The following is a 49,414-nucleotide window of genomic DNA, read 5'->3' as shown; positions in this document are numbered from 1 at the left end:
GCTCCGCGGTGGGCGCCGTCGCCGCGGCCCGGTTCGCCCCGCGCGGTCTCGGCCCCGGCGATGCCGACCGACCCACGGCCGCACCCACCCGGAGGGCCGCCGTGCGCGCCGTCGCGGCCGGCCTGCGAACCGGCGCGACGGCGGTGTGGCGGGCGCCCGGGGTCACCACCGCGATGTGCGGCATCGGGGCGCACCGGATCGTGTTCGGCATCGACACCCTGGTGATGGTGCTGGTGTTGCGGGACCCCGCCGCCCAGGGCTCGCTGCCGGGTGGCCTCGCCGGCTTCGGCGTCGCGGTCGGCGCCACCGCGGCCGGGATGCTGCTGGCCGCGGCCCTCGCCCCGTTCCTGATACCCCGGCTCGGCCGGCCCCGCACGGTCGCGCTGGCGCTGGTGGCCGCCATCGTCGTGCAGCTGACCCTCATCTCCGCGCTCACCCAGCCGATGCTGTTGGCGGGCGCATTCCTGCTCGGCCTGGCCGGCCAGACCATCAAGCTCACCGGCGACGCCGCCATGCAGATCGACATCGACGACGCCCGCCGGGGACAGGTGTTCGCGTTGCAGGACACCGTGTTCAACGTCGCGTTCATCGCCGCGATCGCCGCGGCGGCGACGGTGATCGCGCCCGACGGCCGGTCGCTGGGGCTGGTGCTCGCCGGCGCCGGGGTGTACGCGCTCGGCCTCGCGGCGGTCGCCGCGAACTCCCTGCGGCGGTAGCGCCCCGGCCGCCGGTCAGTCGCCGGGCCGCGGCGGGTGTCGCCGGACGGCGTCGAGGCGACCGTCGCCGTCGGTGTCCGACACGGTCACCTCCGACGTCCCGTCACGGTCCTCGTCCACCAGCACCGAGTGCGGGTCCGGGCCCCAGGACCACCCCGCCGGTTCCGGTTCCCACTCGTCGGCCGGTCCGGGCACCTCGTGGTCCCAGGTCCCCAGGCCGCTCGGGTCGGTGAAGTATCGGGTGCCGGGGCCGTCCACGTCGAGCACGGACCGGTCGGCACGGCCGTCCCCGTCGCTGTCCCACATGGCGTCGTCGAGCAGGCCGTCGCCGTCGAAGTCCAGGCGGACCGCGTCGGTCGCGTCGTCGGCACCGATGCCCAAGTCCGCCACCGACTCCCAGACGGACGGGTCGCCGTCGCCGGTTCCGAACGCGTACTCCACCACGAAGCCCATACGTGTTGGACGCGGGAGGGTGCCCTGAGGTTCCGCTACCGCGCACGCCAGGGCGGGATCGCGGCGAGGGTGGCGGCGCGCAGCACCCACTCCGCGGGGCCGTAACGGTGCCCGCGCAGCCACCGTCGACTCAGCTCCGCCTGGCACAGGAAGACCGCCGGCACAACGGCCAGGACCACCGGTGGCGACAGCCGGTCCACCAGCCCGAGGCCGTAGCCGGTGAACAGCACGCCAAGCACCACCGACTGGAGCAGGTAGTTGGTCAGCGCGATCCGGCCCATCGGGGCCAGCGCCCTCTCGATCCGTCCGCCCCGGACGGTCTGGAACAGCAGCAGGGCGGCCACGACGTACGACGCGGTGAGCCCCGGGGCCGTCAGCTGGCCGAGGCCGAACGCGAACGTCTCAAGGCCTCCACCCGGCGCGTAGGCCGCGGCCAGCGCGTACGCGACCGCGCCCGTCAACCCGACCGGCAACCCCAGCAACAGGATTCGGCGCATCAGCGGCCGGTACCCGTCCAGGTCCGCGAACACCCGCAGCCGGCCCGCGGCGAACCCGAACAGGAACATCGCCATCGCACTCGGCGCCTGCAGTGCCGCTACCGCCGCGAGCGTCGAGGGAAGGTGCCCGGAGTGGAACCCGAGTGTCGCTGCCGCATCGCCACCGAATCCGACCAGCTTGGCCGTCACGTCCGACGAGGGGGTGCCGCCGGCGTCACCCTCGGCGAGTTGCGCCAGCCCCAGCAGCATCCAGACGACGCCGACCGCAAGCACCACACCGATGCCGACCTTGATCGCCCGGGCGGGGGACATCCCCCGGCAGGCGAGCAGGGCCAGCCCCAGAACCGCGTAGGTGGAGAGGATCTCCCCGTAGTAGAGCACCGCGCCGTGCACCAGTCCGATGACGAGCAGCGCGCCCTGGCGCCGCAACATCCGGGGTACGAAGGCGGTCCCGGTGCGCTCCGCGGCCGCCATCTGCAGGGTGAAGCTGTACCCGAACAGGAACGAGAACAGCAGGTAGAACTTCGTCTCGAACAGCAGCGCAACCACGAAGCGCAGCGCGTGGTCCAGCCCGGAGTCGAAGGCCGGGTTCGACGACGGCGATGCGTAGTAGGGGTCCGCGAACGCCCAGATGTTGACCGCGAGGATGCCGAACAGGGCGAACCCCCGAAGCGCATCCACGTTGAGGAGCCGAGGCGGCGGTGCGGACTCACCCGACACCGCAACGTTTTCGGTCCGGTCGCTCACGCGACGACGCCTCCGAGCAGCTGCGCGACGACGCGCCGGAGCACGGCGGCCTGTGCGGGTGCGTCGAAATCGGGATCGGCCGCGACCCGCGCGAACATGCCGTCGACGAGTGCGGCCAGCCAGGTGGCCGCGTGCTCCGCCGACAACGTGGTGCTCAGCTGACCTGCGGCATCCGCCCTGCGCACCAGCGCAGCGAGGCCACCCCGGAACGCGATGTCATTGGCCTTGAAACGCGCCGCGACCTCGTCGTCGCGATGCGCCACCGCCGAGATCTCCAACGCCAGACCGGAATACACCGGATCCCCGGCGAGTCGGCAGACCTCGTCGAGCAGGACGAGCAGTGCCCCGAAGGGGTCGTCCGCCTGGGCCAGCTCCGCCATCGACGCGTTCGTCTCGGCACCGTCGCGCTCGACGAGAGCCAACAGCACAGCATGCTTGGTGGGGAAGTAGTGGAACAGGTTGCCCGAACTCATTCCCGCCAGCGCACAGATGTCCGCCGTCCGCGTGGCGGCAAACCCACGCTCCGCGAAGCACCGTGCCGCGGCGTCGAGGATCGCCGCTGCCTTCGCCGCTCGGGCGTCAACGTCAACCGTGCGCATTTCGGCACTCCTCTCGCCTCCGGAGGAATAATACATTGAGCAGTCACTTAATCAATGGACCCCGGGCCGTCCGGGTAGAGCGCCGCCCGGCCGGCCCGTCGCGTTGCCACACGACGCCAAGCAGGCCGTGCATGGGGCGTCATGCGTTCATTCAAATCCTGGACGATCGTCCAGGATGCGTAATCTGACGGCAGTCTGGCGTTTAACTCTTCGCCCTACTCTTCCCCTTGTCGTGGTCACGCGAATTTTGACTCGCACACTCAGCACCGCACCGGATTTCCCGCAGAACAAGGACAGGCGCTATGAGCAGCATCAAGATTGGTGGCCCCGCGGCGACACAATCGCCCGAGATCCCCGCCACCTGGCGAGCGTTCGCGCGGTGCATCGACAACCCGGACCGGATGTTCGTGCGAGGGGCCGCCCAGCACGAGGCGGTCACGATCTGTCGCCACTGCCCCGTGGCCGCGCCGTGCGGCGCCGACGCCCTCGACAGTCGCACCGAGTTCGGGGTGTGGGGCGGGATGACCGAACGCCGGCGCAGGGCCCTGTTGAAGGACCATCCCGACATCGAGTCCTGGGCCGACTTCTTTGCCTCGCGCCGACCGGAGTCGACGACGACACGACTTGGGTCGACGTCTTGCCAGAACACGAGAAACCGTCCGCACGACTAGAAGAAGTCACCACTCGGCAAGAAGGAGAAATACATGTCATCGTCAGACCTGTCTGATCTGCTCGGAGCGTTCAAGACCATCCTCGACGTGGTCGACAAGCTGTCGACCGGACTTGGCAGCTGAGCCCGACGCTGCCTGCCGGCCCGAAACTCGCCGCCCGGCGGGTCGGTCGTTCGATCGGCCCGCGACGGTAGGTCCAACTGGGTGACCGCCGGGAATTGGTGACGAATCTTCCGGTCAGCCTCTGCTACTTTCTCCAGACACCTCGAGGTCGGCGTACCGCAGCGCCGAGCGATCGTGGAATGGACTGGGGGCGTTGTGATCCGTCGTATCGGTGCACCACTGTGCGCGCTGACCCTCGCGATCTCCGGCTCGCTGCTGACCGACTCGCCTGCCACGGCCGCGCCGACCGCGGCGCCGACCAACGCCTGCGGCGAGACCGGCTTCGACCCGTCGGCCGCGGACAGCGGGCAGACCACGGGGCCGCCGAGCCTGGACCTCAAGTACCCGTGGCCGGAAATCGTCCCGGTGCCCGTCCCCGATCCGCCCCAGGACCTCACCCGGGTGCCGCAGGCACCGCTGCCCGCCGACCCGTGTGCCGACCCGTGCCCGGACCTCACCGACCCCGCACCGGAGCAGCCGGACGCCGGCTCGTCGGAGTCGTCCGGGTCGGGTTCCGCGAGCTCGTCGGGGTCGAGTTCCTCGGGCTCGTCCGGGTCCTCGGCGGGCTCGTCCGGGTCGGGTTCCGGCTCGCTGGGCCTGCAGGTGCCGCGGATCTCCATCGGCCCCGACCCCGAGCCGATCCCGATTCCGATCCCCGGCCCCGCCCAGCCCCTGCCCCCGGCACCGACGCCGCAGTCGCCGCCCACCGAACCCGGCCCGGCCGCTCCGGTCGCGCCCGCGGCCGAGGTCGGCGAGGTCTCCCTGATCGCCCAGCTCACCGGGCAGGGGTCGATCAACCGCACCGACAAGCGCTGGCAGGTCAACGGCACCGACCTCGGCATCACCTGGGAGTCCGGCCCCGGCGAGGTGTCCGTGGTGTTCGGCGACACCTTCGGCAAGGGCTGGACTCCGCCCGGCGCCAACGGCTCCGACTGGCGGTCGAATGTGTTGGGCCACAGCACTGATCGCGACCTGTCCGACGGCATGACGATCGACTCGATGGTGCAGGACAGCCGCTGCCACGCCGTCGAGGTGCTCGGCAGCCGCAAGGTCAAGAACTGGGAGACCACGACCATCCCCACGTCCGGGTTCGCGATCGGCGACCGGCAGTACATGAGCTACATGTCGGTGCGGCGCTGGAGCATGGTCCCCGGCATGTGGTACACCAACCGCGGCGGCATCGCCTACTCCGACGACCGGGGCCAGACCTGGACGAAGGACCCGTACGCCAACTGGGAGAACCTGTTCGGGCGCAACCACTTCCAGGTGGCCAGCATGGTTCCGGCCGGCGACCACGTGTACATGTTCGGCACCCCGAACGGCCGGCTCGGCACCGTCGCGCTGGCCCGGGCGCCCAAGGACCAGGTGCTGAACAAGTCCGCGTACCAGTACTGGGTGGACGGCACCTGGAGCCCCGTCGGGGAGGCGTCACCCACCCCGGTGATGTCCGGTACCGCGGCCGAGCTGTCGGTGCGCTACGACGCCGAGCGCGACCTCTGGCAGATGAGCTACCTGGACACCGTGGCCGGCGCAATAGTGTTGCGGCAGGCCGACAGTCCGCAGGGCGCGTGGACCGCCGGGGTGCCGATGGTGCGCGCCGCGGACTACCCCAAGATGTACGGCGGCTTCATCCACCCGTGGTCCACCGAGGACGACCTGTACTTCACGATGTCGGAGTGGGACAGCTACAACGTCTACCTGATGCACGCGAAGCTGAACTGACGCAACGTTTTTCGGCTCATCCGAGCAGCTGCTCGACGAGTTCCGCGAGGCGCTCGGGGACCTCCAGCGACGGCCAGTGCCCGACGTCGGGGAGCATCGTCACCCGCGTCTGCGGGCGCAGGTCGAGCAGGTGCGCCGGCATGTCCTTCGTCGCGATGGGGTCGAGCGCGCCCCAGACCAGGCCCAGCGGGCCGGCGTACTCCACCAGCGCCGCGGTCCACCGCGGTTGGTGCTGACGCCGCTCGAGGAGGTAGCGGTTCTGGCGCGGCAGCAGTCGGCCGCCGGAGTTGCGCTCGATCGCCTGCACCAGCGCGTCGATCGCGCCCGGCGGCGCCGGCGCAGCGGGGGAGAAGCTGCGCTCGAGGGAACGCGCGAGCAGGCGTCGCGGGGGCGAGATGGGCAGCGCCCGCCCCGGCAACCGGAGCATCCCCCGCTGGGCGGGCGTCAGCTGCGCGAGGTCGATGAAGATCGAGCCGTTGGTCAACACAACCTGCTCCACCACGAACCCGAGTCCGCCGTGGTTGTGGCGGTGCATCAGCTCCGCGACGACGGTGTCGCCCATGTCGTGGCCGAGGAGGATGCACCGACCGATGTCCAACCGCGCCAACACCGTCTCGACCAGGTCCGCCTGCTCGAAGAGCGAGTAGCGCGCGACCGCAGGCTTGTCGGAGAGCCCGAAGCCCAGCAGGTCCAGCAGGACCACCCGGCGGCCGGCGCCGAGCAGTTCCGCGACCCGCGCGAAGTCGTGCGACGAACCGGGGAACCCGTGCACGATCACCACCGGCGGGCCGGCGCCCGCCCCCACCTCGACGACGAAGATGCGGTCCGCGCCGACGGTGAGGTACCGCCCGCGCGCCTGCCAGGCCTGCAGATCCGTCGTCATGAGCGGACTCCTCCGGTGGGCGCACCGGGCGCCCGGGAACCAGCCTACGTCTGCTGCTGCCACCACTTCAGCAGCTCGGCCTCGGCCTCGTCGCGGCTGAGCGGGCCGCGGTCCAGGCGCAGCTCCTTGAGGAAGTTCCAGGCCTTGCCGACCTCGGGGCCGGCGGGGATGCCGAGCAGCTCCATGATCGCGTTGCCGTCGAGGTCCGGGCGCACCCGCGCCAGGTCCTCCTGCTCGGCGAGCCGGGCGATCCGCTGCTCGAGGTCGTCGTAGGTGGCCTGCAGTTTGGCGGCGCGCCGCTTGTTGCGGGTGGTGCAGTCGGCCCGGACCAGCTTGTGCAGCCGCGGCAGCAGGTCGCCGGCGTCGTTGACGTACCGGCGCACCGCCGAGTCGGTCCACTGGCCCTCGCCGTAGCCGTGGAACCTCAGGTGCAGGAACACCAGCTGGCCGACGTCGTCGATCATCTGCTTGGAGTACTTCAGCGCCCTCATCCGGCGCCGGACCATCTTGGCGCCGACCACCTCGTGGTGGTGGAAGCTGACGCCGCCGCCGGGCTCGTTGCGCTTGGTGTCGGGCTTGCCGATGTCGTGCAGGATCGCCGCCCAGCGCAGCACCAGGTCCGGGTCGCCGTCCTCGAGGTCGATCGCCTGCTGCAGCACGGTGAGGGAGTGCTGGTAGACGTCCTTGTGCTGGTGGTGCTCGTCGATCTCGAGCTCCATCTCCGGGATCTCGGGGAGCACCCGGGCCGCCAGGCCGGTCTCGCACATGACGTTGATGCCGTCGACCGGGTACTCGCCGAGGATCAGCTTGTCGAGCTCGGCGTGCACACGTTCGGCGGTGATCCGGTCGATCTGGTCGGCCATCGCGACGATCGCCTCGCGGACCCGCGGGGCCAGCGCGAAACCGAGCTGCGAGACGAACCGCGCCGCGCGCAGCATCCGGAGCGGGTCGTCGTTGAACGAGATCTCCGGGGCGGCGGGGGTGTCGAGCACGCCGGCGAGCAGGGCGTCCATCCCGCCGAGCGGGTCGACGAACTCCTGGGTGCCGTCCGCGCCGAGCCGCACGGCCATCGCGTTGACGGTGAAGTCGCGGCGCACCAGGTCCTCCTCGAGGCTGGTGCCGTAGCGGACCTCGGGGTTCCGGGTGACGCCGTCGTACGCGTCGGTGCGGAAGGTGGTGATCTCGATCTGCTGGTCGGCCTTCGCGGCGCTGATCGTGCCGAAGGCGATGCCGGTGTCCCACTGGTTGTCGGCCCAGCCCTTGAGCAGGGCCTGCACCTGCTCCGGTCGCGCGTCGGTGGTGAAGTCCAGGTCGGTGCCGAGCCGGCCGAGAACCGCGTCCCGGACGCTGCCACCGACCAGGTACAGCTCGTGGCCCGCGGCGGCGAACCTCGCACCGAGGGGCGTCAGCACCTCGGAGAGGTCGCGCAGGGTCGCGGTCGCGGCCGAGAGCAGTCGGGCGCGTCGGTCGGCGTCTGGAGTTGGGGAAACCACGACTGTGCAGCTTACCGGCGCGAGCGGAGCCTGCGGAGCGAGCAGGGTGGCGCCGTCGCGGAGCCTGCGGAGCGAGCAGGGTGGCGCCGTCGCGGAGCCTGCGGAGCGAGCAGGGTGGGGGAGCAGCGGAGCCTGCGGAGCGAGCAGGGTGGGGGAGCAGCGGAGCCTGCGGAGCGAGCAGGGTGGCGCCGCGGTGTGGGATTCGGGGCAGGTCCCGCGGGCCAACTAGTATTGATTGGGTGTCTGCTGCCGAACGTGCGAATCGCAGTCGCCGCAACCCGCGGCGACGAAGCGCGCACGGCGAACGCACGAACCAGCGCATGCGTACCGTCCGTGAGACCTCGGCCGGCGGCCTGGTGGTCGACGGGCTCGACGGCCCCCGCGACGAGCAGTGCGCGGCACTGATCGGGCGCACCGACCGGCGGGGCCGGCTGCTGTGGTCGCTGCCGAAGGGACACATCGAGGCGGGGGAGACCGCCGAGCAGACGGCCATGCGTGAGGTGGCCGAGGAGACCGGCATCCAGGGCACGGTGCTCGCCGAACTGGGCAGCATCGACTACTGGTTCGTCACCGACGGCCGGCGCGTGCACAAGACGGTGCACCACTACCTGCTCAGGTTCCAGGGCGGCGAGCTCAGCGACGAGGACGTCGAGGTCACGGAGGTGGCGTGGGTGCCGCTGCTCGAACTCGGGTCGCGGTTGGCGTACGCCGACGAACGCCGGCTCGCCGAGGTCGCGGGGGCGCTGATCGACCGGATGGCTGACTCCCCGACACCGCGTCCCCTGCCCGGCCCGATCCCGCACGACAACCGCGGGTCCCGCGAGGTGACCACCACACGCCGGGGTCCGGTGCGCGGCGGCGGGTCCCGCGAGACGACCGGAAAGCACGGATGAGGACAGCCCTGCGTCGTTTCACCGCGACGACCCTGACCACACTGGCGCTGGCCGCCGCACCGCTCGGATTCACCGCACCGAGCATCGCCGCGCCCAGCAGCGGGAGCCCCACCCCGACCACACCGACGTCCGGCGCCCGGACCACCGGCGCGCAGGCGACGAGTACCGCGCCCGCCGCGGCCCGCGGGACCCAGCAGCAGTTCGTCTCGCTGTCCGTCGACTCGGTCGCGCCGAACGCCGTCACCACCTCCAGCGACCCTTTCGTGACGGTCGGGGGCACCGTCACCAATGTCGGCGACCGGCCGGTCGAGGACGTGCAGGTGCGCCTGCAACGGGCCCCGAAGGTCGCGGCGCCCGCGCAGTTGCGGACCGTGCTCACCGCCGACCAGGAGAACTTCGACACCGTCGGCGCGTTCGACTCGATCGCCGAGAAGCTCGACGTCGGCAGGTCGGTCCCGTTCACCCTCACCCTGCCGCTGCGCTCGGCCACCGGGGCGTCCCTCGACATCACCGACCCGGGCGTCTACCCGCTGCTGGTGAACGTCAACGGCACCCCCGAGTACGGCGGCACGGCACGGCTCGACGACGCCCGTTTCCTGCTGCCGGTGCTCGGCCTGCCCCGCGACCCCAGCGCCGAGGAACCCGACGCCGCACCGGTGCCGCCGTCGACCGCGGACCCGGTGGCCGTGACGCTGATGTGGCCGTTGGCCGACCGTCCGCGGCTGGCGGCGGGAATTCCGGGCTCCACCGACGAGCAGGTGCGGCTGGTCGACGACGACCTGGCCGGCTCCCTCGCGGACGGCGGCCGGCTCGAGCAGCTGCTCGCGGCGGCCGAGTTCGCCACCGGCGACGGCATCGACCGGGAGCACAAGCTGGCGCAGAGCATGTGCCTGGCCGTCGACCCCGACCTGTTGATCACGGTGAGCAACATGACCCGCGGATACCTGGTGGTGGACGACCCGGCGGACCCGACCGGCGCCGCGCACAGCGGTACCGGGCAGGCGGCGGCCGCCGCGTGGCTGGACCGGCTCAAGGCACTGGCCTCGCGGATGTGCACCACCGCCGTCCCGTTCGCCCAGGTCGACCTCGCGGCGCTGCACCGCGTCGGCGACCCGACGCTGGTGGCGCGGGCGCTGGCCACCCCGGCGGACATCGTCGACGGCACCCTCGGGGTGACATCGCTGCGCGGGCTGACCTGGCCGGACTCCGGGGTGCTCGACGCCGAGGCCGCGGCGTCCCTCAACGGCCTGGGTCCGACCGTGCTGCTGGCCGCCAACGCGGTCGCGGGCAACAGTGCCCAGGCGAAGGTGCCGCTGAACGGCGGGAACAACGGCGGCCCGCTGTACGCCGCGCTGTTCGACGTGCCCGCAGGTACCGCGCTCGCGGCCGTCGGCGCCACCCCCCAGACGCCCACCTACACGCCGGCGAGTGCGCGGTACGACCTGACCGGCGACTCCCGGACGGCCCGGCTGCAGGACGCGCTGGGCGCGGTCACCTGGCAGTCGCTGACGGCCCGTCCCGTCGAGGACCGGATGGCCAACCCGGACCCGCGGTCGCTGCTGCTGGTGCCCCCGCAGGAGTGGTCCGTCGACGGCGACGAGGCCCGCACGATGCTGTCCACGGTCTCGACGATGTTGCGCTCGGGCCTGGCCACTTCCCGGCCGCTGGCCGACGTGCTGGACCGCAACATGCCGACGCCCCCGCTCGACCTCGCCTACCCGGAACAGGCGGTCCGCGACGGCGCACCGACGTCGGTGCAGGACGGCGCGTCCGCGTCGGCCCCCGAGATCGAGTCGATCACCGAGACGCTGGTCAACGACCCGCAGTCGGCCCTCACCCCGGTCCGGTTCACCGCGCCGCTGAACGAGGACCTGCTGCGGGCGATGAGCACCTCCGGACGCCGGGACCGGGACCGCGCCTCGGCGACGGTGGCGGCCGACCTGCGGATCGCCCAGGTCCGGCAGGCCCTGGACCGGATCTACGGCGCGGTGACCGTGCTGGCGCCGGGCGGCGCGTACACGCTGGCGTCGGAGCAGAGCCCGCTGCTGCTGGTGGCACGCAACGACCTGCCGGTGGGGATCACGGTCCAGCTGCACGTCTCGGCGCCACCCGAGATGACCGTCACCGACATCGGGGACCAGCAGCTGCCGGCCCGCGGGAGCCGGGCTCTGCAGGTGCCGGCGAAGGTCGAAGGCTCCGGGAAGATGATCGTGGACGTGGCCATGACCACCGTCAACGGCCGCGAGCTCGGCGAGCCGACCGCCGTTTCGATCCGCACGAATGCGTACGGCCGCGCGTTGGCCGTGATCACCGGCTGTGCGGGCGCACTACTGTTGCTTCTTGCGGGACGACGGCTGTGGCACCGGTTCCGGGGCCAGCCGGACCGAGCAGACGAAGGGTACGAACCGCGATGACGGGGAGCATGCAACGACCACCGGGTTCGCCAGGAGCGGAGCCGGCGGAGCGACCCCGTGGCACTGCAGCGGAGCCGGCGGAGCGACCCCGAGGCACCGCAGCGGAGCCGGCGCAACGACCCGGAGGTCCTGCGGCGCAGCGACCCGGGAGGGTCGCGCCCACACCGCCGGCACCCTGGGAGCGGACCCAGCCCGGACTGCCCCGGCACGAGGACGAACCGCGGCGGCAGGCCCCCCAGCAGCACGCGCCCCGCCCCGCCCCGCCCCAGCAGTCCCAACAGCCACAGCAGCCACAGCAGTCGCAGCAGTCACACGAGCCGTACCGGCCGCTCCACCAGTCCGACCAGCCGTACCGCCCGCAGCCCGCGCCACAGCGCGCCGCGCCGCAGCGCTACCAGCCCGGCGACCCCAATCCGACCGCGGCCACCCGGCCGGCCCGCCCCGTCCAGCCGCGGCCGGCGGACCCGCGCCCCGCCGACACCGCCACCCCGCCGCCCGTCGATCCGCCCGAGCCCGAGACGGCCGAGGACGACGAGTCCGGGAACTCGAACTCGTCGCTGATGGCCGCGACCGGCTCGATCGCGGTGGCCACGATGGTCAGCCGGATCACCGGCTTCCTCAAGCAGGTGCTGCTGCTGACCACGCTGGGCGCCGTCACCGCCAGCGCGTTCACCGTCGCCAGCCAGCTGCCGAACATGATCTCCGAGCTGGTGCTCGGCGCGGTCCTGTCCGCGATCGTGGTCCCGGTGCTGGTCCGCGCCGAGAAGGAGGACGACGACGGGGGCGCCGCATTCGTGCGCCGGCTGTTCACCATCGCCGGCCTGGTGCTCGGCGTGGCCGCGGTGGTCGCGGTGCTCAGCGCACCCCTGCTGGTGCGGCTGTTCCTGCCGTCAGACGGCAAGGTCGACCCGGTCCTGACCACCCAATTCGCCTACCTGTTGCTGCCAGCCATCCTGTTCTACGGCCTGTCCGCGCTGCTCACGGCGATCCTCAACACCCGGGGCGTGTTCAAGCCGGGCGCCTGGGCGCCGGTGCTCAACAACTGCGTCGTGCTGGTGGTGCTCGGCGTGTTCTGGGTGATGTCGCGGGGGTCCGACGAGATCACCACCGCGCAGCTGCTGGTCCTCGGGATCGGCGTCACCCTCGGCGTGGTCACCCAGGCCGCCACCCTGCTGCCCGCGATCCGACGACAGGGCATCAGCCTGAAGCCGCTGTGGGGGCTCGACGACCGGCTCAGGCTGTTCGCCGGCATGGGCGTCGCCATCGTGCTGTACGTGCTGATCAGCCAGGTCGGGTTCAGCATCGGCACCCGCATCGCCGCGAGCGTCGACGGGGCCGGGCCGGTCATCTACAACCAGGCCTGGATCCTGCTGCAGCTGCCGTACGGCATCATCGGCGTCACCGTCCTGACCGCGATCATGCCGCGACTGAGCCGCAACGCCGCCGCGGAGGACACCCCGGCCGTCGTCGACGACCTGTCCGTCGCCACCCGGCTGACCATGGTCTCGCTGGTACCGGTGGTGGTGTTCCTGACTTTCGCCGGCCCGCAGGTCGGCCAGGCGCTGTTCGGCTACGGCAACTTCGGCGCGGCCGACGCCGAGCGCCTCGGGCACGCGGTCAGCTGGTCCGCGTTCACACTGATCCCGTACGCACTGGTCCTGATCCACCTGCGAGTCTTCTACGCCCGCGAGCAGGCCTGGACCCCCACCTGGATCATTCTCGGCATCACCGGCGTGAAGGTGGGGCTCTCGCTGCTGGCACCGGTGGTGGCCTCCGACGACACCCAGGTGGTGAGCCTGCTCGGCGTCGCGAACGGTCTCGGTTTCACGGCGGGCGCGATCATCGGCGCCATCCTGCTGCGGCGGAGCCTCGGGTCGTTGCGGATGGCGAACGTCGGCAAGACCGCGTTCCTGGTCGTCGTCGCCTCGCTGGCCGGGTCGATCGCGATGCTCACCGCGGAGGAGCTGCTGGGCCTGGACGAGCTCGGCGACCGCTTCGGCGGCCCGGGCGCCTTCGTCCAGGTCGGGATCTGCGCGGTGCTCATGCTCGGCGTGACGTTCACCCTGCTGCGGTTCGCGGGCATCCCGGAGGTGGTCGCCGCCACGGTGGCGGTCACCCGTCTGGTGAACCGGGCGCGCGGCCGGTCGCCGCAACCGGTGGCCGTCGAGGACTTCACACCGATTCCCGACTACGACGCCGTCACCGTGTTGCTTCCCGCGATCGGCCGTACTCAGGTACTACTTAGGAAAGATCAGCAGCTCCCGTACCCTGGACCAGGGCCTGCGGGGGTGCCAATCACTGCGAGGGAGGGTTCCGGCCAGATGCGTGAAGGAGTGCGGGTGAGCGACGAAGACGTTGCCGGCAGCAAGACCGGTAGTTCGACGACGCACGCGTCCGATCCCGGATCGACAACTCGCACAACCGAACCCACCGAGGCCTCGACCGCTGTCGCGGCACCCGGCAAGACCGGTGCCGACGCCGACAAGGGCGACGCGGGCAAGGGCGAGGCCCGGTCGGTGTCCCGGCCGGCGGCCCCGGTCCGCAAGGCCCCCGAGCGCGACCTCATGGTGGACACCGGCGTCATCCCGATCGGCTCGCCGCCGCTGCCCCCGATGCGCGTCGGCGCGGCGGACACCGCTCCCCGGCAGCCGCGCGGCCCGAAGCTGATCGCCGGCGCGTCCGTCGCCGGTGGCCGCTACCGGCTGCTGGCACCGCACGGCGGGTCCCGTGGCCTCAAGTTCTGGCAGGCCCACGACATCAAGCTCGACCGCGAGGTGGCGCTGACCTTCGTCGACGCCGAGCAGCGCGCCGGCACCGGCGCAGAGGTGGCCGAGGACCCGCAGGCCGTTCTCTCGCGGACCCTCCGACTGGGCCGGATCAACTCGCCCGGTCTCGCCCGCGTCCTCGACGTGGTCCGCGGCAGCTCCGGCGGCATCGTGGTGGCCGAGTGGACCCCGGGCCGCTCCCTCAAGGAGATGTCCGAGACGACACCGTCCCCGATCGGCGCCTCCCGCGCCATTCGCGCGCTGGCGTCCGCGGCGGAGGCCGCACACCGCAGCGGCGGCGCGTTGTCGATCGACCACCCAGACCGGGTCCGTATCTCGGCGGCGGGCGACGCGGTCCTCGCGTTCCCGGCCACCCTCGCCGATGCGGACGCACCGACCGACGTCCGCGGCCTCGGCGCCATGTTGTACGCGCTGATCACCGCGCGCTGGCCGCTCGGCGAGCCGGGTGCGCCCGCGGGTGCACCCGCCGGGCCGGTCGGCGGGATGCCCCCGGCGGACCGCGGCTCCGACGGTGTGCCCGTCGAGCCTCGCGTGATCCGCCCGGAGGTGCCGTTCGAGATCTCCGCGGTGGCGATCCGCGCTCTCGAACAGGGCAGCGGCATCCGCACCGCCGCCACCGTGCAGCACGTGCTGGACCAGGCGTCGGTCGTCGACCAGAAGACCGACCTGATGCCGGCACTGCGGCTCGGCCAGCGCCCCGCGGGCGCGTCCGGGCACGCACTGAGCGATCCCGAGCAGGCGGCGGCGGAACGGCTCAAGAGCAACCGGATGGTGATGGCGCTGGCCGCCCTCGGCGTCCTGACCGTGATCGTGCTGGCGTTCCTCGGCTGGTGGCTGGCGAATGCGCTGGCGGGCGGCGGTTCCAGCGAACCCCTCAACGAGCAGAACATCGGCCTGACCACCAGCGCCGCCGAGCCCGACGGAAACACCACCACGGCCGCCTCGGCGGCCCCGCCGGCGGCCGCGGTCCCGGKGGCGCCGGCCGGTGCCACCGTCTACTCGCCGCAGGGTTCGCCGGACAACCCGAGCACCGCCGCGCTGGCGGTCGACGGCAACACGGCGACCAAGTGGAGCACCGACACCTACTTCCAGCAGTTCCCGTCCTTCAAGACCGGTGTGGGCCTCATGGTCGACCTCGCCGAGCCCACCGCGGTGCGGAACGTGTGGATCGACTCGCCGAGCCCCGGCACCACCGTCGAGATCCGTACGGCCCCCGGCGCCAACTCGGCCCTGGACCAGACCCAGTTGATCGGCACGGCGGTGCTCGGCAAGGGCGTCACCACCATCCCGGTCACCACCGACGGCAACGTCGGCCGGATCCTGGTGTGGGTGACCAAGCTGTCCGAGGACGGCGGGAAGGTCCAGTCGTCGATCTCCGAGGTCGGCTTCAACAAGACCGCGTAGCGCGGGGACCCACCCAGCGCGCCCTCCGGCCGTCGATGTGGTCGAGTTTCAGGACTCGAGACGCGATGGTCGGTTAACATTTCGCGTGCGAATCAACAGGGGGATCGCCGGAGCGGGCATGTCTGACGCCCAGCTACTGGCAGCGCACGCGTCGGGGGACGCACGCGCATTTTCGGAGCTGCTCAGCAGGCACTACGACCATCTGTGGCAGACGGCCCGGCGGACGAGTTACACGCCGGAGGACGCCGCGGACGCGTTGCAGGAGGCGCTGCTCAACGCGCATCGGACGGCCGCGACCTTCCGCGCCGACGCCGCGGTGCGCAGCTGGCTGCACCGAATCGTGGTGAACGCCTGTCTGGACCGGATCCGGCGGAACAAGGCCCGGCCGACGGTGCCGCTGCCGGAGGACGACCAGCACGAACCCAGCCATCCACGCGACGCCATGACGGACCGCGAGACGTCCATGGCCATCGAGGATGCGCTGTTCACACTGTCGCCAGAGCAGCGGGCCGCGGTGGTCGCGGTCGACCTCGAGGGGTACTCGGTGGCCGAGGCCGCGGCGTTGCTCGGGATACCGGAGGGCACCGTGAAGAGTCGGTGCGCGCGGGCCCGGCACCGGCTCGCCCAGGAGTTGAGCTATTTGCAGGCTGGACGGAACCAGATCGACGCCAACGAGGTCTAATCCCAGTAGCGGTGGTCGATCGGCGCGGCGGGTCACGGGCACGGGCGTCAGCGGTTTCGCTCACGTAGTTTCGAGTTCGAGTTTCGGTTCGTTCCAACTAAAAGGAGGTGTCATGGTCGCCCAGGGTGAGGATGCACTGCACCCCCCTTTCGACCCAGACCTGCTCGCCGATCTGCACGCCGGGGCGCTGCCGCCGGAGTTCGCGGATCGGCTTGGCGTGGCGTCCGCACAGGACCCGGAAGCCCAGCGCGTCCTCGCCGCGCTCGACTCCGTGCGCGGGCAGCTCGGCGCGCTGCGCACCACCGACACGACGCCGCCACCCGCGCCGCCGGAGGTGGTCGCCCGGATCGAGGCCGCGCTGGCCGCCGAGGTGGCCGGCGCCGCGGCACCGGCCGCCGTCTCCGCCCTGGCCGGGCGGACCGAACGTCGACGCCGGCCCGTCCGACTGCTCGCCGCGGCCGCCGCCGTGGCGGTCGTCGCCGCCGGCGCCCTGTTCGCGCTGACCCAACCCGACGACGAGACCGGACCCGCGACGCCCGCCGTCGCCCTCGACTCGCCGGCCCCGTCCGCCACGAGCGTGGACCTCGGGTCCGACCTGCAACCCACGGTCGCGCTCGGGCTGCTCGGCCGTACCGACCTCGGCCCACTGTCGGCGCCGGGGGCCCGGGACGGATGCCTGCGAGCCAACGGCGTGGACCCGACCACCCCGCTGCTGGGTTCCGGTCCGGTCCGCCTGCGGGGTGTCCCCGGGCTGCTGATGCTCTTCCCGGGGGCACAGGTACCCCAGATCACCGCGCTGGTGGTCGGCTCGGGATGCACCGACTCCGACCCGGCGACGCTGGCCCGCGCCGACATCGGCTAGACGTCAAACGCCGAACGGGCGGTTACCGGGGTCGGCTCTCGGCCGATGCCCCGACAACCGCCCGTTCGGCGGAAGTTCACTCGGGTCCGGCCGCCAACAGCAGGATCTCGAGCACCTTGGCCCGCATCTGCGGGGTGTCCACCTCGGGCGCGATCAGCGACAGGAACATCGCGGCGCCCGCGCCCAGCGCCAGCAGCGCGTCGGCCTCGAGCTGATCCTCGGCCCCGGACCCCTCGGCGGGCGGCAGCATGGCGGCGCTGGGCCCGCTGAAGTTCCGCCACACCGCCCCGCGCAGTTCTTGGTGGTCGCGCAGCGTGGCCAGGAGCGCCGGCACCGCCGCCCGGACCGCGGGGCTGCGGAACACCTCGGAACTACCCGTGGCCACCCAGCGGATCCAGCCGGCCCGGTCCGCACCCTCGAACGGCCGCAGGTCCGGCTCCAGGCCGAGGACGGCGTCGAGGACCAGGTGCGCCTTGGACTCCCACCGCCGCGCCATGGCGGCGCGGCTGACACCCGCCCGGGCCGCGAGCGCCCGCAGGCTGAGCTGGTCGTATCCCACCTCGACGAGCATGTCGCGGGCGGCGTCGAGCACGGCGGCGTCGATGCGGGGGTCACGGGGGCGGCCCGATCCGGTGGCAGTCATCGATCGAATTCTCTTCCATCGGGGGCCGTCGGGCTATACCGTGTCCCTTTACGAGTCCAATGGCATCGCAATGACCGCCCGACAGCAACGAGGACGCCTCCACGATGAACGCCGCACCCACCCGCGCCCGACGGATCTTCGAGCCCGCCCGGCTCGGCCCCCTGACCCTGCGCAACCGCATCGTCAAGGCCGCGACCTTCGAGGGCGTGATGCGGCGCGGCGTCGTCTCCGACGAACTCGTCGAGTTCCACCGCGCGGTCGCGGCCGGCGGCGCGGCGTTGACCACCGTCGCGTACTGCGCGGTGTCCGAGTCGGGCCGGGTGCACCGCGACACCCTCGTCCTGAACGAGGCCACCAGACCGGGACTCACCCGGCTCACCGACGCCGTGCACGCGGAGGGCGCCCTGGCCGCGGCCCAGATCGGGCACGCCGGACTGGTCGCCAACACCCTCTCCAACGGCACCAAGACCCTGGCGCCGTCCACCCGGATCAGTCCTCCCGCAATGGGTTTGGTCCGCGGCGCATCGCTCGACCAGCTCGCCGAGGTGGCCACGGACTTCGAACACGCGGCGCGGGTCGCGGTCGACTCCGGGTTCGATGCGCTCGAGGTGCACCTGGGCCACAACTACCTGCTGAGCAGCTTCATGAGCCCGAACCTGAACAGGCGGCACGACCGGTACGGCGGCAGTGTGGCGGCCCGCTCCCGCTTCCCACGCGAGGTGCTCGAGCGGGTTCGCGCCGCGGCGGGGGACTCCGTCGCGGTCACCGTCAAGTTCAACATGGCCGACGGCGTCCCCAAGGGACTCTGGCTGGACCAGAGCCTGCAGATCGCCAGGCTGATCGAGTCCGACGGGCACGTCGACGCCATGCAGCTCACCGGCGGCAGCTCCCTGCTCAACGGCATGTACTTCTTCCGCGGCGAGGTCCCGATGGCGGAATTCATTGCGTCGCAACCGAAACTGGTGGGAATGGGGCTGCGTTTCTACGGCCCGCACCTCTTTCCGACCTACCCCTTCGAGGAGGCCTTCTTCCGGCCGTTCGCGCGCCAGTTCCGGGAGGCGCTGTCGATGCCGCTGATCATGCTCGGCGGGATCAACCGGGTCGAGACCATCGAGACCGCACTGGGGGAGGGCTTCGAGTTCGTCGGCATGGCCCGCGCGCTGCTTCGGGATCCCAACCTGGTCAACAAGTTTCGAGACGACGAGGCCGCCGAGGGCAACTGCGTGCACTGCAACAAGTGCATGCCGACCATCTACACCGGCACCCGGTGCGTGGTCCGCGAGGCCCTCGCCGCCCTCCCCGACCCGGCACTGGGCCACGCCGGCTGAGCCGAGCCTCCCGGGCCAATCTTCCCAACAACCTGTTGGCACCCTTGCCATCCCCGTCGGGAGCTGACGGTGCCGCTCCCCAAGGAGTCGACATGTGTGGTGGCGCAGTGCCGTCGCTCGGCGGTTACCACCGTGACGGTGTCCCCCGACTACGATGTCCTCGACCGCTGCGCCCGCGTCGTCACGACGACCGACAGGCGCAGGACCGACACATGAGGCGTCGCCCACCCGACGCACCGGCGAGGGGAGGTGCGGTGCCGCGGATCAGCGCGCCCACGGTGGCGCAGCACCGCGCCGCGCAGCGGCGCGCCCTCCTCGACGCCGCCCGCGAGGTGCTCACCGAGGGCGCCACCGACATCCCGGGGTTCGCCGAGGTCGCGGCGCGCGCGGGCCTGGCGCGGTCGAGCATGTACCAGTACTTCAAGTCCCGGCGGGACCTGCTCGACGCACTGGTCGAGGACTCCTTCCCGCGCTGGTCCGATCGGGTCGAACGGGAGATGGACGCGGCCGGGGCACCGGACCGCCGGGTCCTCGCCTACGTCCGCGCGAACCTGGACCTGGTCGCCGAGGGGGAACACGCCATCGCTTCGTCGATCGCCGCCATCGCGCCGACCGAGAAGATGACCGAGACCAGCGCGCTGCTGCACCGCAAGCTGGTGACCCCGCTGGTGACGGCGCTCACCGAGCTCGGCGCCACCGACCCGGCCGCCACCGCCGAGCTCATCAACGCCGTCGTGCACGCCGCGACCCGGCAGGTCGAGGCCGGTGGTGACCCCGCCGCGGTTCAGGCCCGGGCCGCGGAACTGATCGAGCCGTACCTCACCTTCGCCGCCACATCCAGGGCCACCGGGAACATCAACCCTTAGTCTGTTGTTGAGCCAGGCAACGTTCACAACCCGGAAGGCCCCATGACTAACCCGACCTCGGTACGAGACCTCATCATCGTCGGATCCGGACCCTCCGGATACACCGCCGGCGTCTACGCGGCCCGTGCGGAGCTGGCACCCCTGCTCTTCGAGGGCACCCAGTTCGGCGGCGCCTTGATGACCACCACCGAGGTGGAGAACTTCCCCGGCTTCCGCGAGGGCATCATGGGCCCGGACCTCATGGACGAGATGCGCGAGCAGGCCAAGCGCTTCGGCGCCGAGATCCGCACCGAGGACGTCGAGGAGATCGACCTGTCCAGCGGCGTCAAGCGCATCGTCGCGAACGGCGAGACCTACTACGCGCACGCCGTCATCCTCGCGATGGGCGCCGCGGCCCGCTACCTCGGCATCCCCGGCGAGGAGAAGCTCCTCGGCCGCGGCGTCAGCGCCTGCGCCACCTGCGACGGCTTCTTCTTCCGCGACCAGGACATCGTCGTGGTCGGCGGCGGCGACTCCGCGATGGAGGAGGCCACCTTCCTCACCCGCTTCGCCCGCAGCGTCACGCTGGTGCACCGCCGCGAGGAGTTCCGCGCCTCCCGGATCATGCTCGAGCGCGCCAAGGCGAACGAGAAGATCCGCTTCCTGACCAACGCCGAGCCGGTCGAGGTGCTGGGCGAGACCAGCGTCACCGGCCTGGTGCTGCGCGACACCGTCACCGGTGAGCAGTCCACCCTGCCGATCACCGGCATGTTCGTCGCGATCGGCCACGACCCGCGCAGCGAGCTGGTCAAGGGCCAGGTCGACATCGACGACGAGGGCTACGTGCGGGTGCAGTCCCCGACCACCCAGACCTCCATCGAGGGTGTCTTCGCGGCCGGCGACCTGGTCGACCACACCTACCGTCAGGCCATCACCGCCGCCGGCACCGGCTGCTCCGCCGCGATCGACGCGGAGCGCTGGCTGGCCGAGAAGGGCGACATCACCGCCAACACGCTCGCGGCGGCCGAACGCCCCGTCGGCGCCGAGGCCTGACCACCACCCGCCTCGCGGACCCCACCCCGTCACCTGAGGAGACAACCATGTCGAACACGATCACCATCACCGACGACTCCTTCAAGCAGGACGTCCTCGACTCCGACAAGCCCGTGCTCGTCGACTTCTGGGCGACCTGGTGCGGCCCGTGCAAGATGGTCGCGCCGGTGCTCGAGGAGATCGCCGGTGAGCACGGCGACAAGCTCACCGTCGCCAAGCTCGACATCGATGCCAACCCGGCCGCCGCCCGCGACTTCCAGGTCATGTCGATCCCGACGATGATCCTGTTCCAGGGCGGCAAGCCGGTGAAGCAGATTGTCGGCGCCAAGGGCAAGGCTGCCCTGCTCAAGGACCTTTCCGACATCCTGTAACCGACGCCGCAGCCCCCGAGATTGCCGAATCCTCGGGGGTTTCTGCGACAATCGACGCGTGTGCGACGCCCCGCCGCGACGTGCCAGGACCACGAGAGGACCGGAAAGTATGCAGCGTCTCTGTCACGGCGATCACGGTCCCGCCGTAGCCGAGGTCCGCAGCACCCTTTCCAGCCTGGGGTTCCTGCACAACGGCATGTCGACGGCGCCCCGGGACGCGGTCAACGGCTCCCAGTGGGTGGCCCCGGACGCCGTGTTCGACCACCACCTCGACAGCGCCGTGCGCGCGTTCCAGCAGCAACGCGGCCTCCTGGTCGACGGCGTGGTCGGTGCGGCAACGTACCGCGGGCTCAAGGAGGCGTCGTACCGCCTCGGCGCCCGCACCCTGATCTACCAGCTGTCCGCACCGCTGTACGGCGACGACGTCGCGACGCTGCAGAACCGGCTGCAGGACCTCGGCTTCTACTCGGCGCGGGCGGACGGCCACTTCGGGCCGAAGACCCACGAGGGCCTGTCCTCGTTCCAGCGTGAGATCGGCATCGCCTCCGACGGCATCTGCGGACCCCAGACGCTGCGCTCGCTCGAACTGCTCGGCACCCGCGTCACCGGCGGCTCGCCGCACGCGATCACCGAGGAGGAGTCGGTCCGTCGGTCCGGCCCGCAGCTCAGCGGCAAGCGGATCGTGATCGACCCGGACCTCGGCGGCGAGGCGACCGGAGCGGTGATCCAGACGCCCAACGGCCCGATCACCGAAGCAGAGATCCTGTGGGACCTCGCCAGTCGGCTCGAGGGCCGGATGGCCGCGACGGGCATGGAGACGTTCCTGTCCCGGCCGCACAACGCGAACCCGTCGGTCACGTCCCGGGCCGAGATCTCCAACACGTTCGACGCGGACCTGATGATCTCGCTGCGCTGCGCCAGCAGCGTGAGCCCCCACGCGAACGGCGTCGCCAGCTTCCACTTCGGGAACTCGCACGGCGCCACCTCGCGGATCGGGCAGGTGCTGTCCAGCTTCATCCAGCGCGAAATCGTTGCTCGCGCACCACTTCAGGACTGCCGCACGCACGGGCGGTCGTGGGATCTGTTGCGGCTGACCAACATGCCGACCGTTCAGGTCGACATCGGTTATCTCACAAACGAATCCGACGTCAATGTGCTCGTGAACCCCCGAAACCGGGACATCATCGCCGAGGCGATCCTGATCGCGGTCAAGCGGCTGTACCTGCTCGGACAGGACGACCAGCCGACCGGGACGTTCACGTTCGCGGAGCTGCTCGCCGAGGAACTGGCGAAGTCCGACCCGGCCTAGTCCGAGCCCGTCGGCGACGGGCGGCGGGTCTCAGTGCGCGCCGACCGTCGACTTCTGTTCGATGTCGACGACCGTCAGCGAGGCCGTCATCAGCAGCCGCTCGAGCGCCGACTCCACGTCCGCCTTCCAGCCGTGGTCGCGATTGAGCTCGAGCCGCAACCGCGGGTAACGATGGTGCGCCGCAACCACTTCGAAGCCCATGTCGATCAGGAAACCGGCGTCGATCATGCAGTCGGCGGGCGCACAGTCAGGCCCCGGACGTCGGCCTACGCGAGCCTCGTCCTCGTCCCGGACGATCCCGAATGCCTCGATCGCCCGCACCCCGCGGTGCACCAGATCGCCCACGACGGCCTGCATCAGGCTCGGGCCCACCCCGTCCAGCTCCGCGGCCGGTTCGAGCCGCAGCGTGGTCAGCAGGACCGCGTCCGCACTGACGGGGGAGGTGGGGAAGAGCTTCGCCCGTGGCACGTCGCCGGGCGGGGAGTAGAGCGCGCAGCCGGCGGGCCGTCCGTCGAGGGTGGCGACCTGACCGCAGGACCCCCACTCGAGCATCACCATCGAGAGCCAGGCCTCCTTCTCGAACTCGGGGTCCGAGAAGCTCCGGGAGCTTTGCACCGCGGCCGGGTCCATTTCCCAGAAGACACAACGGCGGGAGTGCCGGGGAAGCTGGTCGAGTCCGTCGAGCGTGAGCGGGCTGATGCGCATCGACACCGGTGAACCAGCCTCCAACACCCGACAGCGGGCATCGGACGCCCGCGGGACACATTATTCTTCCTCCAGAATAGGCGATCGGCGGGCCGACGGCCGGACCAGATCGGACCGCCCTCGAATCATCTTGGTGGGAAAGATGATTCGATCACCCAACCCCGCGGACGCCTCGGCCGACCCGTCGTGGTGTCACAGTGACGGATCGGCCGAGGGTGGTCGGGTGCCGGGAACCCGGCGCTACGAGCCGCCCTGGTGTTCCATCATCTCGACGATCCGCTGCAGGTCGTCCACCGAGCCGAACTCGACGACGATCTTGCCCTTGCGCTTGCCGAGGCTCACCGTGACGCGGGTGTCGAACGCCCCGGACAGCCGGTCCGCGACGTCCTGGAGGCCCGGCATCTGGATCGGCTTGCGCTTCACCGGGGGAGTGAGCGCGGCGGCATCCTCACGGTTGGCCAGCGTCACGGCCTCCTCGGTGGCACGCACCGACATGCCCTCGGCGACGATCCGCGCGGCCAGCAGTTCCTGTGCCTCGGCGCCCGCCTCGAGCGAGAGCAGGGCCCGGGCGTGGCCGGCGGAGAGCACGCCGGCCGCGACCCGCCGCTGCACCGGGATCGGCAGCCGGAGGAGCCGGATCATGTTGGTCACGACGGGCCGCGAACGCCCGATCCGGGCGGCCAGCTCCTCGTGGGTGACGTTGAACTCCTCGAGCAGCTGCTGGTACGCCGCCGCCTCCTCGAGCGGGTTCAGCTGCACCCGGTGGATGTTCTCGAGCAGTGCGTCGCGCAACATCGAGCCGTCGTTCGTCTCGCGGACGATCGCCGGGATGGTCTCGAGCCCGGCCTGCTGGCTGGCCCGCCACCGTCGCTCACCCATCACCAGCTGGTAGCGGTCGTCTGCGACGCGGCGCACCACGATCGGCTGCATCAGGCCAAACTCGCGGATCGAGAAGACCAGTTCGGCGAGCGCCTCCTCGTCGAACACCTGGCGCGGCTGCTTCGGGTTCGGCTCGATCTGCGCGGCCGGGATCTCCCGGTAGATGGCGCCGACGGGGGAGAGGCCGGGTGCCGACTCCCCGTCGGACGCCTGGGCGGCGGCCTTCGCCGTCTTCGTGGTCTTCGCCGCCGCCGTCTTGGCGGTGGCGGCCTTGGTCGCCGGGGCCTTCGGTGCCGCACCGTCGACCGGAGCGGGTGCCGGCGCCTTGCCGGTCTTGGTCGCCGTGGCCGCCGGGGCGGACGCGTTGCCGATGATCACGTCGGCGGCGGCGCTGCCGAGCCGCGGTCCGGCCTCGGGGCCGGTCGGGATCAGTGCCGCGAGGCCGCGTCCCAGGCCACCCTTGCTTCTCGTGCTCACTACGTCTCCTGCGCGTTCATCGTGGCGGTGCGGGCTGCGAGTTCGCGGCCGGCGTCGAGGTAACTCATGGCACCGCGTGAGCCCGGGTCGTAGTCGAGGACGGTCATCCCGTATCCGGGCGCCTCCGAGACCTTCACGCTGCGGGGGATCACGGCGCGCAGCACCCGGTCACCGAAGTGCTTGCGCACCTCCTCGGCGACCTGGTCGGCCAGCTTGGTCCGGCCGTCGTACATGGTCAGCAGGACCGTCGAGACATGCAGGTCGGGGTTGAGGTGGGACTGGACCAGCTCGATGTTGCGCAGCAGCTGCCCGACGCCCTCGAGTGCGTAGTACTCGCACTGGATGGGGATCAGCACCTCCTGCGCGGCGACCATCGCGTTGACCGTGAGCAGACCCAGCGACGGCGGGCAGTCGATGAGGATGAAGTCGACGTCGATGCCGGCCAGCGCGGCGGGGGCGAGGGCGGTCTTGAGCCGGCCCTCACGGGCGACCATGGAAACCAGCTCGATCTCGGCGCCGGCCAGGTCGATGGTCGCGGGGATGCAGTACAGCCGGTCGCTGTGCGGGCTCTGCTGGATGGCCTCGGCGGCCGTGACTTCGCCTATGAGCAGCTCGTAGCTCGAGGGGGTGCCTGAGTGGTGGGGGACACCCAGCGCGGTGCTGGCGTTGCCCTGGGGGTCCAAATCGACCACCAGGACGGTCAGCCCGAGAACCGCGAGTGAGGACGCGAGGTTCACCGCGGTGGTCGTCTTGCCGACGCCGCCCTTCTGGTTCGCGATGGTGAGGACGCGGCGGCGGTTCGGCTTGGGCATCGACACCCCGTGCGGGTGCAGGACCTGACTCGCCCGCTGCGCGGCCGCACCGATCGGTGTCTCCTCCAGCGAGATGCCCGAATACGCGGACGCCGGATAGGGATTCGCACCGTCGCCGTTGGTGGGTTTCGAAGGGTCGCGTCCGGTTTCACGTGAAACCGCGGGTCCACCCGACATGTGTTGCTCCTTCACAGATCTTGCTCGATCACCACGGCGTGAATTCATCGGTTCGACGGGTCCATTATCGGCGATGACCTCGCCGGGGGACGCGTTCTGCGCGAACCACGATCGTCGGTGTCGGCAGAATCGCGGCGCCGCACTCGACGATCTCCAACTTGCCAGCCCCCAGGCGAGTCAGGGAAGCCTGATCACGGGAGATCTCTTCCGCCGCACTCGATCCCTTCATCGCCAACATCCGGCCGCCCTCGTGCACCAGCGGGATCGACCAGCGGGCAAGCTTCTCCAACGGCGCGACGGCCCGGGAGGTCACGACGTCGGCGCCACCGGCCTCGTGCAGGACGCCGGGCTGTTCCGCGCGCCCGCGGACCACGCGGACGTCGAGACCGACCTCCTCGATGAACTCGGCCAGATACACCGAGCGGCGCAGCAGCGGCTCGACCAACGTGATCCGGAGGTCCGGGCGGGCGATCGCGAGCGGAATGCCGGGCAGGCCGGCCCCGCTGCCCACGTCGACGACGGACTCGCCCTCGGCGATCAGCTCACCGATCACGGCGCAGTTGAGCAGGTGCCGGTCCCAGAGTCGGGGGACCTCACGCGGTCCGATCAGGCCCCGCTCCACACCCGCCGTGGCGAGCGAGTCGCGGTACTTCACCGCGAGGTCGAGGCGGTCCCCAAAGACGGTCTGAGCGGCCTCGGGCATGTCGTCGGACTCGATGTGTTCCACGTGAAACATCTTCCCGTGACGCCGATACATTCCACAAACCAGACGCGCGGAATATTCGGATCCCGATGAATCCGGACCCGGTGGGGTCCGATCAGCGTGACCGAACCGCCGCGTTCCCGGCCATCACCGATCCAGGGGAGGGGTCGCGGGCCGGGTCGGCTCGGCCGGGAGGCGGATGGCAGGGGCGTCGGGCGGTGGGGGAGGGGAGGGGCCGGCCGACTCGCAGAGGCGTCGTCCCCGTGCGAGCGGACACCTGCCGCGACCGCCGGTTCGTTGCCGGGCCTCGAGCCGGCGCCGGCACCCCGGTCGACACGCAACCGCCGTTGCGGAAACCCGTGCGGCGGCGGTCGCCGGCGCGGCTCCGCCAGTGGGGCCTTGCGGGTGGGCCTCGCGTGCACGCGGGTTCCCAATGCCGAGTCGGTACGGTCGCGGGCCCACCACTGCCGCAGGCTCGGTGCTGCGCGCACGGCCGGGATGTTGCCGCCGAAGCGCACGGCCGCCAGCCAGTCACCGAGGCCGGCAGGCCCGGCCGGCCGGAGGCCGCCCACACACGAGGCGCCGGCGCGGGATCGGGGCGGAGGCAGGCGAGGTGCCGCACGTGGGCGTCCCCACATCAGACGCCGAGGCCCTTGGAGGAGCGCACGCCGAACGGTGCACGACTGCGACGCCCCTCGAACACGAAGTCCACGGCACGCGGGCCCGCGAGGGTTCGGAGCCGCCGGAGCGCAAGTGGCGTCACCCGCGGGTCGAGCATGAGTGCGGCCACGACAACGCGAGCCACCACGTCCGCCCACCCCAGGCCAACGCGCGGCACCCGCCGAAATGGGATGGGCCGGACCCGCGCGCACACATCCAACGCCGTCCGTCGTCGCGAACGGACCCGACTCGGAGGCCGGGCGCCGGCCCGGGAGACGACCCGCCCGCGGGATGGATCCAGTCCCGCCGATGGCGCAGTCTCACCGATGGCACAGCCTCGCCGCCCCGTCGGCGGGAGCGTCCGCCCAGCCCCGGTTCCGGGCGGCCGGGCCGGCCGCGAAGGTCGGACAACCGGTCGCCCGATCGCGGCCGGAGGACCAACCCGCGGGCGTCGGGCACCGCACCTGAGATCCGCCTGCCCGTGCGCCGCGGTGTGGACGAGCGCTGCAAGCTCGCCGGATGCAGCAGCAGGCGGGACTTCGCCCCAGTTGTTCGTCGCTGCCGGGGCCCGGACTGAGCGAGTCCGAGCGGCCCACCTCACGGATAGGTGCCTCACCGCGCCAGGGGCTTCCACCGGCGGGAGGTGAAGGCGTGACGACGCCAGGCAGCGCGTGGTGCACCCGCGTGTGGGTGCGACCCGGCGGGGCGTGTTTCACGTGGAACCGGCCCGGCAGCATCGCCCGGCAAGGGCGGGGACCACGGTGCTGATTGGGCCGCTCCGACAGCGGTCGCCCTCGACGGATCCGTGCGCGCCGCCGGCGTGGGTCAGGTGTGCCCGGGCTTCCTCGCACCGGTCGATACCAGTGAGCCGGTGTTCGGCGATCGCGTTTCCTGAAGCCGGCGCCGACCCGGGCAGGACCCGACGGCCGCCGAGGAATGCGGCGCGAGGACGCCCAGGCGGGTGCCGGGCGGTTCCCGCGGAGGGCCGGCCCCAGTGGGCGCGACCAACCCCCGGCCCCGCCCGACGCGATGCCCACCACGGCAGGCGGGTGCCGGACGGCTGGCCCGGGAATCCCGATGCGCCTGGCGTCGATGCCGGCGACGACCAGTCCTCTCATGAGCCCCGCCGCCGCGGGGCCTCGGGCGCGCCCCGTTCACTCGAATGGGACTCCACTCTGGCGGGCCGTCGCGGATTCGACACCTCGCCCTCGTCTGGCCGACAGGGACCCCCGGCTTCGGAGCGGTCACCGTGCCGTGACGGGTCGGCGAGTTCCATCGGCAGCGGGTGCCCGTCGGTGGGGGAGGGGAGTGGCACGCCGGTCCGGAGGGCTCGGCTCAGCCGACGTGTCCCACGACCGGGACCGGGGAGGGCGGCGAGCGCCCCATGTCGATGGGCGTCGGCCCGGCCGGTCGCGATGTCACCGCCGGCGCGGTCAGGGGAATCTCGGACGTCCCCGATCGTGCCCGGACCGCTGGTTCACGTGAAACAAGACCCGTGCAGGCCCGGTGTCCCGCGCCAGGTCGACGGCACGGCCCCGGGCAGCGCCCCGAATCCGCGGGTGACCCGGCCGGGCCCGGATGCCGACCCGGAGCACCGAACATTCCAGAACCCGCGTCGGGGGTCGCCCCGAGCACGTCCCTCATCGCGTGTAGCGGACATGCCTCGGCGTGGGTCCGCCGCACGCCCGTTGCAGCATCGGTTCCGCTCAGGTCCACCGACGACGACCAAGCCGACCCGGTGCCGTCGCCCGTCTGGCCGTCAGCAGCCGTAGCCCACGCACCGCCCGCCGGACCTCCACCCGACTGACCGAATGCGACATTCGTTCACCTGAACCGAACGAATGTCGCATTCGGTCACACGGAGGGGGCGCTCCGCGCGGAGCCGATTCACGTGAAACATCACATCGATGGCCACCACGCCTCACCACAGACGGCGGTCTCGATCCATGGCATGCGGGTGTCGGCCGACTCCCGTGGTCGGCGCGTTCGACAGAGGGTCGCGAACACTTCGACCGCCTGGTCGCACCCGGAGTCGGTGCTTCACGTGAAACATGCCGCAGAAACCGTCCTTCAATCAGTTCCGACCTCCCCGACCGGTCGGAGCCGAACCCCGCGGAACCCCGGACCCGCCGGCGGATCTCGACCGAATCGCGCGCCAGCGGCGCCAGTTCCGACCAACTGCACGGGCCTCGAATGCAGTCGGAGCGGCGCGGCACGCCGTCGCGAACACCCCGCACGGCAGGCGCATTCGAGTGCGACACCTCCCGGGAGGGCGGCGCGAGGATCCGCTTGCCCTCAGGCCTCCCGTCTCGTCACCGGAGAACAGTCGCCGCCAGCCCGGCGGCGTCGACGCCAATCCGATCCGTGCACCACGAATCCGGGACACCGCGCTTGCCGCCCGCGATGCGGGCGACCAACCCAATGACCGCGGACGGCATGCGGAGCTCGGCATCCCGAGATCGACTGGAATCCGCCACCCGGCTGACAGCCGCCGCCCGCGGAGGGCGTGCGGAGCCCGGCATCCCGAGATCGACTGGAACCCGCCACCCGACGGACGGCCGACGCCGGGGCGGCCCGCCGACGCTCGCCGGGCGGACGGATCGCACGGCAGACGGCGACACCTCCACGCGAACCGGGGGAGCCGCATCGCCTCGCCCCCGCGCGATCCACCCCGGCGCGTCGCTCCGGCCGGGGGTCACCGCCCCGACAGGACCGACAGCACCCGGGTTCCACGTGAAACAGCTCAGCCGCGAGACGGGGAGCCGAACCCGGGGAGCCGGAACAATCTCGGCGCCAAAGCGGAATTTCGACGGCGGATTTCATGCACCCCGCCACCCCCGGGAGTTTCGTCACGGTGACGGGTTACGAAATGAGGCCGACGCGAGCGAGTAGGCCCATCGGTGTCCGGAGCCCCGCCGGCGGTGCGGCCGGGGTCCGCCTCCCGGCGGCGCCCGGATCCCGGAACCGACGCATGGCGCGGCGGCGGTGACACGGCAGTCGGATCTGGGCGCACGGCTCGACGGTCACGTCCCGGGCGGCCGGGCTTGAACACCCGGCACGGCTCGGCCGTCACGTCCCTGGCGGCCGGGCTCGAACGCCGGGCACGACCGGGGTGGCGTGCGATGTGCGTCCGACGCAATCTGCATCCGGATGGCCGGCCCGCCCCGGCGCCGGCCGCGGCGAGGTGTGCACCAATCGGCGACCGGCGCCGTGACCCGTCGGCGGGTCGGGTCGGGTCGACGGGGTCCGGTCGACGGCGGGGGGAGGGGAGTGTCACGCCGGTCCGGTGAGCCGGCCGGAACGGCGGAGCGGAACGGCGGAGCGGACATGGAAACGAGAAGGCCCCCAACCGAAAGGTTGGGGGCCTTCTCACGACTCCGCACGGGAAGTGCGGCACTCGGGTCAGTCCTTCAGGACCACCACACGACGCGACGGCTCCGCGCCCTCGCTCTCGCTGGAGACGCCGTCGATCTTCGCGACCGCGTCGTGCACGATCTTGCGCTCGAACGGCGTCATCGGGGTGAGCGACTCCGGCTCGCCGGACTCGAGCACCCGCTTCGCCGCGGCCACGCCGATCTCGGTGAGCTCGGCACGCCGACCCGCACGCCAGCCCGCCACATCCAGCATCAGCCGACTGCGCTCGCCGGTCGCCTGCTGCACCGCCAGCCGGGTCAGTTCCTGGAGCGCGTCGAGCACCTCGCCCTTGCGGCCGACGAGCTTCGCGAGGTCCTCGCCGCCGTCGATGCTGACGACCGCGCGGTCGCCCTCGACATCGAGGTCGATGTCGCCGTCGAAGTCCAGCACGTCGAGCAACTGCTCGAGGTAGTCGCCGGCGATCTCGCCCTCTTCGATCAGCGCGTCCTCGGGATCCAAGTCGTCAGCCTCGGTCTCACCAGACACATCCGCCACATCCGCCACGACCTCGTCGTCTCCGTCCCGCGCGGTTACCGGATCATTCGCCATCGTCGTTCCCTTTTCTCGAGTCAGCGCCGCTTGTTGCGCTTGGAAGTCTTTCCTCGGTTCGCGGCCGGCCGGGCACCGGGCTTCGGCGCCTTCGCCTGCACGTCCGGCTCGTCGCCGGCCTCCTCGACCTCGTCAGCGGGGGAGGAGTCGCTCGACGTCGAGGCGGCCTTGCGCTTCTTCGTCATGTCCGGACGCACCCCCGGCTTGGGGGCGTTGTCCGAGCGGCGCTCGATGGCGGCCAGCCGCTTCTCCTCTTCCTCCGCGTCGATGCGACGGAACACGAGGTGCTGCTGCGCATAGGTCCAGATGTTGTTCGACACCCAGTACAGCAGGATGGCGATCATCAGGAACGGGCCACCGACGAGCACACCCAGCGGGAACACGTACAGCGCGAGCTTGTTCATGATCGCGGACTGCGGGTTCGCGGCGGCGGCCTCGCTCTGCCGAGCCACCGAGGCGCGCGAGTTGAAGTGCGTGGCGATGGACGCGATGATCATCAGCGGGACCGCGACGGCCGCGATGCTCCAGACGCTCGGGATCGGCACGCCGTAGGCCTCGAGCTGTGCGGTCGGGGTGGTCATGGCCGCGGAGATCGGGGCACCGAACAGGCGGGCATCCAGGAAGGACTGGACGTCGGCCGCGCTGAAGAAGTAGTTCGGGGTGTTCGCGTTGTCCTGGATGGACATGCCGAGCTGGCCGTAGCCCTCACCGGTCCGGTTGAAGGACCGCAGCACGTGGAACAGGCCGATGAACACGGGCGCCTGCAGCAGCACGGGGAGGCAACCCATGATCGGGTTGAAGCCGTGCTCCTTCTGGAGCTTCTGCATCTCCAGCGCCATCCGCTGGCGGTCCTTGCTGTACTTCTTCTGCAGCGCCTTGATCTGAGGCTGCAGTTCCTGCATCTGCCGGGTGGTACGCACCTGCTTGACGAACGGCTTGTACAGGATCGCACGCAGCGTGAACACCAGGAACATCACCGACAGGGCCCAGGTGATGCCGCTGTTGGGCCCCAGGAACGGGATGGCGCCGAAGATCTTGTGCCAGACCCAGAGGATCCCAGACACCGGATAATAAATGACGTCGAGCACGGCTCTAGGTACTCCTCTGTTCGTGCGCGTCCACCAGACGGTGGGTTTGCTTGCCAGTATCCCTACCGGACGGCTCGGAATCCGCGGCAGCATCGCCACACGGACGGCGGGACCTGCGCGGCGGGACCGGATCCCAGCCTCCAGGGTGCCAGGGTGCGCACTTGAGCAGGCGCACAACGGTCAACCCGAGGCCGATCACGACGCCGCGGTCGCGCAGGGCGTCGACGGCGTACTCGCTGCAGGTGGGCGTGAAACGACAGGTGGGCAACCGCAACGGAGAGACGTAGCTGCGGTACAGCTCGATGACGAAGATCAGAGCTCGAGCGGGGACACGACGCAGCGAGGTCCACCGGGACGTGCCCGTACTTCGACTGTCGGTCATACCGAATTTCCCACACTGACAAGAAGGTTGAGTTTGCGAAGGCCGGACCGGAGTTGCCGGTCGAGCTCCTTCGATGAGGCCGTCGCGGACCCGGGCAGCGCCCGGATCACCACGTTGGTGCCCTCCGGCACCTCCGCGACGAGGCCCACACAGATATGACGAAGCCGGCGCGCGACTCGATGTCGAATCACCGCCGGCCCGACAGCCTTGCTTACCACCAGCCCGAAACGCGGACCGGTGTCACTCACCAAAACCTCAGTCGGGTTGCCGGCCAGGGCGTGGATGACCACGTCCCGCCGGGCAGCCCGCTGACCACGTCGAACGGTGGACGCGAAGTCCGACCGTCGACGCAACCGGTGCGGCTCAGGAAGCATCCCGAGCTCCCGAAGTCAGAATCAGGCGGTGAGAGAAGCGCGGCCCTTTTGGCGACGCGCAGAAACGATGGCGCGCCCTGCACGGGTACGCATACGAAGACGGAAGCCGTGGACGCGCGCGCGGCGTCGGTTGTTCGGCTGGAACGTCCGCTTGCCCTTGGCCACGGTCAACTCCTATAGATCATCGGCGCCAGTCGGCGCCTCTCAAACTGAAAATTGGTGGTCCCCCGCAGCCGAGGCCGTGACGGACTCGCGCCCGGCGAGATGCAGCCAGCACGAAACCGTCACCTCGAATTCAGGTGACTGTACGAGGGTACGCAGGACAATCCTCGAGGTCAAACCAAGATTCGCACGGACACGCTGCAATCCCGGGGTCCTTGCCTCTGCGCCTCGCCTGTGCCATGGCGTCGGTCCGTCGGCGATGCATGTAAGGCAACTAACACCGACCTCGCCCGGTCGCACACGGCCGCGCGGCACCGATCCGACCTGCCTCGTCCGCGTCGCCGCAGGTAAGCCCGCGCCGGAGCCCGGACGCTGCCGTCGAGTGGCGCATCCGCTCACACCCCCGCGGCTTATCCACAGATGTGGATAATTGTGTGGAATTACAGTCCAGGTGGCATATTCGGTGCCTTGAGCGGGGATAGTTATCCCCAGGTGGAAGCGTTGCCAGTTGCCGGTACTCCAGTCGCGAAAGACTCCGCCTCACCGCACTGACCTGGGAGGACTGAAGTTGAACGAGGAAGCACACACCCTGGAGCAGGTCTGGGTGGAGGTCCTCGCTGAACTGACGGCCGACGACTCCCACACACCGCTGTCGAGGGCCCAGAAGGCGATGCTCGCGCTGGTTCGGCCGCTCACCCTCACTCAGGGCTTCGCCCTGCTCTCCGTCCCGTCGGCATTCGTGCAGGAGTCGATCGAGCGCGATCTGCGGGAACCGATCATGCAGGCACTCAACCGGTACGTCAGTTCGGGCGTCGAGGGCCTCGGCGTCCGGGTCGCGCCGCCCGAGGAGGCCGCGGAGGCAGAATCGGAACCCGATCTGTTCAGCCGGCCCGACTACCCCGCCGTCTCCATCGAACCTTCCGCGCTCAGCGCGCCGACGTACCGACGCCGTCGGCCCGGCCCCGACGAGACCACGGACGCCGCGGCGCCCGAACCCGACGACACCGATCCGGAAGAGATCGACGAGGACCGGGAGGCGATCGCCAGCGTTCACGAGTCCTGGCCGTCGTACTTCACCAAGCCGCCGGTCTCGGCACCCTCCGAATCCGGCGGCAACAGTCTCAACGCGAAGTACACCTTCGACACCTATGTCATCGGTTCGTCGAATCGGTTCGCCCACGCCGCCGCGGTCGCGATCGCGGAGGCCCCCGCACGGGCGTACAACCCCCTGTTCGTGTGGGGTTCCTCGGGGCTGGGCAAGACACACCTGCTGCATGCGGCCGGGCACTACTCGCAGCGACTGTTCCCTGGAATTCGGGTGAAGTACGTCTCCACCGAGGAATTCACCAACGACTTCATCAACAGCCTGCGCGACGACCGCAAGGTCGCCTTCAAGCGCCGCTACCGCGAGACGGATGTCCTGCTGGTCGACGACATCCAGTTCATCGAGGGCAAGGAAGCCATCCAGGAGGAGTTCTTCTACACCTTCGAGGCCCTGCACAATGCCAACAAGCAGATCGTCATCGCCTCCGACCGGCCGCCGAAGCAGCTCGCGACCCTCGAGGAACGGCTCCGGACCCGCTTCGAGTGGGGCCTGATCACCGACGTCCAGCCGCCCGAACTCGAAACCCGGATCGCCATCCTGAGCAAGAAGGCCCGGATGGACCGGCTCGATGTCCCGGATGACGTGCTCGAACTGATCGCGAGCCGGATCGAGCGCAACATCCGCGAGCTCGAGGGCGCACTGATCCGGGTCACCGCGTTCGCCTCGCTGAACCGGCAGGCCCTGGACCTGACCCTCGCGGAGGTGGTGCTGCGCGACCTGATGCCGGACTCCGCGACGATCGAGATCAACGCCGCGACGATCATGGCCGTCACCGCCGAGTACTTCAACACCAGCATCGAGGAGCTGTGCAGCCCCGGGAAGACCCGGCCGATCGCACAGGCCCGACAGATCTCGATGTACCTCTGCCGCGAACTGACCGATCTCTCGTTGCCGAAGATCGGTCAGACCTTCGGTCGCGACCACACCACTGTGATGTACGCCGACAAGAAGATCCGCAAGGAGATGACCGAGCGACGCAAGGTCTACGACCAGGTGCAGGAGCTCACCGCGCGAATCAAGCAGCGCTCGAAGCGCTGATCAACCGGCTGGCATGCGGGTCAGCGTGTCGGCCGGTCGCGTGCGCGGCCCCGGCGGAAGAAACAGGTAGTGCACTACGCACGACGCGCGGATCGCTGGGGTCCATTCTTGGTACAGGCGTGGGGGGCGTGCGTGACAGGGGGTCGCACGCCCCCCATGTCTGCGTTCAGGGCAGGTGGATGTCTCTGGACATCGTGAACTCCCAACGGCACACCCCGTGACGATCGGGGATGGGGTCGCGCGACGATCCGGCCGTGGTCGAGGAGGATCCGCCGGACCGTCGTCGGCGACGGAAACGGATCGAACCCGAGGGACTCGCCGGCCCGAACCACGACCCGAGACGTGGCGCCGGTTCGAGTACGACGAGAAACCCACTGTCGCAGCCACCCGGAGCCGAAGACCAGGCACGGTGCGGTCGCTCGGCCGGTCTCGCCCACCGGCACGGTCCGGTTCGACGGGCATTCGATCTCCCTGAAGAGTGCATGGGGGACCGGGCGGCGGTGGTCACGGGCGAGGCGTCGACGTCGTTGCCCGGTACCTCACTCTCGACCCGTCGGTCAGGTTTCGGCCATTGACCGCACTGTCCTGAGACCTGACGGGTCGGGCCACCCATCCGTCAACGCATCCCGTCTGGCGTGCCCCGTGACCCGCAAGCCCCGTCCGGTCCCCGTGCCGATCTCCTCGGTGTGAGTCCCGACGCGCCCGAACCAGCCTGAGAATCTATTCACACCTGTGGGCAATTATGTTGTCACACCTGTGGATAACCCTGTGTGCAACTCCATGAGTCTGTGGAGTACTCGAGGATGACTCGAGGAGTACTCGAGGAGTACTCGAGGATGGACTCGAGGAGTACTCGAGGAGTACTCGAGGATGACTCGAGGAGTACCTGTGGAGTACTCGAGGATTGTTTCGAACAACATTTCCTCTGTCCACAGCACGCCCGATCTGTCCTCGAGTGCATCCTCGAGTACTGCACAGCACGCCACGCCGATACACCTGCACGTTGACCGTGCTGTCCACAGATTCCACAGGACCTATTACTACTGCTGTTCTATCTCCGGAGAGATCAGTTGAAAACAGGTCCTGTGAGCAACCGTGGCCGGCACTGAGCCGAAAGCGCGGCTCACGCCGGTTTCAGCTTTCAACTTCGAGCTGGAGGGCATACGGTGTGCTTCTGTCGTCGGTGCCGGATTCTTGGGATTCGGCATGGACGCGTAAGGCCACGTCTACGGAGAGGACCAACCCACCGATGGAGCTCGGGAGTATGAAGTTTCGGGTCGCCCGGGAAGACTTTGCGGATTCCGTCGCGTGGGTGGCTCGCAGCCTGCCTTCCCGTCCGCCCGTTCCAGTCCTCGGCGGCGTCCTGATCTCCGCGGACGAGCAGGGCCTGACGATCTCCGGGTTCGACTACGAGACGTCCGCACAGGTCAGGATCTCCGCAGAGGTCTCCGGTCCGGGCCAGTCGCTGGTCTCCGGCAAGCTCCTTGCCGACATCACCCGGTCGCTGCCCGCCAAGCCGGTGGACGTCACCGTCGACGGCACCCGGGTGCTCATCGCCTGCGGTAGTGCCAAGTTCTCCCTGCCCACCATGCCGGTCGAGGACTACCCGCAGCTTCCCGAACTGCCGCAGCAGACCGGAACCCTGCCCGTCGACGTCTTCTCCGAGGCCATCGGCCAGGTCGCGGTCGCCGCCGGCAAGGACGACACGCTGCCGATGCTGACCGGCATCCGGGTCGAGATCGAGGGCACCAATGTGGTCCTCGCGGCCACCGACCGGTTCCGCCTCGCGGTCCGTCAGATCGAGTGGACTCCCACCGCCGCCGACACCAGCGCCGCGGTGCTCATCCCAGCGAAGACCCTGTCCGAGGCAGCGAAAACTCTTGGTGGGCCGTCGAATTCGCCGATCCAGCTGGCATTCGGCGCCGGTTCCACGGTGGGCTCGGAAGGGCTGCTCGGCATCGTCGGCGAGGGTCGTCGCACCACCACCCGACTGCTCGACGCGGAATTCCCCAAGTTCCGTCAGCTGCTCCCGCCGGAGCACACCGCGATCGCGACCGTCGAGGTGCTCCCGCTGGTCGAGGCCATCAAGCGTGTCGCGCTGGTCGCCGAGCGCGGTGCACAGGTGCGGATGCAGTTCTCGGCCGACGGTCTGCTGCTCGCGGCGGGTGGCGACGACGCCGGCCGCGCCGAGGAGGCACTCGAGGCCCAGTTCCAGGGCGAGGCGCTGACCATCGCGTTCAACCCCGGCTACCTGATCGACGGTCTCGGTTCGCTGCACAGCGAGCGGGTGTCGTTCGGGTTCACCACCCCGAGCCGGCCGGCCGTGCTCCGCCCCGCCCCGGAGGAGGAGCCGGTGCCCGGCGAGAACGGCGCCTTCGCCGCCCCCGAGAGCGACTACACGTACCTGCTCATGCCGGTCCGGCTGCCGGGCTGACACCCGGGCGGTCACCGCCGTCGGAACACCGAGTCGTCACGCACCGTCTATCCGAGTGAAGGGACATCACAGGATGCAACTGGGACTGGTCGGACTCGGGAAGATGGGCTTCAACATGCGCGAACGTCTCCGCGCGCAGGGCCACGAGGTGCTCGGGTACGACCCGCGACCGGAGGTCACCGACGTGGCCTCGCTCGCGGACCTCGCCGGCGGCCTCACGGCGCCCCGGGTGGTGTGGGTGATGGTGCCGTCCGGGCAGATCACCCGGGACACCATTGCCGAACTCGCCCAGGTGCTCGACGCCGGTGACCTGGTGATCGACGGCGGGAACTCCCGGTTCACCGAGGACCGCCCGCACGCGGACCTGCTCGGCGCGGCCGGCATCGGGTTCCTCGACTGCGGCGTCTCCGGCGGCGTGTGGGGGCTCGAGAACGGTTACGGGTTGATGGTCGGCGGCGACGAGTCCGACGTCGCACGCGCGCTGCCGATCTTCGACTCGCTGCGTCCGGAGGGCGAGCGGGCCGACGGCTACGTGCACGCCGGACCGGTCGGCGCCGGGCACTTCGCCAAGATGGTGCACAACGGCATCGAGTACGGGCTGATGCAGGCGTACGCCGAGGGGTACGAGCTGCTCGAGGCGGAGGACCTCGTCACCGACGTGCACGGCGTGCTGCGGGCCTGGACCAAGGGCACCGTCGTGCGGTCCTGGCTGTTGGAACTGTTGGTCAAGGCGCTCGCCGAGGACCCCGAGTTTGCCGAAATCTCTGGCTACACACAGGATTCCGGAGAGGGACGGTGGACAGTGGAGGAGGCGATCAACCATGCCGTGCCGGCGCCGGTGATCTCCGCGGCGCTGTTCGCCCGGTTCGCCTCCCGGCAGTCCGACTCGCCGGCGATGAAGGCCGTCTCGGCCCTGCGCAACCAGTTCGGTGGTCACGCCGTCCAACGGGTCTCGGAATCCGGCTAAGTGTTCGTTCGCAAGTTCACGCTCCGCGACTTCCGGTCCTGGGACGGAGTCACCCTCGAGCCCGGCCCGGGCATCACCTTGTTCCTCGGCCCGAACGGACACGGCAAGACCAACCTGCTCGAGGCGCTCGGCTACCTCGCGACCCTCTCCTCGCACCGGGTCTCGACGGACGCGCCGCTGATCCGGGCGGGCGCGGCCCAGGCCCAGGTCGGTGCGGTCGTGGTCAACGACGGCCGGGAACTGGCCGTCGACCTCGAGATCAACGACGGCCGGGCGAACCGGGCCCGGATGAACGGTTCGCCGCTGCGTCGGCCCCGCGAGATCCTCGGCGTGCTCCGCAGCGTGTTGTTCGCCCCCGAGGACCTCTCGCTGGTGCGGGGCGACCCGGGGGACCGGCGCCGGTTCCTCGACGAACTGCTGTGTTCGCGGATCCCGCGGATGGCCGCGGTCAAGGCGGACTACGAGAAGGTGCTGCGGCAGCGCTCGGCCCTGCTCAAGACCGCAGGAGGCGCGCTGCGCCGCGGCGGGCGGTCCACCGACGGTGCGAGTGCCCTTGCGACACTTGATGTCTGGGATGGGCACCTGGCCGCGCACGGTGCCGAACTGCTGGCCGGTCGGTTGCGGCTGGTCGGCGAGCTCACCGACCACGTGACCCAGGCCTACCGGGACATCGCGCCGGAGTCCCGGCCGGCGAGCATCCGCTACCGCAGTAGCCTGGGCGCGTCGATGCCGCCCGAGCTCGCCGACCCGCGGCGCGAGTGGGTGCGCGAGGACGTCGAGGTGCTCGAAGCCAGCTTCCTCAGCGAACTCGCCGTCGCCCGGCAGCGCGAGATCGATCGCGGGGTGTGCCTGGTGGGCCCGCACCGCGACGATCTCGACCTGGTGCTCGGGGACCAGCCGGCCAAGGGCTTCGCCAGTCACGGCGAGTCGTGGTCGTTCGCGCTGTCGCTGCGGCTCGCGGCCTTCGCGCTGCTGCGCACCGACGGCACCGACCCGGTGCTGATGCTCGACGACGTGTTTGCCGAGTTGGACCGCAAGCGTCGCAGCGCACTGGCGGCGGTCGCGGCCGACGCCGAACAGGTGCTCATCACCGCGGCCGTCGCGGAGGACGTGCCGGCCGAACTCGACGCGGCCCGGTTCGCGGTCGCGGCCGTGGAGCGGCCCGACGGCCGCACCTCCACCCTCGGCTGACCCAGAGCAGGAAAGGACACCCCATGCCCGACGAGACACCGGCCGCCGGCGGCCCGGACAAAGATCCCGAACTCCGTGGCATCGACCTGGCGCGCCGGGCGCTGGAGGAGGCCCGTGCGGCGGCGAAGGCAAAGGGGCAGTCGGTCGGTCAGGGCCGGTCGTCGCCGGGGACCCGACGCACCGGCCGTCGAGGCTGGTCGGGCCCGGGGCCGGACACCCGGGACCCGCAGGCCTTCGGCGCGCTGACCAGTTCCGTAGCCAAGAAGCGGGGATGGTCGCCGAGGGTCTCCGAGGGAACGGTGCTGGGCCGGTGGCCGGAGGTGGTGGGGGAGGACATCGCGGTGCACGCCGTGCCGTTGAGCCTGCGTGACGGCGTGTTGAGCATCTCGGCCGAGTCCACGGCCTGGGCCACCCAGCTGCGGATGATGCAGGCGCAGATCCTGGCGAAGATTGCCGCGGCCGTCGGGAACGGCGTGGTGACGACGCTGCGGATCACCGGGCCCAGCGCCCCCAGCTGGCGCAAGGGCGAACGACACATCCGCGGCCGGGGCCCGCGGGACACCTACGGATAGGACCGGGCGGGGCCCGTCGGGACCCCTGCATTTGTCTATTACCCCATGTTACAGTTACTCGAATTACCGAGTGAACTGTGTCACAGGCGTCGCCGCGTGACGTCGAAAGGGGAGCCCGATGTCCGTCGAGACCGCGCCCGCGCCGACCGTGGCGGAACCCGACCACCTCCTGCTGCAGGCGCGGAACGTCGAGTTCGACTGGTCGGACCTGCCGATGCACTGGATCCCAGGCGACCCCTTCGCCACCCACGTGTTCAACGTGCTGCACCTGCTGCTGCCCGCCGGCGAGGACTGGTTCGTCGAGACCTTCAAGGAGGCGCTCCCGCTGATCGAGGACGAGGAGCTGCGCGCCGACGTCGCCGGCTTCATCGGCCAGGAGGCGATGCACTCGCACGCCCACACCGGCGTGCTCGCGCACCTCAAGGACAGGGGCCTGGACCCGACGCCGTTCACCGACCAGATGGAGTGGGTGTTCGGCAAGCTCCTCGGTCCGCGACCGTTCACCGCGGGGCGCAAGGAGAACTACCTGATCGAGCGGCTCGCGCTGATCGCCGCGATCGAGCACCTGACCGCGTTCCTCGGCGACTGGGTCCTCAACGCCGAGGGCCTCGACCGGGCCAACCCGCACCCGACGATGCTGGACCTGCTGCGCTGGCACGGCAGCGAGGAGGTCGAGCATCGCGCCGTCGCCTACGACGTGATGCGGTACTTCGACAAGCGGGAGTCCCGGCGCCTGCGCACCCAGCTGATCGCCACCCCAGCCATCGTCTACCTGTGGGTGCGCGGCACCCGGTTCCTGATGGCGAACGATCCCGAGCTCGCGAGCTGGGCGCCGCACCGCCGCAAGCCGCACTGGTCCGACTTCCGGGCGGCGGGCAGACGCGGCGTGCTGCCGGGCATCAAGGAGGTGGTGGTGCGGATGGGCCGCTACTTCGGCCGCAACTACCACCCCTCGCACGAGGGCTCGACGGCCCAGGCGGTCGCGTACCTCGCCGCCTCCCCGGCCGCGCAGGCTGCGACCCGGTAGCGCCGCCCTCGATGACGACCATGACGAACGTGCCCGACGAGAACGTCGCGCCGCCGCCGGACCTGCGCGGCCGGGCTCGCCGCGACCGCGTGATGTCCTTTGCGAAAGTGTTGGTGGACAATTACTTTCGCCTCATCGAGCGGCATGATTACAACCCCGGCCACGCCGGGCACAACCCGGACTCCGCGATGACCCTGACGGTGACCGCGCGCGAGGTCGTCGCGCGCGACGAGAACGTCGCCGCGCTCACCTTCGCCGCCCCCGGTGGCGGCCACCTGCCGGCCTGGCAGCCGGGCTGTCACCTCGACTTCCACCTGCCCTCCGGGCGGCGTCGTCAGTACTCGCTGTGCGGGGACCCCGCGGACCGCTCCCACTACCGCATCGCGGTCCGCGCGATTCCGGACGGCGGCGGCGGGTCCGTCGAGATGCACGGCCTGCGACCCGGCACCACGGTGACCGTCCGTGGCCCCCGCAACGGCTTCCCGTTCGTCGGGCACGGGCGGGCACTGTTCGTCGCCGGCGGCATCGGGATCACACCGATCCTGGCGATGGTGCGCGCGGCGCGGGCCGCCGGGATGGACTGGCAGTTCGTGTACTCGGGGCGCTCCCGCGAGTCGATGCCGTTCCTCGACGAGATCGAGTCATGGGATCCGGCAAGGGTTTTCGTTCGTCCCGACGACGAGTTCGGGATCCCGACCGCCCAGGACCTGCTGGGCCGGGCCCCGGCCGGCGGCGCCGTCTACTGCTGCGGTCCGACGCCGATGCTCGAACTGGTGCGCACCGCGTTCCCCGCCACCCCGGCGACCGCACTGCACTTCGAGCGGTTCGGTGCGCCGCCGGTGCTCGACGGGACCGCATTCGAGGTCGAACTCGCGGGCAGCGGCGAGGTGCTCACGGTGCCCGCGGACCGGTCCGCGCTCGACGTGATCAGGGAGCGACTGCCCGGCGTCGGCTACTCCTGTCAGCAGGGGTTCTGCGGCACCTGCCGGGTGCGGGTGCTCGGCGGCACCCCCGAGCACCGGGAGACGCGGTTGAGCGCGGCCGAGCAGGAGAACGAGATGTTGATCTGTGTGTCCCGATCCGCCGGCGAGCGCCTCGTCCTGGATCTTCAGACGTGAGGAACAGCGAATGAGCAACAGCAGCAACGGATCCCACTCGGTGCGGCCGGCCGTCGCGTCGACCGTCGGCAACGGTGACGTCGAACTGGCCGTCTTCGAGCAGGGAAACCCGAACGGTCCCACGCTCGTGCTGGTGCACGGCTGGCCGGACACCCACCAGTTGTGGGAGCACGTGGTGCCGCGACTGGCGGAGAGGTTCCGGGTGGTCAGCTACGACAGTCGCGGCGCCGGCCGCAGCACCGTGCCGGCCGCCGTGTCGGCCTACCGGCTCGAGTTGATCGCCCAGGACCTGTTCGCGGTGATCGACGCGGTCAGCCCGACCGAACCGGTGCACGTGCTCTCCCACGACTGGGGTTCGGTCGAGACCTGGGAGGCGGTGTGCGAGCCCGACGCGGACCGCCGCATCGCGTCGTTCACCTCGATCTCCGGCCCGAACCTCGACCACCTCGGCACCTGGGTCCGCGAGGGGTTCGCCGACCCGAGCCCCCGCCGGATCCGGGACCGGCTCGCCCAGGCCGTCGCCTCGGCGTACACCGTGCTCTTCCAGATTCCGGTGCTGGGCCCGCTGCCGTTCCGGCTCGGTCTGGACCGGCTGTGGCCGACGTTCCTGCGGTTCTTCGACGGACTCGACCCCACCCTGGTCCCGACCGCGCCGACGTTGCGCGCGGACATGGTCAACGGCCTCAAGCTCTACCGGGCGAACATCAGGCCGCGTCTCGGTGCGCCGCGGGCACGCCGCACCGACGTGCCGGTGCAGTTGATCCTCAACGCCAACGACCGCGCGGTCCGTCCGGTGGGTTACCAGGACACCGAGAAGTGGGCCCCCGACCTGCGGCGTCGGGTGATCCCGGCCGGGCACTGGTCGCCGATCTCGCATGCCGCCGAGGTGGCCCGGCTGACCGCGGAGTTCGTCGAGGACGTGCTCGACCGTGACGTCGTGACGGACGCCGACACGGTCTCGTCCTGACCCGATCCACCCAGGTTTGCACCTACCGGGGTCGCCGAAAATGCGCTGACGGGGACGTCAGGGGTGTCGTAGGCACTCCCGGCCATGCCCGTGCAAGTAAGATGGCGTGGTACCTCGCGGCCGCCGGCTCCACTGGCCGCGCTCGGCATGCAGATGAGAAGGAGAGCACCCCGCCCGTGGCTGCCCAGAAGTCAGACAAGAGCACTCCGAGCAAAGACTACGACGCATCGTCCATCACGATCCTCGAGGGACTCGAGGCGGTTCGCAAGCGCCCCGGTATGTACATCGGTTCCACCGGTGAGCGCGGCCTGCACCACCTGATCTGGGAGGTCGTCGACAACTCGGTCGACGAGGCGATGGCCGGGCACGCGAGCAAGGTCGAGGTGACGCTGCTCGAGGACGGCGGCATCCGGGTCGTCGACGACGGTCGAGGCATTCCCGTCGGGATGCACGCGTCCGGAGTTCCGACCGTCGAGGTCGTCCTGACCCAGCTCCATGCCGGCGGCAAGTTCGACTCGGACTCGTACGCGGTCTCCGGTGGCCTGCACGGTGTCGGCATCTCCGTGGTCAACGCGCTGTCCACCCGCCTCGACGTGGACATCAACGTCGACGGCTTCGAGTGGCACCAGACGTACACCGACTCCAAGCCCGGTGAGCTGATCAAGGGTGACGCCACCAAGGCGACGGGAACCACCGTCAGCTTCTGGGCTGACCCGGAGATCTTCGAGACGACTCGATACAACTTCGAGACCGTCGCCCGTCGCCTGCAGGAGATGGCCTTCCTGAACAAGGGTCTGACCATCACGCTGACCGACGAGCGCGCCGAGGTCATCGACGACGAGGCCGCCGAAGTCGCCGAGGCGCCGAGGTCGGCCGCCGAGGTGGAGGAGGAGGAGAAGTCGGGGAAGGTGAAGACGAAGTCCCGCATCTACCACTACCCCGGTGGACTCGAGGACTACGTCCGGCACATCAACAAGAGCAAGACCCCGATCCACAACTCGGTGGTGGGCTTCACCGGCAAGGGCCCCGGCCACGAGCTCGAGGTCGCGATGCAGTGGAACTCCGGGTACTCGGAGTCCGTGCACACTTTCGCGAACACCATCAACACCCACGAGGGCGGCACCCACGAAGAGGGCTTCCGCGCCGCGTTGACGGCCACCGTCAACAAGTACGCGCTGGACAAGAAGCTGCTCAAGGACAAGGACCCGAAGCTCACCGGCGACGACATCCGCGAGGGTCTCGCGGCCATCGTCAGCGTCAAAGTCAGCGAGCCGCAGTTCGAGGGCCAGACCAAGACCAAGCTCGGCAACACCGAGGTCAAGTCGTTCGTGCAGAAGGCGTGCAACGAGCACCTCGGGCACTGGTTCGAGTCCAACCCGGCCGATGCCAAGACGATCGTCGGCAAGGCGGTGTCCTCCGCGCAGGCCCGCGTCGCCGCCCGCAAGGCGCGCGAACTGGTCCGGCGCAAGAGCGCCACCGACCTCGGCGGCCTGCCCGGCAAGCTCGCCGACTGCCGCTCCAACGACCCGGCCAAGTCCGAGATCTACATCGTGGAGGGCGACTCCGCAGGCGGCTCGGCCAAGTCCGGCCGCGACTCGATGTACCAGGCGATCCTCCCGCTGCGCGGCAAGATCATCAACGTCGAGAAGGCCCGCATCGACCGCGTCCTCAAGAACACCGAGGTCCAGTCGATCATCACCGCGTTCGGTACCGGCATCCACGACGAGTTCGACATCGCCAAGCTGCGGTACCACAAGATCGTGCTGATGGCCGACGCCGACGTCGACGGCCAGCACATCGCCACCCTGCTGCTGACGTTGCTGTTCCGGTTCATGCGTCCGCTGGTCGAGCACGGCCACGTCTACCTCGCGCAGCCGCCGCTGTACAAGCTCAAGTGGCAGCGGTCGGACCCGGACTTCGCGTACTCGGACCGCGAGCGCGACGCGCTGCTCGACGCCGGCCTCAAGAGCGGCAAGAAGATCAACAAGGACGACGGCATCCAGCGCTACAAGGGTCTCGGCGAGATGAACGCCAAGGAACTGTGGGAGACCACCATGGATCCGTCGGTGCGGGTGCTGCGCCTGGTGACCCTCGACGACGCGGCGGCGGCCGACGAGCTGTTCAGCATCCTGATGGGTGAGGACGTCGAGGCCCGTCGCAGCTTCATCACCCGTAACGCGAAGGATGTCCGCTTCCTCGACGTCTGAGAGACCCAGGGAACCGAGCCGGGCGCGTGTGAAGTGAATCACTTTGGCGCCCGGCTCGGCGCAATCCGGAGAAGCTGGTGGGGTACGACGGCACCAGTGGGGCTGATATGGCGCGATTGCGACAGTTGTGCCGGAATTGTCCTGACGCCTGCGGGATTGGCCGGGCCGTTCGATCACGACGTCATAACGACTCGAGAACAATAAGGCACTCGCCGGGGTCTCGGAGCCTCTAGACTCCGGAGCCGCTGAGGAGTCAGTCCTCGACTCCCTCCACCGAACAGTCGTTCTGTGGTCCGGGGGGGCGGCACGAGTACGGGAACTTGTGCCGGACCTGGGTGGAAAGTGAGTTTGGAAGATGAAGACGCAGTCGCCGCCTGTCAACAGGCCGTGGAACCTCGAGGGCTGGGGTCTGCGATGGAAGGTCGCCGCGGTGGTCGCGCTGCCGATCACCGCGGCAATGGTGCTCGGTGGGCTCCGCGTACAGGACCAGCTCAGCACCGCCGCCCACTTCAGCGAGGCCGCGACGCGAACCTCCATCGTCGCGCCGCTGCTGGACATGGACGTCGCGACCGGCTTCCTCATCGCCAACTACCTCTCCCGGCAGGGGTCGCCGACCGACGACGCCGCGCAGGTCAGCAAGACGATCGAGGCGATGCGCGAGGCCATCGCGGACCCCGAGATGGATCCCGACCTGGTGGCCTCCGTGGAACGGGTGATCGGCGACACCGAGGCGCTCCGCGGCGACATGACGAAACTGTCGCTCGACGACCTCGGTGCCCGGACGGCGGCGATCCAGTCGGACGCGGCGAAGACCGTCATCGCGGCCATCGCGCCCATCGGTGACGAGACGATCCTCAACGAGGGAACCCGGCTGATCGACGCCTGGGCCGCGCAGCGTCGCCTCTTCGACCAGACGCTCGCGATCATCAAGCGCTATCAGGATCCGAACATCACCGACGGCGAGCTGGCTACCGGCATCGGCGCCGAGCTGGCCATGATCGACATCCTGGCCCGCTACTTCCCGGAGGACGACCCCAACCTGGCCGCTCTGCGGCAGGCGGTCAACACCCGCAGCGACCTGATGCTGAACACGCCGGCCGGTACGCCGCCGAAGCTCGAGATGCATCAGACGATGCTCGACAGCCAGTCGATCTACACCCCGCTGATCAAGAGCTCGACCGCCAAGATCATCGACCTGGTGGCCGCGAAGGCCAGCGAGACCCGTTCCGCGGCGGTACAGGCCGCCGTCGTGGTGCTCGCCACGCTGCTCGCCACGATCCTGCTGGGCCTGGTTGTCGCGCGGTCACTGATCCGCCCGATCAACCGGCTCCGGCGCGGGGCGATCAAGGTCGCCGACGAGGACCTCCCCAACGCGCTCGAGCGGATCAAGGTCGGCGACACCTCCGCGGTCACCGACTTCGAGCCGATCCCGGTGTACACCACCGAGGAGATCGGCACGCTCGCCCGCGCCGTCGACGACATGCACGGCCAGGCACTCAAGCTGGCCGGGGACCAGGCGCAACTGCGCCTGCAGATCGGCGACATGTTCGAGACCCTCGCCCGGCGCAGCAAGTCGCTGGTCGACCAGCAGCTCGGCCTGATCGAGAACCTCGAGTTCGAGGAGAAGGATCCCCGGCGGCTCGAGAGCCTCTTCCGGCTCGACCACCTCGCGGCCCGCATGCGCCGAAACGGCGAGAACCTGCTGATCCTCTCCGGTACCCGCACCCGCCGCGGCCACTCCGAACCCGTCCAGGTCGGCGACGTGCTGCGCGCCGCGATGTCCGAGGTGGAGGACTACCAGCGGGTGGAGGTCGGCAATACGCCGCAGGGCGCGATCGCCGGCGCCGTCGCCACGGACATCGTGCACATGCTGGCCGAACTGCTGGACAACTCGCTGCGCGCCTCCCCGCCCGAGTCCAAGGTGACGTTCAACTTCGCCCGCGCCGTCGACGGCGGGCTGCTGCTCGAGATCGCCGACCGCGGCATCGGCATCCAGCCGGCGGAGCTGGCAAAGATCAACGAGCGGCTCGCGTCCGGCGGCGAGGTGAGCGCCGAGACGGCCCGCCACATGGGCCTGTACGTGATCAGCGAGCTCGCCGCGCAGCACGGACTGACCGTCCGGATGCGTCCGACCTTCGACACGATGCGGAACCAAGGTGTCACGACGAGCGTGCACATCCCACACACCGTGATGGTGTCGCCGCTGGCGCTGGCGATGACCGGGCCGCAGGCGTCCGTGGATGCCTACGGCGAGGAGCCGGCTCCTCGGCCGCGGCCCGCAGCGCCCATGGCCCAGGTGCCTCGGCCGCAGACGCAGGCGCAGGCGCAGGCGCCTCAGTCTCAGGCGCCCGAGACGCGGTCGGGGCCCGTGGTCCCGGTATCCGTCACAGTGGGTCCCGGCCCACTGACGTTGGCGCCCGGCACCGAGGTACCCAGCGCCCAGCCTCCTGCCGCCGAGCAGCCCGGTCTGCCGCAGCGCACCCCGGGCGTCGCGGCCGGGTTCACCGAGGGCGCCCCCGAGCGTCCGGACGGGCCCCCGGAGCGCACACCCGAGCCCACGGCGGCGCCTCCGCAGCGTGCCCCCGAGCCCACGGCGGCGCCTCTGCAGCGTGTCCCCGAGCCCACGGTGGCGCTGCCGCGGCGGACCCCCGGTGCCACACCCGGCCTGCCACCGCGGAGCGACCTGGTGGCTGGGCCGGTCACGCCGGCCCCCACCCCGGATCCGGTCGTCGGCCCGTCACCCGTCACCGGCCCGGACAACGACGACCCGGCCCGGGCGAGGCGACACCGCTACCGCCTGAACTCCGAGAAGACGGCGTCGTTCTTCATGGCCCGACCGCGGGTCGAGGAGCCGCCGGCGCTGCTCTCCACCGAGACGACGCCGATCTTCATGGGCATGGTCTCCGACTGGCTGACAGACCCCATCTCGGCAGAGGGAAACCGGGCCTGGAAGTCCGCCGCGGACGTAGGCTGGGACGCCGCCAACCGGGCCACCGGGCCACGCGGCGAGTCGCGTACCGCTTCGGGGCTGCCACAACGTCGACCCGGACACCGACTGGTGCCCGGCCGGGTCGACGGGGCTGACAAGATCAACACGCCGCCGAGGCTGCGCGACCCGGATGCGATCCGCGAGAAGCTCAGCAGGCACCAACAGGGCATCCGCGAGGGCCGCGCCGCCGGCCAGGCCGAACGCAACAGCATCTAAGGAGACAGATGAACATGGATCAGGGATCCGAGCTCAACCTGGATCAGGGATCCGCGGGCCGCAGCTCGCTCGACTGGCTGGTCTCGAATTTCGCCCGCGACGTGCAGGGTGTCACCCATGCGGTGCTGGTGTCCGCGGACGGGCTGCTGATGGCGGCCAGTTCCCACCTGCCGGTGGACCGGGCCGAGCAGCTGGCGGCGGTGACCTCCGGGCTCGCGAGCCTGTCCGCGGGCGTCTCGCGGCTGTTCGAGGGCGGCGGAGTGCTCCAGTCGGTGGTCGAGATGCAGCGTGGCTACCTGCTGCTGATGAGCGTCGGCGACGGCTCGCACCTGGCGACGCTCACCTCGGCGGGCTGCGACATCGGGCAGGTCGGCTACGAGATGGCGCTGCTGGTCGACCGGGTCGGCGCGTCTGTGCAGGCGGCGCCGCGGGCCGTCGTCGGGACCTGACCGCGAGGTGGCCATGGACGACAGCCAGAACTTCGAACGTGCCGGTGGCGGACCGAGTCTGGTCCGGCCCTACTCGCTGACGTCCGGGCGTACCCTGCCGGCGGTCGAGTTGGCGCTCGAGGCGCTGATCCAGGCCCTGCCGGACACCGCGAACCGAAACTGGGAACTCGGGGACGTGGACGCGACGATCGTGGCACTGTGCGCACAGTCGCCGTCCGT

41 protein-coding genes and 1 pseudogene are annotated in these 49,414 nt (G+C 70.4%); 25 read left to right on the top strand and 17 right to left on the bottom strand.

Annotated elements, in window-relative coordinates; genetic code table 11:
- Positions 1–716, top strand: a pseudogene (locus AC1DWC_RS17115) (hypothetical protein); the annotation flags it as partial.
- Positions 717–731: 15 nt separating this feature from the next.
- Here AC1DWC_RS17115 and AC1DWC_RS17110 read toward each other — a convergent pair.
- From AC1DWC_RS17110 to AC1DWC_RS17100, 3 genes are read right to left on the bottom strand one after another with little or no spacing between them, the layout of a single operon-like run.
- The gene (locus tag AC1DWC_RS17110; protein WP_477909905.1) at positions 732–1,157 is read right to left on the bottom strand and encodes a hypothetical protein; all 426 of its coding nucleotides are present in this window, start codon (positions 1,155–1,157) and stop codon (positions 732–734) included.
- A gap of 47 nt (positions 1,158–1,204) precedes the next feature.
- Positions 1,205–2,413, bottom strand: a complete 1,209-nt coding sequence (locus tag AC1DWC_RS17105) for a DUF418 domain-containing protein (protein WP_477909903.1) — start codon at positions 2,411–2,413, stop codon at positions 1,205–1,207.
- Positions 2,410–3,012: a TetR/AcrR family transcriptional regulator gene (locus tag AC1DWC_RS17100; protein ID WP_477909901.1), complete on the bottom strand. Its 603-nt coding sequence runs from the start codon at positions 3,010–3,012 to the stop codon at positions 2,410–2,412. Before AC1DWC_RS17100 ends, AC1DWC_RS17105 begins: the two co-directional genes overlap by 4 nt.
- 302 nt (positions 3,013–3,314) lie before the next feature.
- Between AC1DWC_RS17100 and AC1DWC_RS17095 the strand changes: the two genes are divergently transcribed.
- Positions 3,315–3,683, top strand: a complete 369-nt coding sequence (locus tag AC1DWC_RS17095) for a WhiB family transcriptional regulator (protein WP_477909899.1) — start codon at positions 3,315–3,317, stop codon at positions 3,681–3,683.
- A 318-nt stretch (positions 3,684–4,001) separates the two neighbouring features.
- Positions 4,002–5,567, top strand: coding sequence for a DUF4185 domain-containing protein (locus AC1DWC_RS17090; RefSeq protein WP_477909897.1), 1,566 nt, complete (start codon positions 4,002–4,004; stop codon positions 5,565–5,567).
- A 16-nt stretch (positions 5,568–5,583) separates the two neighbouring features.
- Here AC1DWC_RS17090 and AC1DWC_RS17085 read toward each other — a convergent pair whose 3' ends face one another.
- Positions 5,584–6,450 carry an alpha/beta fold hydrolase gene (locus AC1DWC_RS17085; protein ID WP_477909895.1) on the bottom strand — a complete coding sequence of 289 codons (867 nt, stop codon included), beginning with the start codon at positions 6,448–6,450 and terminating at the stop codon, positions 5,584–5,586.
- Positions 6,451–6,494: 44 nt separating this feature from the next.
- The gene (locus AC1DWC_RS17080) at positions 6,495–7,943 is read right to left on the bottom strand and encodes a CCA tRNA nucleotidyltransferase (RefSeq protein WP_072846513.1); all 1,449 of its coding nucleotides are present in this window, start codon (positions 7,941–7,943) and stop codon (positions 6,495–6,497) included.
- Positions 7,944–7,945: 2 nt separating this feature from the next.
- Between AC1DWC_RS17080 and AC1DWC_RS17075 the strand changes: the two genes are divergently transcribed.
- Both AC1DWC_RS17075 and AC1DWC_RS17070 read left to right on the top strand, forming a co-directional pair.
- A complete protein-coding gene (locus AC1DWC_RS17075; RefSeq protein WP_477909911.1) occupies positions 7,946–8,836 on the top strand; it encodes an NUDIX hydrolase in 891 nt (296 codons plus the stop codon).
- Complete coding sequence (locus AC1DWC_RS17070; protein ID WP_477909893.1) at positions 8,833–11,250, top strand: glycoprotein; 2,418 nt, start codon at positions 8,833–8,835, stop codon at positions 11,248–11,250. Before AC1DWC_RS17075 ends, AC1DWC_RS17070 begins: the two co-directional genes overlap by 4 nt.
- A 391-nt stretch (positions 11,251–11,641) precedes the next feature.
- On the opposite strand, the gene AC1DWC_RS17065 is transcribed toward AC1DWC_RS17070, so the two are convergent.
- Positions 11,642–11,860, bottom strand: a complete 219-nt coding sequence (locus AC1DWC_RS17065; RefSeq protein WP_477909891.1) for a hypothetical protein — start codon at positions 11,858–11,860, stop codon at positions 11,642–11,644.
- Here AC1DWC_RS17065 and murJ point away from each other — a divergent pair.
- The 3 genes from murJ (at position 11,844) to AC1DWC_RS17050 (ending at position 16,984) form a co-directional block, all read left to right on the top strand.
- Positions 11,844–15,440 carry a murein biosynthesis integral membrane protein MurJ gene (gene murJ / locus AC1DWC_RS17060; protein ID WP_477909889.1) on the top strand — a complete coding sequence of 1,199 codons (3,597 nt, stop codon included), beginning with the start codon at positions 11,844–11,846 and terminating at the stop codon, positions 15,438–15,440. The two genes, AC1DWC_RS17065 and murJ, sit on opposite strands and share 17 nt — an antisense overlap.
- A 118-nt stretch (positions 15,441–15,558) precedes the next feature.
- Positions 15,559–16,122, top strand: a complete 564-nt coding sequence (gene sigM, locus AC1DWC_RS17055; protein WP_477909887.1) for an RNA polymerase sigma factor SigM — start codon at positions 15,559–15,561, stop codon at positions 16,120–16,122.
- 112 nt (positions 16,123–16,234) lie between these two features.
- Positions 16,235–16,984 carry a hypothetical protein gene (locus AC1DWC_RS17050; RefSeq protein ID WP_477909885.1) on the top strand — a complete coding sequence of 250 codons (750 nt, stop codon included), beginning with the start codon at positions 16,235–16,237 and terminating at the stop codon, positions 16,982–16,984.
- Between the two features lie 76 nt (positions 16,985–17,060).
- Here the strand turns inward: AC1DWC_RS17050 and AC1DWC_RS17045 are convergent, their stop codons facing one another.
- Positions 17,061–17,627, bottom strand: a complete 567-nt coding sequence (locus tag AC1DWC_RS17045; protein ID WP_477909883.1) for a helix-turn-helix domain-containing protein — start codon at positions 17,625–17,627, stop codon at positions 17,061–17,063.
- A 104-nt stretch (positions 17,628–17,731) separates the two neighbouring features.
- Between AC1DWC_RS17045 and AC1DWC_RS17040 the strand changes: the two genes are divergently transcribed.
- The 5 genes from AC1DWC_RS17040 (at position 17,732) to AC1DWC_RS17020 (ending at position 22,533) form a co-directional block, all read left to right on the top strand.
- On the top strand, positions 17,732–18,955 hold the full coding sequence (locus tag AC1DWC_RS17040) for an oxidoreductase (protein WP_477909881.1): 1,224 nt from the start codon (positions 17,732–17,734) through the stop codon (positions 18,953–18,955).
- A gap of 254 nt (positions 18,956–19,209) precedes the next feature.
- Positions 19,210–19,821, top strand: a complete 612-nt coding sequence (locus AC1DWC_RS17035) for a TetR/AcrR family transcriptional regulator (RefSeq protein ID WP_477909909.1) — start codon at positions 19,210–19,212, stop codon at positions 19,819–19,821.
- A gap of 42 nt (positions 19,822–19,863) precedes the next feature.
- On the top strand, positions 19,864–20,853 hold the full coding sequence (trxB, locus tag AC1DWC_RS17030) for a thioredoxin-disulfide reductase (protein ID WP_477909879.1): 990 nt from the start codon (positions 19,864–19,866) through the stop codon (positions 20,851–20,853).
- A gap of 47 nt (positions 20,854–20,900) precedes the next feature.
- A complete protein-coding gene (gene trxA, locus AC1DWC_RS17025; protein WP_072846520.1) occupies positions 20,901–21,224 on the top strand; it encodes a thioredoxin in 324 nt (107 codons plus the stop codon).
- A gap of 109 nt (positions 21,225–21,333) precedes the next feature.
- Complete coding sequence (locus AC1DWC_RS17020; RefSeq protein ID WP_477909877.1) at positions 21,334–22,533, top strand: N-acetylmuramoyl-L-alanine amidase; 1,200 nt, start codon at positions 21,334–21,336, stop codon at positions 22,531–22,533.
- A 30-nt stretch (positions 22,534–22,563) separates the two neighbouring features.
- On the opposite strand, the gene AC1DWC_RS17015 is transcribed toward AC1DWC_RS17020, so the two are convergent.
- The 10 genes from AC1DWC_RS17015 to rpmH form a co-directional block, all read right to left on the bottom strand.
- Positions 22,564–23,244, bottom strand: coding sequence for a GNAT family N-acetyltransferase (locus AC1DWC_RS17015; protein WP_477909875.1), 681 nt, complete (start codon positions 23,242–23,244; stop codon positions 22,564–22,566).
- 234 nt (positions 23,245–23,478) lie between these two features.
- The gene (locus AC1DWC_RS17010; RefSeq protein ID WP_477909873.1) at positions 23,479–24,594 is read right to left on the bottom strand and encodes a ParB/RepB/Spo0J family partition protein; all 1,116 of its coding nucleotides are present in this window, start codon (positions 24,592–24,594) and stop codon (positions 23,479–23,481) included.
- Positions 24,594–25,583, bottom strand: coding sequence for a ParA family protein (locus AC1DWC_RS17005; protein ID WP_477909871.1), 990 nt, complete (start codon positions 25,581–25,583; stop codon positions 24,594–24,596). The genes AC1DWC_RS17010 and AC1DWC_RS17005 overlap by 1 nt, the downstream gene beginning before the upstream one ends.
- A gap of 64 nt (positions 25,584–25,647) precedes the next feature.
- Positions 25,648–26,319, bottom strand: coding sequence for a 16S rRNA (guanine(527)-N(7))-methyltransferase RsmG (gene rsmG / locus AC1DWC_RS17000; RefSeq protein WP_072846544.1), 672 nt, complete (start codon positions 26,317–26,319; stop codon positions 25,648–25,650).
- Between the two features lie 604 nt (positions 26,320–26,923).
- A complete protein-coding gene (locus AC1DWC_RS16995; protein ID WP_477909869.1) occupies positions 26,924–27,094 on the bottom strand; it encodes a hypothetical protein in 171 nt (56 codons plus the stop codon).
- Between the two features lie 3,254 nt (positions 27,095–30,348).
- Positions 30,349–30,909 carry a Jag family protein gene (locus tag AC1DWC_RS16990; RefSeq protein ID WP_072846525.1) on the bottom strand — a complete coding sequence of 187 codons (561 nt, stop codon included), beginning with the start codon at positions 30,907–30,909 and terminating at the stop codon, positions 30,349–30,351.
- Between the two features lie 20 nt (positions 30,910–30,929).
- Complete coding sequence (gene yidC / locus AC1DWC_RS16985) at positions 30,930–31,997, bottom strand: membrane protein insertase YidC (protein ID WP_477909867.1); 1,068 nt, start codon at positions 31,995–31,997, stop codon at positions 30,930–30,932.
- A 4-nt stretch (positions 31,998–32,001) separates the two neighbouring features.
- Entirely contained in the window at positions 32,002–32,379 is a 378-nt protein-coding gene (yidD, locus tag AC1DWC_RS16980; RefSeq protein ID WP_477909865.1) for a membrane protein insertion efficiency factor YidD, read from the bottom strand.
- Positions 32,376–32,753: a ribonuclease P protein component gene (gene rnpA / locus AC1DWC_RS16975; protein ID WP_477839562.1), complete on the bottom strand. Its 378-nt coding sequence runs from the start codon at positions 32,751–32,753 to the stop codon at positions 32,376–32,378. The genes yidD and rnpA overlap by 4 nt, the downstream gene beginning before the upstream one ends.
- A gap of 21 nt (positions 32,754–32,774) precedes the next feature.
- On the bottom strand, positions 32,775–32,918 hold the full coding sequence (rpmH, locus tag AC1DWC_RS16970; RefSeq protein WP_072754329.1) for a 50S ribosomal protein L34: 144 nt from the start codon (positions 32,916–32,918) through the stop codon (positions 32,775–32,777).
- A gap of 565 nt (positions 32,919–33,483) precedes the next feature.
- On the opposite strand from rpmH, the gene dnaA reads away from it, so the two are divergent.
- The 12 genes from dnaA to AC1DWC_RS16910 form a co-directional block, all read left to right on the top strand.
- On the top strand, positions 33,484–35,058 hold the full coding sequence (gene dnaA / locus AC1DWC_RS16965) for a chromosomal replication initiator protein DnaA (RefSeq protein WP_477909863.1): 1,575 nt from the start codon (positions 33,484–33,486) through the stop codon (positions 35,056–35,058).
- 1,249 nt (positions 35,059–36,307) lie between these two features.
- The gene (gene dnaN / locus AC1DWC_RS16960) at positions 36,308–37,492 is read left to right on the top strand and encodes a DNA polymerase III subunit beta (protein WP_477909861.1); all 1,185 of its coding nucleotides are present in this window, start codon (positions 36,308–36,310) and stop codon (positions 37,490–37,492) included.
- 55 nt (positions 37,493–37,547) lie between these two features.
- Positions 37,548–38,459 (top strand): phosphogluconate dehydrogenase (NAD(+)-dependent, decarboxylating), encoded by a 912-nt coding sequence (gene gnd / locus AC1DWC_RS16955; protein WP_477909859.1) that lies wholly within the window; start codon positions 37,548–37,550, stop codon positions 38,457–38,459.
- Positions 38,460–39,650 carry a DNA replication/repair protein RecF gene (gene recF / locus AC1DWC_RS16950; protein WP_072846532.1) on the top strand — a complete coding sequence of 397 codons (1,191 nt, stop codon included), beginning with the start codon at positions 38,460–38,462 and terminating at the stop codon, positions 39,648–39,650.
- A gap of 23 nt (positions 39,651–39,673) precedes the next feature.
- Positions 39,674–40,222, top strand: a complete 549-nt coding sequence (locus AC1DWC_RS16945) for a DUF721 family protein (protein WP_477839554.1) — start codon at positions 39,674–39,676, stop codon at positions 40,220–40,222.
- 118 nt (positions 40,223–40,340) lie between these two features.
- On the top strand, positions 40,341–41,249 hold the full coding sequence (locus tag AC1DWC_RS16940; RefSeq protein ID WP_477909857.1) for a metal-dependent hydrolase: 909 nt from the start codon (positions 40,341–40,343) through the stop codon (positions 41,247–41,249).
- 11 nt (positions 41,250–41,260) lie between these two features.
- Positions 41,261–42,367, top strand: coding sequence for a PDR/VanB family oxidoreductase (locus AC1DWC_RS16935; protein ID WP_477909855.1), 1,107 nt, complete (start codon positions 41,261–41,263; stop codon positions 42,365–42,367).
- Positions 42,368–42,377: 10 nt separating this feature from the next.
- Positions 42,378–43,334: an alpha/beta fold hydrolase gene (locus tag AC1DWC_RS16930; protein WP_477909853.1), complete on the top strand. Its 957-nt coding sequence runs from the start codon at positions 42,378–42,380 to the stop codon at positions 43,332–43,334.
- 176 nt (positions 43,335–43,510) lie between these two features.
- Positions 43,511–45,541, top strand: a complete 2,031-nt coding sequence (gene gyrB, locus AC1DWC_RS16925; protein WP_477909851.1) for a DNA topoisomerase (ATP-hydrolyzing) subunit B — start codon at positions 43,511–43,513, stop codon at positions 45,539–45,541.
- 355 nt (positions 45,542–45,896) lie between these two features.
- Positions 45,897–48,746 carry a HAMP domain-containing sensor histidine kinase gene (locus AC1DWC_RS16920; RefSeq protein WP_477909849.1) on the top strand — a complete coding sequence of 950 codons (2,850 nt, stop codon included), beginning with the start codon at positions 45,897–45,899 and terminating at the stop codon, positions 48,744–48,746.
- A gap of 14 nt (positions 48,747–48,760) precedes the next feature.
- Positions 48,761–49,195, top strand: coding sequence for a roadblock/LC7 domain-containing protein (locus AC1DWC_RS16915; RefSeq protein WP_477909907.1), 435 nt, complete (start codon positions 48,761–48,763; stop codon positions 49,193–49,195).
- 13 nt (positions 49,196–49,208) lie between these two features.
- Positions 49,209–49,414: DUF742 domain-containing protein (locus tag AC1DWC_RS16910; RefSeq protein WP_477909847.1), on the top strand; the 206-nt coding region annotated here is incomplete at its 3' end.

The sequence above is a fragment of the Rhodococcus sp. P4_C10 genome (genome assembly GCF_056402135.1).
The sequence above is the reverse complement of the archived record's forward strand: the minus strand, read 5'-3'. Positions and strand labels throughout refer to the sequence as shown.

Coding starts and splice junctions, on each gene's coding strand:
- AC1DWC_RS17100 (WP_477909901.1), bottom strand. CDS start 3,012: ATGCGCACGGTTGACGTTGACGCCCGAGCGGCGAAGGCAGCGGCGATC.
- AC1DWC_RS17095 (WP_477909899.1), top strand. CDS start 3,315: ATGAGCAGCATCAAGATTGGTGGCCCCGCGGCGACACAATCGCCCGAG.
- AC1DWC_RS17085 (WP_477909895.1), bottom strand. CDS start 6,450: ATGACGACGGATCTGCAGGCCTGGCAGGCGCGCGGGCGGTACCTCACC.
- AC1DWC_RS17070 (WP_477909893.1), top strand. CDS start 8,833: ATGAGGACAGCCCTGCGTCGTTTCACCGCGACGACCCTGACCACACTG.
- sigM (WP_477909887.1), top strand. CDS start 15,559: ATGTCTGACGCCCAGCTACTGGCAGCGCACGCGTCGGGGGACGCACGC.
- AC1DWC_RS17050 (WP_477909885.1), top strand. CDS start 16,235: ATGGTCGCCCAGGGTGAGGATGCACTGCACCCCCCTTTCGACCCAGAC.
- AC1DWC_RS17045 (WP_477909883.1), bottom strand. CDS start 17,627: ATGACTGCCACCGGATCGGGCCGCCCCCGTGACCCCCGCATCGACGCC.
- AC1DWC_RS17040 (WP_477909881.1), top strand. CDS start 17,732: ATGAACGCCGCACCCACCCGCGCCCGACGGATCTTCGAGCCCGCCCGG.
- trxB (WP_477909879.1), top strand. CDS start 19,864: ATGACTAACCCGACCTCGGTACGAGACCTCATCATCGTCGGATCCGGA.
- trxA (WP_072846520.1), top strand. CDS start 20,901: ATGTCGAACACGATCACCATCACCGACGACTCCTTCAAGCAGGACGTC.
- AC1DWC_RS17020 (WP_477909877.1), top strand. CDS start 21,334: ATGCAGCGTCTCTGTCACGGCGATCACGGTCCCGCCGTAGCCGAGGTC.
- AC1DWC_RS17005 (WP_477909871.1), bottom strand. CDS start 25,583: ATGTCGGGTGGACCCGCGGTTTCACGTGAAACCGGACGCGACCCTTCG.
- rsmG (WP_072846544.1), bottom strand. CDS start 26,319: ATGTTTCACGTGGAACACATCGAGTCCGACGACATGCCCGAGGCCGCT.
- AC1DWC_RS16990 (WP_072846525.1), bottom strand. CDS start 30,909: ATGGCGAATGATCCGGTAACCGCGCGGGACGGAGACGACGAGGTCGTG.
- yidD (WP_477909865.1), bottom strand. CDS start 32,379: ATGACCGACAGTCGAAGTACGGGCACGTCCCGGTGGACCTCGCTGCGT.
- rnpA (WP_477839562.1), bottom strand. CDS start 32,753: ATGCTTCCTGAGCCGCACCGGTTGCGTCGACGGTCGGACTTCGCGTCC.
- dnaN (WP_477909861.1), top strand. CDS start 36,308: ATGGAGCTCGGGAGTATGAAGTTTCGGGTCGCCCGGGAAGACTTTGCG.
- AC1DWC_RS16945 (WP_477839554.1), top strand. CDS start 39,674: ATGCCCGACGAGACACCGGCCGCCGGCGGCCCGGACAAAGATCCCGAA.
- AC1DWC_RS16940 (WP_477909857.1), top strand. CDS start 40,341: ATGTCCGTCGAGACCGCGCCCGCGCCGACCGTGGCGGAACCCGACCAC.
- AC1DWC_RS16935 (WP_477909855.1), top strand. CDS start 41,261: ATGACGACCATGACGAACGTGCCCGACGAGAACGTCGCGCCGCCGCCG.
- AC1DWC_RS16930 (WP_477909853.1), top strand. CDS start 42,378: ATGAGCAACAGCAGCAACGGATCCCACTCGGTGCGGCCGGCCGTCGCG.
- AC1DWC_RS16920 (WP_477909849.1), top strand. CDS start 45,897: ATGAAGACGCAGTCGCCGCCTGTCAACAGGCCGTGGAACCTCGAGGGC.
- AC1DWC_RS16915 (WP_477909907.1), top strand. CDS start 48,761: ATGGATCAGGGATCCGAGCTCAACCTGGATCAGGGATCCGCGGGCCGC.